Below are 57,671 nucleotides of genomic sequence, written 5' to 3'. Positions count from 1 at the left end.
CCACCATGAGAGCTTGCCGATCCCAGCTCACACGACGAGAGCCCTGACCGCTCACACCACGAGAGCCCCGACGGATCGTCGGGGCTCTCGTGGTGTGCGTCTCAGACGGCGATGACGTCGACAGGGATATTTCCCCTGACGGCCTTCGAGTACGGGCACAGTTCATGGGTCCGGTCGACGAGCTTCTGGGCGGTGTCGCGGTCGACGTTGGGGACCGAGACCTTCAGCGTGACCGACAGGCCGAAGCTCTCGCCTTCCTTCCCGATTCCGACCTCGCTGTTGACGACCGACTCCGAGGTGTCGACGCCCATCTCCTTGCCGGCCAGCCCCAGTGCACTCTGGAAGCATGCACCGTAGCCGACGGCGAAGAGCTGCTCGGGATTCGTGCCGCCACCGGGCCCGCCCTGCTCTTTCGGCGTCCGCAGGGTGACGTCGACGGCCTTGTCGTCGGTGGCGCCGTGGCCGTCGCGTCCGCCGGTGATCTCTGCTCTGGCCGTGTAGGCGATGTTCTCTGGAGTCTTCATCTGCCTTCTCCTCACTTGTCGGATCTCACTGATCTGACTGGCGGTCGCCACCGATCAGTGGCGACCGTCAGTCGAGCGTAGTCGGCGCCGGCCGACCGGACCAGGTGCGGGTCCGTGGTGACCGGACCGGGAACCGGTCCGTCGTGCTCATCGGCCGGGAGTCACTTTCCGGTTCGGTCCTTCGACGTGAAAGCGGCCTTGATGATTCCGTAGATGACCACGGCGACCACGGCCACGATCGCGAGCTTGGCGAGGAACCACGTCACGGACAGCACGACATTCACCAGCCACAGGGCGACGATGACGGCGATGACTGCGCCGACGATGCTCCATATCGTGCTCGTGTTCATGACCCCATCGTAGGCACCGACGGTTTCGCGGGGCAATGACCGCCCCGTGCCGCACGCTGGCCCCCGGGTGCGAGCGTGCGGTCGCGAGGGTCGAAGTGCGGACTCACACCGCGGTGTAGCCGCCGTCGATGAGGTAGTAGCCGCCGGTGATGAACGAGGCCTGCGGGGAGAGCAGGAAGCTCACCAGGTGGGCGACCTCCTCGGCGGTGCCCAGCCGTCCGAGCGGGTGCTTGTCCTTGAGTGCGTCGAGGGCGTCGGCCGGGAGGTTCTCGAGCAGGGGAGTGCTGATGTAGCCGGGGCCGACGGCGTTGATGCGCAGCCCCTGTGGACCGTACTCGGCGGCGGCGTTCTTCGTGATGCCGACGACGCCGTGCTTGGCGGCGGTGTAGGCGCCGTTGCCGATCGCTGCGACCGTCCCGTGGATGGACGCCATGTTGACGATCGCGCTGTCCTCGGCGCCGGCCTCGAGCATGGCCGGGATCTGGTGTCGCATGCCGTAGAGGACGCCGTTGAGGTTGATGTCGATGACCTTGTCCCAGGCCTCGAGGTCGGTTTCGCCGGCCGGCGCCTGGGGTCCGCCGATGCCGGCGTTGTTGACGGCGAGGTGGAGCGCCCCATAGGTGTCGACCGCGAACCGGACGGCCTTCGCGGAGTCCTCCTTGACGCTCGTGTCCTGTTGGATCGCCGACGCGGTGCCTCCGGACTCGGTGATGGTCCTGACCGTGTTCTCGGCCGCGTCGAGGTTGATGTCCGTGACGACGACCTTCGCGCCCTCTGCGGCGAGCTGACTGCTGATCGCCGCGCCGAGGCCCGAGCCTCCGCCGGTGACGAGTGCGACCTTGCCGGTGAAATCTGCCATGTCGATTGCCTTCCTCATTCGAGTGAAGAGTCCGAAGTCCGAGGCTCTCACTGGAACAACACAGGGTGGCGGTCAGAGATTCCGTTCCGTCGATCACGGTTCCCGTGCCGCACCGGAAAACGCGGCGATGGATCAGGAAGCGAACTCGGGGTCGCGACCGATGAACGCCATGAGGGAGACGACGGGTCCTGCATCGCCGGGCACCGGCCGTGCGGTCCCGAACTGGCCCGACTGCCGGATCATCTCCTCCATCGAGCGCAGTCCGTCAAGAAGGTTGGCGGCGTATTCGGGGTCGAGGTCGGGGATCCGGCCGCCGGCCTGGGCGAGGTCCCAGGTGTGCATGAAGATGTCGGCGGTGTAGAACCGGTCGACGGCTGCTGACAGCGGAAGTGTGCCGAGCTGAGGGTGGGTGAAGTCCCGGTCGGAGTCGCCGTCGTCGAGAAGCGACTGCACGGCAGTGGTGCGCTGGTCCCACGCCGCCCCGAGGTCCCCGTCCGTGGAAACGGACGGCAGTGCGATCCCGCCTGCCTGCAGGAACGGCGGGAACCAGTCGATGAGATGGGCGACGACATCGCGTGCAGTCCACTCGGGCACGGGGGTCTGGGCCGACCAGTCGGTCGTCGCCGCGATCTCGTCGGCGAAGCCGACGGCGACGATGCGGTGTCGTTCGGACGGTGTGCACGCGTTCAGTGAGTCGCTCATTCTTCTGCTGCCCTTCTCATGGTCGATCCGCTTCTCGCCGTCGACGCGGGCCACCTCGGTGTGGTCCCCGTTCCCGGTGTGATCTGATTCAACTCCTCGACAACGAGTTTGTCGACCACGGTGATGGCCATCAAGCGTGACAACGGCAGTGAGACCCTCTGGGTCGGTCACCCCGCTGACTGCTCGCTCAGCCCTTCCACCGGAATCGCGCGCTCCTTGACCTCGTCCAGCCGCGCTCCGATCGTCGCCAGCGCCCCGCCGGGGAACAGCTCGAGGACGTTTCCGGAGTAGATGTCGGTGTAGGGCTCCTGGAACAGTCGTTTTCGTTCTACGATGCCGTTGGTCGACAGCTCGTCGATGATCTGCTGGACGAAGGCGATCTGCACGGCGGAGAACCGGGATTCGTCGAGGTACTCACCGAACAGCTCGAGCGCTGCCTGGCGGTCGAGTCCGACCAGCGAGCGGAGGAAGAGCCCCAAGCCGTCGGCGGTGCGGGCGGCCTCGTCGATGGTCTCGTCATCGCCGACGCCCCCGGCCACGAGGATTCCCTTGAGGGCGTCGATATCGGCGTCCGTCAGCTGCTGATTGCGAACGAGCTTCTGCACAGCGAGGTGGTCGGCATGCGCTCGCAGGTGCGCCCTGGCACGATCGCGCAGACGGTCGAGATTGAGACCGGGAGCCTGCGCCGGCAGGCGGGAGGGTTCGCTTTCACGGAGTTCGTCGACGAAATCGGAGTAGATGGGGTTCTGCTTCCGGCCCTTGGCCAGTCGGGCCAGTGAGCGCAGGCGAAGTCGGGCGTCCTCGAGCATCGGAAGGGTGACGTCCTGCCACCAGTCGTCGTTCGTGATCTCCTCGAGCAGGGCGACCTGCTCGCGCACCATCGGGATGTTCTGCTTGGTCAGCAGCGCCTCGGCGACAGCCTGCACGGTGCGGGCCTCGCGGGTGAGGTACACACCGTCAAGGGCGGCGAGCTGGCAGGAGAGGATGAGCAGGTCGAAACGCTTCGCCTCTTCCACCGCATCGATCGCGGCTGAGGGTAGCGCGCCGAGGTGGTCGACCGCCTCGGCGATCGCGGTAGGGTCCGCTGTCGTCCAGGACTTGGCCGTCCGGAAGTCGCTCACCCACCGCCGATGCGGGCGGACGGTGAAACTGCCGGCGGGGACTCCGCTGACGAAGCGGGCGAGCTCACCGGCCAGTCCGCGTCGGATCTCCGCGAGGTCCTCTTTGCCGGTCAGGGCTGCGAGCAGGTCTGCTCGTGCGGCGACGATGCGGTGATTGAGGGGCCGGGGCTGGCGCGGTTCGGCCTTGTCGAAATGCTGATTGAAGTACTCGAAGTTCCCACAGAAGTCGAAGACGTAGAACTCGCTCTTGTGCTTGCCGGGACCGAAGAGGTCCTCGCGCAGGCGCGTTCCCCGGCCGATCATCTGCCAGAACTTCGACTTCGAGCGGACTTTCTTGAAGAGGACGAGGTTGACGATCTCGGGCACGTCGATGCCGGTGTCGAGCATGTCGACGGAGATCGCAATCTGGGGGTTCCCCTGCGGGTCCTTGAACTTCTCGATGAGGTCCTGCGAGCTGTCCGTCTGGTGGGTGATGATGCGGGCGAACTTCCCGCCGAACGACGGGTAATTGATGTCGAAGCGCTCCTGGATGAATTCGGCATGCTTCTGGTTCTGGGCGAAGATGATCGATTTGCCCAGCTTGTCGCCGCTTTCGACCTTGAGGCCGTCGGTCATGAGCTTCTCGAGGACGAGGTCGACGGTGCTCGTGTTGAAGAGGTAGGTGTTGAGTGCCGCCGAGTGGACACTGTCGGGGATCTCTCCGTCCTCCCATTCCAGAGCGTCCCAGTTCGAGCGTTCCTCCTCGTCGAGCTCGTCGTAGTGGATGCCCTCGTCGAGGAACTTCGTGCCGAGGTTGAACTCGCGCGGGGGAACGAGATATCCGTCCTCGATGGCGTCCTCGAGGGTGTAAGCGCCGGTCGGGACTCCGTCCTCGATGTTGAAGAGGCTGAAGGTGTTCTTGTCGATCTCATCCTTCGGTGTGGCGGTGAGGCCGAGCAGCAGGGAGTCGAACCAGTCGAAGATCGCGCGGTACTTCTGATAGACGCTGCGGTGGGCTTCGTCGATGATGACGAGGTCGAAGTAGCCGGGACCGAACATCGTGTCGTCCCCGTTGTCGATGAGTCCCATCATCGTCGGGTACGTCGAGGTGAAGATCCGGCCGGCGGCGCGTTCCTTCTTGCTGTCCTCGAGAAGGTTGACCGTGGTCACATGCGGAAGGTGGGCGGTGAACTCGCCGGTGGCCTGGCTGACGAGAGCCCTGCGATCGGCGAGGAACAGGACCCGCTTCACCCAGTTCGCCTTCATCAGCTGATCGACGAGGGCGATGGCCGTTCTCGTCTTCCCCGAACCGGTGGCCATGACGAGCAGAGCCTCGCGTTGCTTGGCATCGAACGCGGCTCCGACCTGGGCGATCACCTGCTTCTGATATCCCCGGTTGACGACCGCGGGGTTGACCGGCTGCCCGTCGAGACGGGCACGCGTGGTGCGGCGTTGGACGAGCAGCTCGAGTTCGTCCCGGGTGTAGAACCCCTTGACGACGCGGGGCGGGTAACCGGCGGCATCGTCCCAGATGTGGTGTTCGTCGCCGTTGGAGTAGAAGATGACGGGTCGGCGACCGAAGCGCTTCTCCAAGCCGTCGGCGTAGCGCTCGGCCTGGTCCCGTCCCTTCTCGACGCTCGCCGAGGTGCGTTTGGCTTCGAGCACGGCCACCGGTTTGCCGTCGGCACCCCAGAGGACGTAGTCGGCGTACCCGACACCTGAGGGGGTGTTGAGACCGGAGATGCGGTACTCGCGGACATTGGGTGCGTCGAGGTCCCAGCCGGCGGCTTCGAGATCCTGGTCGATGAGTTCGAGGCGGGTACGGTCCTCCTTCCAGTCCTGGGAATCCAGGGTGGACTGCTTGCGGCTCTGGGCCTCCTGGATCTGCCGTTTGAGTTCGGCGATCTCGGCGTCCTTGTCGGCGAGCTGCGTCGAGACCTCGGCAGTGACTTCAGCCAGTCGCTTCCGGGCAGCGGCGAGCTCCTCATCCTGCCGAGCGAACTTCTCGGCGAGCTTGGACACCTCGGCGCGGCTGAGGGGAGCGGCCCGGCGGGCCAGGGTGGGATCGAATTGCGTCCCCGCGGGGACGTCATCGGGGACGCGCGAATGGTGGAAGGCCGCCCAGATGAGGACGAGGTAGAGCTCACTCAGTGCTTTGACGGCGGCATCGACGGGCACCGGCGAGTCGTTGTGGACCGCGTTGTTGCCGATCTTGCGGAGGAAGGTGAGCTTCTGGTGGATGCCGAGTCCGGTGACGGCTTTGAACTTGGCATCGTTGATCCGGGCGGCCAGGTCGTCGCGGTAGGGGACCGGGATGTCGAGGACTTCGTAGAGGTGGAGGACGAGCCGTTCGATGCCGCGGCGGGAGTAGATGCAGGCCGAGCGGGGATCGGAGAAGACATAGGATTCGGCGCGTGCGCAATCGGCGAAGATCGTCGGCCATTCGGCCTGGATGAACCCGAAGTTCGACATCGTCACTTCCTTGCGGCGGCGGACCGGTCATGCTGTCTGTAGTGTCGAGGACCATCTTGCCAGGTGGGGCTGACATGGGCGAGTGGCTGGCGGGAACCTCTGGTCGAGCAGTTCACGGGGGAGCGGAATCGGTTCTGGCGTTCGAATGCGACAGTCCGGCCGCGAATCCATCGGCATAGGAATCGATCATTTCGGAGGCGTAAGCACTGCGCATATGGCTCACCAGAAGCTGTCGCTGTTGAGGACCGCCTGGCCATCGGCGGGTGTGAACGCCTCGGCAGCGATTCGTGCGTAGTGGTAGCTTGCGGCTGCAACGATATCGGCACCTGTCGCGTCGAGTGCCTCATCGTCTTCCCACACCTCATCGTCGAATGGATCTTCGGAAAGGGCTTCGAGGATAACCCCGAGGTCCAGCCCGTCCTTGGGGTTAGCCTGATGGCGATCCCTCCAGGCGAGAATCTTCAGTGCTGTCTGAGCAGGGGCGGCTGCAGCGCGGATCTCAGTTCCTTGAGGCATCCTCACGGTCACGGACGTCGCATATGCCTCTTGAATGCCGGTCACATCGAGGAGATGGTCGTCTGCGAACAGGACTCCGCGGTCTCTCTCGATTCCACCGAATGGAACGACATCGACCTCAACACCGAGCACCGTGAATTTGTGCAGTGGGCGGCCCTTTCGACGAGTGCGATCGAGGCGGTGTGCGAGCGCTGTGAATTGCTCATAGTCGCGAACGGCGACGGCGATGTCGACATCCTTGGTTGCCCGGACGGGGTCACTTTCCTGGAGAGCATGGATGACGAGGTCGCGGGCCGCCGCACCGACGACAAGAAGATCGAGGTCGAGCGAGCTGCAGGCAGTCACCAGCTCGGCGAGCACCTCCTCAGGGACGGCGATGTCTGTCCGGCCGGTCAAATCGATCATCGGTCAGCGCCGAAGTACTGGGTTCGGATCTCGTCAAGCCGGGGGTCGTTCTCGAGCAGGAGATCTGCTCGTATGAGCAGCTTGGGTGCGGTTCCGTTCTTCGGTGGCACCGGCAGTGTCTTCCACAATGCCGGTCGAATCCGGATCCAACCGTCTTCCGCCCGTCGGAGGCGGCCCTGACGGGTAAGCGCCTTCCACTGGTGGGCGTCGCCGTCGAAGTGAATGAGCGCCGAGGCGGGTCGGATCGGGGCGCCGAGACGGGCGGCTGCGATCTCGGATCCAAGCAGGGCTCCTGGTGGGAGCACTGCATCGAGCACGTCCGAGGGATTCTTCCAGACATCGCTGGTGAATCGTTCCTCGGGCCACGCACTGGGTTGCATCGCCGAATAGGCGGAAATCCACTCATCTTCCAGCGCGGAGAGCCGCAGAAACTCATTGCCCTCTTCATCCAGTATCGGCGGGACCCGTTCCCGCAGCGCGCGAATGACACGGTTGACTGTTCCGACCGAAGCTCCTGAGCTCATTGCCAAAGAACGTTGGGAGGGCGTGTGACCGTAGAAGTCGTGTGCGACGAGAAGAGTGAAAGTCACCGGAAGACCGGTCTTGGTGAAGGGAGCGGCAGAACTTGCAGGTCTGTTCGCCTCGGGACCGCGTTTGCCCGTCATCTCGATGACGAGGCCATCGCTTCGCAGGGAAGCATTTCCTGCTGAGTCGGCGTACCCGCCCCAGCCGCGTTGGTGGAGTTCTTGCGCACGGGCGGGAGTCACCCGGTCAGTGAGGAGGATGGTTTGCGGATCGTGAGGGAGCAGAGAGAGGTCGGCAGGGGAGATCTTCGGGCTCGTGATCGCAGGAAAATCGAAGCGTGAGTCTCCTGTGTCGACGGTGAGGGTTCCAGATACGGCGTGCCCGTAGATGTTGTCACCGTCTGTCCACTCGGCCCGCACGTTGAGGTCGGCGAGGCGGGACAGTGCCTGATTGATGACTGCGCGCACCGCGTTGTTCGCGTGTTCAACGTTTGCCATGCGTTCAGGATACTTGAACACGGTCAATTTTTGAACATTTATCGAGGGCGCAGCTACTCGAAGTAGTCCTCGTCGATCTTGACGATCTCGACAGTGCGGCTGACTTGGACGCCGACGCCGTACCTGATCATCAAGCTGGCCAGACGAGTTCCATCGATGAGGATGACGCGAGTATTCACTGACTCGGCGTATTGGCGTGCGGCCGGGCTGTACTTGGCCGTGGTGATGAACACGCCGCGGTCTGCTTGGACGCCGTGGAGCGCACCGACAAAGGCCTGGATATCAGGGCGGCCGACGGTGGAATCGAGGGCATTACGTTTGGCTTGGATGTAGACGCGGTTGAGACCCAGCACGTCCTGGTCGACTACTCCGTCGATTCCGCCATCGTTGCTCAGTTGTGTGCGAGCTGCCGCTCCGTCTGCTCCGGCATAACCCATAGCGACGACGAGGTCGACTACTGTTTGCTCGAAGAACGCAGGTTCGTTCTGGTGCAACCGTTGCAGAATCTCTTCGGCGACGGCATTGTGGATCCTGTCCACGCCGTTCTGAATCTGCTCGATCGGATCGAGCGTGACCTCTGTGTGGTCCGCCGCTGATTCAACTTCGGCACTCTGCTCGACTGGGGCAACTGTCGGCGTGTAGGGGACAAGTCCGTGCGCCTTTCCGGACTTGATGAGGTTATTCACTTCGACCTCGGTATGGATGGTCGGAATAATGCGTTTGAGTTTCTGCCCTCCATCCGTGATCGAATAGTTTCCCCGCGTCGGGCGGTCAAGGGCATTGATTCGGCTGAGGTAGGAGATCGCCCAGCCGATGCGGTTTTTGTACGTCTCGCCGCCTGAGCTGATCCGCTCTGCCATTTGGTCCGCAGTGAGACCAGTGTGATCGGCGACGAGCGAGAAGATTTCGCTTCGGCTATAGGTGCGTCCCTCCTCGAGCACCTGGAGTATAGGCGTCAGGAACCCTGTCCACGCCGGCATTTGGGTTGTCACAGTTCACCCCGGAAGGCTCGGGACTGGAGGGATGCGAACAGGTGGTCGCTCTGCAGATAAGCTGCTCTTGCCATATCGATTTGACCTTCAACGAGTGAGGATCGAGTTTCAAACTCATCCTGCAGATTGAGTGGAGCGATCTTGATGGTGAACGATCTAATTAAATTCAAATTCAGATTCGCTTGATTTCCGCCGCGCGCTGATGATCGAAGGCGCTCGTATCCTATCCGGAGTTGAGTGAGAACGAACTGAGAGTTTATCTCACTGCTGGGAGGAAGTACAGCGCAAGCCTGATTGGTGGTAGCCGGTATTCCGAGAATGGCTGCTCGCCCACGAGTCTTCCCCTGACCGTACATTGCTATGATTAGCGATCCGGCAGGGTGCAACTTTAATCCCGCGGATTCCCGACCGCTTTGCGTGACTTTTTCCTCTGTGTCGAGAATCCGTCCATCCACTTCTCCGGTCTTTACCCAAGGGATTGAGCCTCCAAAAAAGCTTGGATCTCTTCTGTCTGGGGTCGAACCGGAGCTGACCGAAAATAGGTTTCCAAGCTGTTCGTATTCATTGAACCCCGCGAACATGTCGTGAAAAATTGACTGGTGGAGTGAAGTAAGGTGAGCAATTGTTTGGCGGCGCTTCTGGCGGATGGCGTCTGCCTTGTCGAGGATTTCGGCGATTCGGCGTTGCTCGTCGACAGGAGGGAGAGGGATCCGCACTTCCGCTAGTGCGCTTGGCTTGATGCGCGGAAGATTCGCACCAGTGGCCTTGGAAGCTACTTTCGACACCGTCGGTGACCACGATAGGAAGTAGTAAAGGTACGCGCGGTCAACGAGACCACTTGGCGTGATGGGCAGTATGTCTGTGCTGCATACTCCGTCAAAGTCTGGTGTGGCGATTTTAGCTAGATTGGGTCGAAGTTTTCCATAGAGGATCTGGTTTCGGTTGAACTTATGTTTGGTGCTAGTGATGCCAGCTTTTCCGGATGTTGAGGGTGTTATCCGTCGGCTGCTTTTCTCTATATGTTCAAGGCCTAAATAATAGGTGTCGCCTGAAATCTCGGTGGGCTTGATGAGCGCAGTATCGATCGATGCAACCTCACCCAACGGAACCATTTTCATGACAGCATCGCCTTCAGCTCGGCCAGGTCCGCAGCGATTTCAGCATCGAGCTTCTCGATGTCGGCGATGATGTCGAGCGGTGCTCGATGTTCAACCTCCTCGTACTCGATTTCCTTGTAGCGATTGATCGAGAGGTCGTAGCCATGCTCGGCGATTTCCGCCTTGGGGACCGTGAACGACTTCTCGGTCCGGGCTCGTTCGCGTTCGGCACCGTCGCGTTCGGCCCACCGCTCGATGACATCCGGAAGATCGTTCGCCTCGATGGGCGCCCGCTTGTCATCGAGGCTGAACCCGTCGGCCTGGACGTCGTAGAACCACACCTCGTCAGTGCCGCCGGACATCGTCTTCGTGAAGAACAGGATTGCCGTCGACACCCCTGCATAGGGCTTGAACACACCGCTGGGCAGTTTGACGACGGCTTCGAGCTTCTGATCCTCGACGAGGATGCGACGCAGCTCCTTGTGCGCCTTCGTCGACCCGAAGAGCACACCATCGGGGACGATGACGGCTGCGCGACCGCCAGTGCGCAGGAGTTTGAGAAACAGCGCCAAGAACAGCAGCTCGGTCTTCTTCGTCTTGACCACGCGCTGCAGGTCCTTCGACGTCGCTTCGTAGTCAAGGGACCCGGCGAACGGGGGATTGGCAAGGATGAGGCTGAACCTCTCCGCCTCGCCACTCGCACCCTCGGAAAGGGAGTCGCGGTAGCGGATGTCCGGCTGCTCGACTCCATGGAGCAGCATGTTCATCGATCCGATGCGCAGCATCGTCGAATCGAAGTCGTAGCCATGGAACATACTGTTGTGGAAGAAGTGCCTCTGCTCCTTGTTGGTGAACACCTCAGGATGGGTGGAGCGCAGGTGATCCTGCGCTGCGACGAGGAAGCCGGCAGTGCCGCACGCCGGATCGCAGATCTCGTCGTCAGGTCGCGGCGCGGTCATCGCCACCATGGTCTCGATGATGTGACGAGGAGTGCGGAACTGCCCGTTCGTCCCGGAGCTCGCGATCTTCGACAGCAGGTACTCGTAGAGGTCCCCGTTCGTGTCGCGATTATCCATCGGGATGTCGCTGAGCAGGTCGATGACCTTCGAGAGCAAGTGCGGACTCGGGATCGTGAACCGCGCATCGCGCATGTGGTCGCCGTACGTCGAGCCATCGCCTCCCAGGTTGCGCAGGAATGGGAAGACGCCCCCGGAGACCACCTCGTAGGCCACCTCGGCGTCAAGATTCTTCAGACGATTCCACCGGAAGTCCTGCTGGCCGGGTCCGAAAGTCGGGTTCTCGACGGACTCGCCGGTGAATTCGGCCTCTTGTTCCTTCCGGGTCTCGATCTCGTCGAGCCGCCGGATGAACAGTAGATAGGTGATCTGCTCGATCACCTCGAGCGGGTTGGAAATCCCTCCCGACCAGAACGCGTTCCAGATCTGGTCAACCTTGTTTTTCACATCTCCCGTAATCACGATCCCGAGCATATCCAAGGCCACGGACTCGAGACGACCGGGGGCGGACTCTTGAACCCATGACGGGGCAGTGCTTGACTGAGTTGAGCAGTTTCAGCGTGCAATCACATGTTCGAGGGGGAGCGATGGGCAAGGTCGCCTGGGGATTCACGTGCTCGATCGACGGATTCATCACCGGACCCGGCCATGACATGTCGTGGCTCTCGGCCGCGGAGCCGATGGCCGAGGGCACGACGGAGGACCTGGCGTCGGAGGTCGCCGTCATCATCAGCGGGCGGGCCGGCTATGACGCCGCGAAAGCGCAGGCCGAAATCCGCGACGACCTCACCTCCGAGGCCTATGGCGGGGCGTGGTCGGGGACGGAGTTCGTCCTCACGCACCGCCCGGAGGAGCTCGCCGACGACCCGACCGTCGTCGCCCTCAACTGCTCCGTCGTCGAGGCGATCGACCGGGCCCAGGAGATCGCGGGCGACCGTGACATCCAGATCATCAGCGCCGACATCGCCCGCCAGGCGCTCGACCACGATCTCATCGACGAGCTCCAGGTCTTCGTCGCCCCCGTCTTCCTCGGCGACGGGACGAGGATCTTCGATGTGCCGGGTGGGCGGCGCGTCGACTGGGAGCTCAAGGAGATCGACGAGGCGAACCGCCGCAGCTTCGCCCGCACCTACCGGCCGAAGGGGCGATCCTCCGAGTGAGGCGCAGGTCCGCTCGGACCCCTGGCCCGTGTCAGCTCTGCGGCGTACCGTTGCAGCATGTGCAGAAACATCAGGACCCTGCATAACTTCGCACCGGCTGCCACGACCGAGGAAGTTCACGCGGCGGCGCTGCAGTACGTGCGCAAGATTGCGGGCACGACGAAACCGTCCAAGGCCAATGAAGCGGCGTTCGACCGTGCCGTCGAGGAGGTCGCCCACGCCACCGCGCACCTGCTCGACTCGCTCGTGACGAACGCCCCGCCGAAGAACCGTGAGGAGGAGGCGGAGAAGAGACGGGCGAAGGCGCTTGCCTCCGATCGCTACGGGTGAGCCCACGGCAGACACGAGCGATGGCACGGGAGAGCCCGGATCGGAGGCTGTCGCTCCGATCCGGGCTCTGCGGTGATCCGCCCTGGTTCCGCGCTCACCCAGCACGGGTGTTCATCCGGGCTCTGCGCTCATGAGGGCTGAGTGCCCGAACGGTCTGAGCGCTCATGTGGTCGGCGTGCTCAGGCGGCCACCGATTCGCGTCCCGCCTCGGCCGTGACGCTGAGCCGATTCTCGGCGACGGTCACGGCGACGGTTCCGCCCTCGGCCACCGCCTCGGTGACGAGGAGGTCGGCCACCCGGTCGTCGATCTCGCGCTGGATCACCCGACGCAGGGGGCGGGCGCCGTACTCCGGTTCGTGACCGGCCTCGGCCAGCCAGTCGAGAGCCGCATCCGAGACCTCGAGCCGGATGCCCTGAGCCGCCAGGCGCTCACGGGAGCGTTCGAGCTGCAGGCCCACGATGACGCGCAGCTGCTCACGGTCGAGCCGGGAGAACATCACGGTGTCGTCGATCCGGTTGAGGAACTCCGGACGCATGACCTCCTTGAGCCGGCCCATGACCTTGGCCCGCAGGTCCTTGTCGGTCACGGTCGCATCCGCCGAGGCGAACCCGAGCGGAGCGCTGCCGGACATGAACTCCGATCCCAGGTTGCTCGTCATGATGACGACCGTGTTGCGGAAGTCCACGGTGTGCCCCTGACCATCGGTGAGCCGACCGTCGTCGAGGACCTGGAGCAGCAGGTTGAAGGCATCCGGATGGGCCTTCTCCACCTCGTCGAGGAGGATCACCGAGTACGGACGCCGGCGCACCTGCTCGGTGAGCTGACCCGCCTCGTCGTAGCCGACGTAGCCGGGAGGCGCACCGACCAGCCGCGAGACGGTGTGGCGCTCGCCGAACTCGCTCATGTCGAACCGGATCATCGCCGACTCGTCGTCGAAGAGCGTGGCGGCCAGGGCCTTGGCCAGCTCCGTCTTGCCGACACCCGTGGGGCCGAGGAACAGGAAGCTGCCGATCGGCCGGTTCGGGTCGCCCATGCCGGTCTGACTGCGGCGGATGGCCTTCCCGACCGCGGTCACGGCGTCGTCCTGGCCGATGACCCGCGTGTGCAGCTCCTCCTCCAGGTTCGCCAGCCGGGCCTTCTGGTCCTGGGTCATCCGGGTCGCGGGAATGCCGGTGGCGCGCGAGACGACCTGGGCGATCTGCTCGGCGTCGACGACCCCGGCCGAACCAGCGGAACCGGACGACACAGACGCGACATCGGACTTCGTCGCCGCCTCGAGCTGCTCGGTGACCTCGGTGATCTCGTCGCGGATCTGACCGGCCCGCTCATAGTTCTCGACCTGGATGGCGGCGTTCTTCTCCGCCTCCAGCTCGGCGAGCCTCGCTTGCAGCGCCGCGGTGTCGACGACAGGCCCGCGCCGCAGCGAGAGCCGGGCGCCGGCCTGGTCGATGAGGTCGATCGCCTTGTCGGGAAGGAACCGGTCGGTGATGTAGCGGTGGGAGAGGGTGACCGCGGCCTCGATGGCCTCGGGCGTGTAGGTCACGTGGTGATGCTCGGCGTAGCGGTCCTTGAGCCCGTCGAGGATGCGCACAGCGTCCTCGACGCCGGGCTCTCCGACCATCACCGGCTGGAACCGACGCTCGAGGGCCGAGTCCTTCTCGATCGTCCGATACTCCTTGAGCGTGGTCGCCCCGACGAGCCTCAGCTCGCCGCGAGCGAGCCGGGGCTTGAGGATGTTGCCCGCGTCCATGGAGTTCGCCTCGCCGCCTCCACCGGCGCCGACCATCGTGTGGAGCTCGTCGACGAAGACGATCGTGTTCCCGTCGGCGGCGATCTCGTCGAGAGTCCCCGTCAGCCGCTCCTCGAAGTCACCGCGATAGCGGGTGCCTGCGAGCATCCCGGGCAGGTCGAGGGAGATGACGCGCTTTCCGGCGATCTGCGCGGGAACGTCGCCGGAGTGGATGGCCTGGGCCAGCCCCTCGACGATCGCGGTCTTGCCGACACCCGCCTCGCCGATGAGCACCGGGTTGTTCTTCGTCCGGCGGGCGAGGATCTCGATGGTCTGCTCGATCTCGTGCGAGCGGCCGATCACCGGGTCGAGGCGCCCCTCGGCAGCCAGCGCGGTGAGGTCGGTGCCGAACTTCTCGAGCAGCGACCCCTGAGCCTCCGAGCCCGGATTTTCCGCACCCTGAGTCGGCTGGCCGGCTCCCGCCTCGGCGGCGGCCTGGGCACCGGCCTGCAGGGAGGCCTGGGTGACCCCGGCCTGGGCGAGGATGCGACCGACGGGCATCTCCTGGTTGAGCACGAATGCGAAGAAGATGTGCTCGGGATCGATGTAGGTCGAGCCGAAGGCGCGCGCGACCTGGTGGGCGTCGAGCAGCGCGCGCTGAGCCGAGCCGGTCAGCGCCACCGCTCCGTCGGCGGCGGACTCCGCCGCCGCGGGCAGGCGCTCCTCGACCGCGCGGGCGATCGCCGTGGGGTCGGCGCCCGCCTGCCGGATCGTCGCCGCGCCCGGATCCGACTCGGTCATGATGCGCAGGATGTGGAGGGCGTCGACCTCGGACTGACCGTGCTCCCTGGCGAAGACGGCGGCGCGGTCGATGACCTCATGACTGCGCTTGCTCAGCAGGCGGTTGAGATTGACCGGACGACCCTGACGAGCGCCAGTCTGCCCCTGGAGCAGGCGGGCGAGGAACTCGTCGAACGAGTCTGAACCGGAACCGGCAGGACCGAAGAAAGTAGCCAATGTTCCCTTCCTTAGAAAGTTGAGTGTACCTGACTCAATCAACCACGCTGAGGTTGGAGTTATTCCCGCCGATCGACGACGACCGGGACGTCAGTCGACGACGACCTTCCCCTGCGCGGCGAGGTCGTGGGTGATCCGCGCCGAGGCGGTCCGCAGCGCCGACATGATCGCCGGGACCCCGACGTTGTGCTCGGCGTCGACGACCACGCCGAGGGCCGCGATCGCCATCCCGTCGGACCCGAACACGGGCACGGCGATGCCGGACGTGCCCTCGTCGATGTGCCCGACGGTCTCGGCGAAGTGGTGCGTGCGGATCGTCGCGAGCATGCGGCGCAGCCGGGCCGGGTCGGTCGTCGTGTTCGGGGTCAGGGAGGCCAGGTCCCCGCGCAGATACCCCTCGCGCACGTGCTTCGGCGCATGCGCGAGCAGGACGAGCCCGCAGGAGGACGCGTGCGCCGGCAGCCGGCCGGCGACCTTCGAGCGGTGGATGACCGCGGTCGGCGTCGACATCCGCTCGATGAAGAGGACCTCCCTCTCGCGGAGGATCCCCAGCTGGGTGTTCTCCCCGACGAAGCCGTGGACGGCCATCATATGCGGGCGCGCCACCGAGGCGAGGTCGACGGCGTCCGAGGCCCGATTCGCCAGCTCCCACATCCCGACCCCGATGCGCAGCCTCCCGCCCGGGTCCCGCTGGAGCAGATTGTGGCGCATCATGTCGCCGATGAGCCGATAGGCCGTCGACTTCGGCAGCCGGGCCCGCTCGGACAGCTCCTCGGTGGTCAGGCTGGGGTGGTCGGGATCGAACGCCGCGAGCACCCGCACGAGGCGGTCGATCATCGAATCGCCGGAGGGAGAGTTCGCCATAGAGCGAATCGTAGCCCTGAAACGGGGTAGCTCCCAATGAATGAGAACACCATGGCGAGGCGTGTCGGGCGTCACTAACGTGAGCAGTCGGTGGCCCTGTCCGTTCGACCAGCGCCCCCGAGGTCCCGACGATGCCAGTCCCACTGCGAAGGAGCAGAAGCCGATGCCGACAGTCACCGTGCGCCACGTGGTCCACGAGCTCATGGCCTTCCACGGCATGACCTGCGTGTTCGGCAATCCCGGCTCCAACGAGCTGCCCTTTCTCAAGGACCTTCCCGCCCGCTACGTCCTCGCCCTCCACGAAGCCACCGCCGTGGCGATGGCCGACGGGTACTCCCAGATCACCGGACGACCGGCGCTCATCAACCTCCACGCCGCGTCCGGCACCGGCAATGGGCTCGGCGCGCTGACGAACTCGGTCATCTCCCGCTCCAAGCTCGTCATCACCGCCGGTCAGCAGGTCCGCGACATGGTCGGTCCCGAGGTCATGCTCGCCAATGTCAGGGCACCCGCCCTGGCCGAGCCCCTCGTCCACCTCTCCCTCGAGCCCCTGAGCGCCGGCGACGTCCCCCGCGCGTTCTCCCAGTCCGTGCTCGCCGCCGAGGACGGACCCGTCTACCTCTCCGTACCCTACGACGACTGGGACGCCGAGGTACCCGCGGCCCTGGTCGCCCAGCTCTCCCGGCGCGTCGTCTCCGGCCGAACCGTCGACCCGCAGGTCATCGCCGATCTCGGTGCGAGGCTGAGCGCGGCCGCAACACCTGCTCTCGTCCTCGGCCCCGACGTCGACGACGAGCGCGCCTGGGCGTCCTCGATCGCCCTCGCCGAGGCGCACGGACTCCCGGTCTGGGCCGCGCCGTCCCTCTCGCGCCTCCCGTTCCCCAACCGGCACCCGCTCTTCCAGGGAGTCCTGCCGGCGGGGATCGCGCCCATCGGCGACATCCTCGGCGCCCACGACCTCGTGCTCGTCATCGGCGCCCCCGTCTTCCGCTACCACCAGTGGGTTCCAGGTCAGTACCTGCCGGAGACCACTGAGCTCATCCAGATCGGCGATGACGTGCGGGCCGCGGTCCGCGCGCCCTTCGGCGACGCCCTCATCGCCGATCCCGTCGAGATCATCCGCGCCCTCGCCGAGGCGACGGCCGGTCCCGGTCGACCAGCGGGCGTCGGAGCGGGCAGTCCCCGGGAGGCAGGCAAGGACGAGACCGCGGCACCGCGCACGGCCATCCCGGCTCCGGCCGCCTCGGCGAGTGAGGGAGTGCTCCACCCGGAGGAGGTGTTCGCGGCCCTGCGCGAGACCATGCCGGGCGACACGCGGTTCGTCGTCGAGTCGACGTCGACGAACGCCGCCTTCTGGGCGCAGATGGACCTCACGCATCCGGGGTCCTACTTCTTCCCGGCCTCCGGCGGACTCGGCTGGGGACTGCCCGCCTCGCTGGGCGTGGCCCTGGCCGATCCGCGGCGGCCGGTCGTCGCGGTCATCGGCGACGGTTCCGCCCACTACTCGATCTCTGCGCTGCGCACCGCCGTGACCGAGGACATCCCCGTCATCGTCGTCCTCCTGCGCAACGGCACCTACGGCGCCCTCGACTGGTTCGCCGACATGCTCGGCGTCGACAAGGCCCCCGGCCTCGACCTCGGCGTCGTCGACTTCGTCTCCATCGCCCGCGGCTACGGGATGGAGGCCGCCCACGCCGCCTCGCCGGCGGAGCTCGCTGCCCTGCTCGCCGAGGCCAGCGCCCGCGCGGCCGATCACGGGCAGTCGACGTTCATCGAGGTCGACACGGAGAAGACCCGGCCCGAGAAGCCGCGCACCGACGGCGAGCCGGAAGCCGGCGCCGCCGAAGGCGACGAGGACCCGTCGACCGGTGCGAGGCCCGGGTCCCAGACTCGACCCCAGACAGAACAGTTCCCATCCGACGACGAACAGGGAGTACAGCGATGAGCACGAGCAGTTTCCTCGGCACCGACTGGCACGGACGCATCTTCACCGGCAGCTGGACGGCCGGTGCCGCGGCGACCTACGACGTGGTCGAACCGGCCACGGGTAGGACACTCGCCACCCTCGGCGCCGCCGATGCCGAGGACGTGAGGGATGCCGCGACCCGGGCCGCCGCCGCGCAGAGGGAATGGGCACGCACGGCCCCGGCCGACCGCGCCGCGGTGCTCCGGAAGGCCGGCGCCCTGTGGGCCGAGCACGCCGAGGAGATCGCGGACTGGATCGTCCGCGAAGCCGGCTCCATCCGCCCCAAGGCCGCCCTCGAGCTGGCCATGGCCGAGCAGATCTGCTTCGAATCCTCCGCCCTGCCCAGTCACCCCCAGGGGCAGGTGCTCACCTCGAACGAGCCGCGCTGGTCGTTCTCCCGCCGCGTTCCGGCCGGCGTCGTCTCCGTCATCGCCCCCTTCAACTTCCCCCTCATCCTCTCCATCCGCTCGGTCGCCCCGGCGCTGGCGCTCGGCAACGCCGTGCTGCTCAAGCCGGACCCGCGCACCGCGGTGTGCGGGGGAGTGACCCTGGCCCGGATCTTCGCCGAGGCGGGACTGCCCGAGGGACTCCTCCAGGTCCTGCCCGGCGGACTCGAGGTCGGTGAAGCCGTCGTCTCGGCACCCGAGGTCTCGGTCATCTCCTTCACCGGTTCGACCGCCGCGGGCCGGAAGGTCGGCGAGGCCGCCGGGCGACTCCTCAAGCGCGTGCACCTCGAACTCGGCGGGAACAACGCGCTCGTCGTCCTGCCCGGAGCCGATGTCGAGGCGGCCGCCTCGGCGGGAGCCTTCGGGTCCTGGATGCACCAGGGCCAGATCTGCATGACGACGGGACGCCACCTCGTCCACGACTCCATCCACGACGAGTACGTGAGTGCGCTCGCCGAGCGGGCGCGGCGGCTTCCCGTCGGCAACCCCGCCACCGATGACGTCGCGCTTGGTCCGATCATCGACGAGGCTCAGCGCACCCGGGTGCGCGACATCATCGACAAGGCGCAGGCCGACGGCGCCCGACTCGCTGCCGGAGGTGCCGGCGAGGGGGCGTTCGTCCCGCCCACCGTGCTCACCGACCTCTCGCCGTCGAACCCCGCCTGGACGCAGGAGATCTTCGGGCCCGTGGCCCCTGTGACCCGCTTCTCCACTCTCGCCGAGGCGGCGGAGACCGTCAATGCGAGCGAGTACGGTCTCTCGCTCGGCATCCTCGGCGATGTCGGCATGGCCCTGGAACTCGCGGACCTCGTCGACACCGGCAAGGTCCACATCAACGAGCAGACCGTCTCCGACGAGGCGAACGTGCCCTTCGGAGGCATGAAGGACTCCGGCAACGGCTCCCGCTTCGGCGGGGCCGAGGCCAACATCGAGGCCTTCACCGAGACCCAGTGGATCACGATGCGCTCACAGATCGCGCCGTACCCGTTCTGACCTTCACCCCCGACGACCCGTCGGCCGGGACCCCTCGGCCGACCCCGTGAACTGGAGACACCGATGTCCTCACCATCCCTTGACGCCGCACCGGACACCGCCCGGATGACCCGCTGGCCGGCGGTCCTGTGCTGGCTCGCCGTCGCCCTCGAGGGCTTCGACCTCGTCGTCCTCGGCGCCGTCATCCCGGAGCTGCTCGCCACCCGGGCGCTCGGATTCACCCCGGAGGCCGCGACGCTCGTCGCCACGATGAGCCTCGTCGGCGTCGGCCTCGGCGCGGCGGCCGTCGGCCCCATCGTCGACCGCTTCGGCCGCCGCTACTCGATCATCGCGTGCGTGCTCATCTTCAGCGTGTTCACGCTCCTCGTCGCCTTCGCCCCGAATGTCGCGCTGTTCACGACATTCCGCTTCATCGCCGGCCTCGCCCTCGGCGCAGTCATGCCCAGCTGCCTGGCCTACATCAGCGAGCACAACAGATCGGGCAAGACCGGGAAGGCCACGACGCTGACGATGACCGGCTACCACGCCGGAGCCGTGGCGATCTCGCTGCTCGCCGTCTTCTACTCGCACAACTGGCATCTGCTCTTCATCGCCGGCGGAGTCGCGGGTCTGCTCATGCTGCCGCTGCTGTGGTGGAAGCTGCCGGAATCCCAGGGGTTCCTCGCCGCGCGGGCGGCGAAGGACGCGGAGACCGCCGCGGTGGGGAATTCCGCCGGCACCGCCTCGGCGCGTGATTCCGCCTCGGCGAGGGAATCGGCCGGCTCGGCGGCTCCCGATGCCGTCGTCAACGACGCGCTCGCCGAGAAGACCGGAATGGCCGGACTGTTCGCGGGCCGGTACAAGCTCGTCACGATCGGCGTCTGGGTGGCGAGCTTCATGGGGCTGCTGCTCGTCTACGGCCTCAACACCTGGCTGCCGAAGATCATGGCCGATGCCGGCTACCCGGTCGCGGACTCGCTCGTCATGCTGTTCGTCATGAACGTCGGCGCGGTCGTCGGCCTCGTCATCGCCGGCTGGCTGGCCGACAAGCACGGGACGAAGCCGATCGTCCTCATGTGGTTCCTCCTGGCGGCGGTGTTCCTCGCTGCGCTGAGCATCCCGATGTCCGGCCAGAACCTCGTCAACATCGCCGTGTTCATCACCGGGGTGTTCGTGTTCTCGGCCCAAGTGCTCGTCTACGCCTTCGTCTCCGCGATCTACCCGGCCCAGGCGCGCGGCACCGCCCTGGGGATGGCCTCGGCGGTGGGCCGGATCGGCGCGATCGTCGGCCCCTTCATCACCGGCACCCTGGTCAGCGCGGGCATCGCCTACCCATGGGGCTTCTACCTCTTCGCCGTCGTCGCCGTCCTCGGGTTCGCCGCGATGTCGATCGTGCCCAAGAAGGTGTGACGCCATCAGGTGAGAGGCGCGATCGCCGGCTTCCATCGACATCCGTCAGCAGCAGAAATCTTGCGCCGGGAGCACGGAGTTTGCCGAGTCGTCGCCGCGATGTTCAGCGCGGTGGCCCTACTTAGCCACGTCGGCCCCAGCCAGAAGTGGGGCCGACGCGGCTAAGTGGTCCTCTCGGCGGAGCGACCGCCTTGGAGGGATGGGAACTCAGGCCTTGAGGTCGGCAGCAGGCTACCGCAGGCGTGTCAGTGATGAAGAGTTGAAGAATGGCCTTGTCGAGCGATTTGATTTGAACTGGATTGACGAACGAGTGGAGAAACATGGCGGCCTACTCAGTAATCTGAAGCCGTCGGCTCTTCTTGGTAGGTAAACAACGACTACGCAAGCGGACCACTTCGCCTCGCCGGCCCCAGTTGTGACTGGGGCGTGCGAGGCGAAGTGGTCCGCTCGTGGTTCAGCAGGCCGCGACCCGGGGCCGCGACCCGGAGGTCAGCCCTTGAGCTCTGCCGCCAGCTGATGGAAGTCGCGGCTGGGGTTGCCGAAGCGGTGCAGAGTCATCGACACCGCCTGCTCCTGCACGTAGTAGCGCAGCTCCACGCGGCCCGAGGAGGTGACCGGCTCATCGATGATCGCCACTTCGGGTCGTGGCGCCGAGGCGGCGAGCAGCTCAGGCTCGAGCGTGCCGAGCACGCGGATGCGGGCACCCACCGTGTCGTCGTACTGACCACGGGTGACCATGTCGGCGAACGACTCCGCGGACTCCGTGCGGGCGGCGACGCCACGAGCGTTCGCGACGGCCTTGCGCACCTCGGCGGAGGCCTCATCGGAGACGCTCAGCTGCACCGTCGAGGAGACGGTCGCAGCGGCATGGAGGGACCGCTCGAGGTCGAAGACCGTCGCGTCCTTCGACACCCGCAGGGTCACCGGGCGAGGCCGGTAGCGGAAGATGTTCGCCTCCGAGTCCAGCCCGCTCGGATCCTTCGCCACGCCGAATTCGGACGCGAACCAGCGCTTGTCATCGGCCTTCGCGAGCTCGAGGCTCTGCTCGGTGCCGGCGGCACCCGGCAGCGAAGCCGGATCGTCGGAGTAGTGGCCGAAGAGCATGAGGTAGTTCGGGCCGCCGGCCTTCGAGCCGAGACCGACGGACGACTGCTTCCAGCCGCCGAAGGACTGACGCTGGACGATGGCGCCGGTGATGCCGCGGTTGACGTAGGCGTTGCCGACCTCGACCCGGTCGAGCCAGGTGCGCACCTCCTCGGGGTCGAGGGAGTGGATGCCGCCCGTGAGACCGAAGTCCACGGCGTTCTCGAACTCGATCGCCTCGTCGAGGTCACGCGCATGCATGAGGCCGAGCACGGGACCGAACACCTCGGTGAGGTGGAAGAAGGAACCGGGCTTGACGCCGTCCTTGATTCCCGGGCTCCACAGTCGACCGGTGTCGTCGAGCTGCTTGGGCTCGAGCAGCCACGATTCGCCCGGCTCGAGGGTGGTCAGGGCGCGCTTGAGCTTGTCCGAGGGATCCTCGGTCAGCGGTCCCATCGTCGAGGACAGGTTCGAGGGCCAGTCGACGACCATCGACGAGGCGGCGTCGACGAGCTGCCGGCGGTAGCGCTCGGAGTCATAGGTCGATCCGACCATGATGCCCAGCGACGCGGCCGAGCACTTCTGGCCGGCATGCCCGAACGCCGAGTACACGAGGTCGGCGACGGCGAGGTCGCGGTCGGCGGCCGGGGTGATGATGAGGGCGTTCTTGCCCGAGGTCTCCGCATTGACCTGGAGTTCCGGACGGAACGACTTGAACAGTGCCGCGGTCTCCGAGGCACCCGTGAGGATGACGCGGTCGACGTCCGGGTGGGCGACGAGGTGCTGACCGAGCTCACGCTCGATCGGAGCGCACAGCTGCAGGACGTCCTTGGGCACTCCGGCTTCCCACAGGCAGTCGACGATGAGCGCCGAGCAGTACGGGGTCGGCTTGGAGGGCTTGTGGATGACGGCGGATCCGACCGCCAGGGCTGCGACGGTGCCGCCGGTCGGGATCGCGACGGGGAAGTTCCACGGCGGTGTGACGACGACCATCGTGTCCGGGTGGAACTCGGCACCCTCGAGCTTCTCGAGTTCGAGGGCGTGGAGCGCGTAGTAGCGGATGAAGTCGATCGCCTCGGAGATCTCCGGGTCCGACTGGGACGGCATCTTGCCGACCTCGGCGGCCTCGACGGCGATGAACTCACCGCGACGGGCCGCGAAGATCTCGGCCGCGCGGTGGAGGATCTCCCCACGACCCGCAGCGCCCAGTTCCCGCCAGGCCTCGGCGGCCTGGCGGCCCTTCGCGATCATCTCGTCGAGCTGCTCGGTCGACTCCACCCGCGGGGTGGAGGGACGGCCCTCGAGGTATCCGGGGGCGGTCGCCTCGGCGACGATCTCCTGCACCCACTTCTGGTTCGCGGGCAGGGACGGATCGGTGTCGGGCTCATTGGCGAACACGGTCTGCGGTTCGCCGGGGACGTACTCCGCGGAGCGGTCCTGTCGGCGGTTGGGCAGCGGCGGGGTGTCGCCCTCGGCGGCAAGCGTCTCCTCGAGCTGCTCGACCGAGGCGCGGAACCGTCCGGCCTCCCGTTCGAAGATCGGGTTGCCGTTGGCGAGCTCGAAGATGCCGGACATGAAGTTCTCGCTGGCAGAGTTCTCCTCGAGGCGTCGCACGAGGTAGGAGATCGCCACGTCGAACTCCTGCGGGCGGACCGCGGGGACGTAGAGGAGGAGATCGCCGACGTCGTCGGAGACGGCCGCGGCCTGCTCCGTGGCCATGCCCTGGAGCATCTCGAACTCGACCCGCTCGGTGACGCCGCGGTCGACGGACAGGTGGTGGGCGAAGGCGATGTCGAAGAGATTGTGCCCGGCCACGCCGATGCGCATCCCCTTCATCCGCTCGGGGGTGAACAGCCAGTGGATGACGCGCTTGTAGTTGGCGTCGGTGCTCTGCTTGGAGTCGCACGTGGTCACGGGCCAGCCGGCGATCTCGGCGTGGACGGTCTCCATCGCCAGGTTCGCGCCCTTGACCAGGCGCACCTTGATACCGGCTCCGCCGTTCTCGACCCGCTCGGCCGACCACTCGCTCAGGCGCTGGATCGCGCCGAGGGCGTCGGGCTGGTAGGCCTGGATGACGATGCCTGCCTCGAGGTCCTTGAACTCGGGCTCGGAGAGCAGTCGGGTGAAGACGGCGATCGACATCTCGAGATCGCGGTACTCCTCCATGTCCATGTTGATGAACTTGCTGCCTGCCGGGGCCTTGGCGGCCTGCTGGTAGAGCGGTCGCAGCCGCTTGATGACGTAGTCGACGGTGTCCTCGAAGGCCCACATCGACAGCTGGGAGGCGACCGACGAGACCTTGATGGAGACGTAGTCGACGTCGGGGCGGGCGAGCAGACGCATGGTCTCCTCGAGGTGGTGATCGGCCTCGGCCTCACCGAGGACAGCCTCGCCGAGGAGGTTGATGTTGAGGCGATGCCCGTCAGCGGTGAGTGCGGCGACGGTCTTTCCGAACTGCTTGTCGCGGGCGTCGACGACCATGTGGCCGACCATCTGACGCAGGCGGGCGCGAGCGGCGGGGACGACGACCTGCGGGGCGACCTTGGCCAGTGCGGCGCCGGCCTTGATCTGCGCGCGGTCGAGCATCGACATCGTCTCGGGAGCGAGCTTGCCGATCTCGGTCAGGGCGTCGGCGGCGGCGTGGACGTCATCGGTGCGCACGACACGGTCGACGAAGCCGACCGTGAAGTCGAGCCCGTTGGGATCGGAGAGGACGGCGGAGAGACGCTCGGCAGCGGGGTTCTTCGCCGTCGACTTGTCCGCGGCGACCCGCAGCCACTTGCGCACGGTGTCGATGGAACGCCGGGTCAGCTGGTCGAGATTCGATTCGGTCTGCAGCAACTGCTTCGTCCTTCACTTCCGGTGAGCCCGGGAAGCGGTGTGCTCCGGGGCTGATGATGCGGTCTTCATGACGTGTTTCCCGCGTCATCACTGACGATTCACGGGATCGTGAGACCAGTATGCGCTCGGCGTTCGGCGCCGGGAAGACTGTTGTCGGGTTCAACGGACAGTTTGAGTCAGAAGTCGTAGAATTGCGGCGTGTACACCCCTGAGATGCGCCGGCAGGCCGTGGCGAGAGTGACCGAATCCTCGATCGCCGAGGTGTCCGCCGAGCTGGGCGTGTCACCGTCGAGCCTGCGCCGCTGGGTCGCCCGCGCCGACCTCGACGACCGTCCTCGCAGCGGACGTCCGCCGATCCAGAGTACCGCGAATCAGGTCGTCGAGGCGCTGGTCGCGACGGCGGGCGCGCGGATCTCCGGCAGGGACTATTCGACCCGGGCCCTCGCCGAGGCGACGGGACTGAGTCAGAGCATCGTCTCCCGGGCGATGCGGGACATGACCGTGCCCCTCGCGGAACTCACCGGAGCGAGACGCGGGCACGGCCGACGCACCGGGGAGATCACGGTTGTCGCCGGGGGATTCCCGTTCATCGTGTTCGGATTCCGCGGACCAGGGGAGGCGACAGACCGGGGAGGTGGCGCCGAGAACCGCGACCGCGGGTCCGAATCCGCTGATGAGACCGTCCCCGCGAGTGACGATGCGGCCAGCGTGGGCGGGGGCTCGATCGGCGCGGACGGCGACGACGCGGTCCGCATGGGCGACGACGGCGCGGCCGGCGATGGTGCCCCCGAGGTTCCCGCTCGCCGTGTCCAGCGCAGGATCGCGGGGATCGTGGCCGCTCTCCGCTCGGCCGGAGTCCAGCATTGGGTCAAGCGCTTCGACAGCGAGCACAGGCAGACGGATCCGGGGGCGATGAGCGCACTGCTCCTTCGCCCGGCCGGGCCGGCCGAGGTGCGGGAGCGCTTCGTCGTCTTCGACCCATTGGGGGAGACCGCCGACCTGTCGATCAGGGCCGACGCCGAGATCCACCGTGAGTTCGGCGAGTTCCTCGACGCGCTCAAGCGTGCGCTCGCGCACTGCAATGACATTCCCGGCTCCCTGCTCGACCTCGTCGCGGCCCGGGTGCGGCACGGTTTCGAAGGAGTCATGTGGCAGGCCTCAGCTCAACGCAGATCACACGAAAGTTCCATCTCTTCTGACTCAATGGACATCTCGTCGTGGCTGCCGAAGACGACCCGATCGATCACGGAGCACCTCGCGATCGCCCTCCGCGAGGAGATCATCGACTCCGGCTACCAGCCGGGGGACAGGATCAACCCGCGTCTGCTCTCTCGTCGGATGGAGGTGCCTCGCTCCTCGGTGGATGCGGCGCTGCGGAGGATGGTCGACGACGAGCTGCTCGACGGCTCCCGGGGCGGGGCGCGGATCCCTCTCATCACGACCGTCGATGTGCTCGACCTCTACGCCGCCCGCGTCGCCGTCGGCGAAGTGCTGCTGCGGGCGTTGGCGATGCGCCCGAAGCGGTACTTCGTCCCGGTGCAGTTGGCGCTGCGACAGGTGGAGGCATCGGCGGCGACGAAGAGCGGCATCGACGTCGAGAACGCGGACCTCCACTTCCAGCAGGAACTCGCCCGAGCCTCGGGGCTGCGGCAGAGCGCTCGGGCATTCGAATCGCTGACCCTGCGCCTGCGGCTCTTCATCTCCGTCCTCCAGCTCGACTACTCTCCGGCCGGCGAGCGGATCCTCGTCGACGACCGGGCGATCTTCTCCGCACTCGTGAGCGGAGACGCCGAGAGCGCGATCGACACCTGGCGGGGCAAGGTCGACAACGCGGTGCGCCACATGGCCGGTCTGCTCTCCCGCAGGCGCTTCGATCAGGACCTGTGGGCCCAGCTCACCCGTCGTTTCGACTCAGGGCGAGCGGGCCGTCCCCGAGGCTGATCCCCGACCGCGCTCGTTCCCGCCACGCACCGCGGCCGAGGATCAGGGCGCAGAGTGAGGAGGGAGGCGAGCGCCGCGTGAGGGACGGAGCAGAGCACCGGACGATGACTCGGGTCAGTGCTCTGCACGAGGAGTCGCCCCGAGGCGCGATTGGTATATCTTGGGGTGAGGTTCGAGCCGAGTGACAGCAGGGCGCTGCCGGTGAACCGAGAGGGATGGGCGCAGGCGTGGAGACATTGGTTGTGGGAGTGGCCGGCGGCACCGGCAGCGGGAAGACGACGCTGACCCGGGCGCTGCTCGAGAGGTGCGAGGGCCCACCCTCGGTGCTCTACCACGACAACTACTACCATCGGCAGGACGAGCTCACCTATGCGGAGCGGGAGAAGGTCAACTACGACGACCTCGACGCCTTCGACAACGATCTCTTCGTCGAACACCTGCGGACCCTGCGCACCGGCGCTGCGGTCGAGAGCCCTGTGTACGACTTCTCGATCCACAACCGCAGCGACGAGACGACGACGGTCGAACCCGCCTCGGTGGTCATCGTCGAAGGGATCCTCATCTTCGCGGAACCGCGGATCTGCGCTCTCCTCGACATCAAGCTGTTCGTCGACACGGACGCCGACGTGCGGCTGCTGCGGAGGATCAAGCGTGACGTCGTCGACCGGGGACGGACCCTGCAGTCGGTCGAGGAGCAGTACCTGGGCACGGTCAAGCCGATGCACGAGCTCTACGTCGAGCCCTCGAAGCGCAATGCCGACATCATCATCCCCGAGGGCGGCCACAACATCGTCGCGATGGACATGATCCTCGGCCACATCCGGGCCGGGATGTCGTCGGGGAACCGCTGAGGTGGATCCCGTCGAGGAGGATCCCGTCGACCGTCTGGAATTGCCGCATGTCGCACCTTGCTGACCTGATCCGCGCCTCCCGTCCCGAGTGGTCGATCCCTGATGAGCTCGACGCCGCATGGGCATGGATGGAGCATGAGGGGTTCGGACGCGAAACGGCCGCCGGCTACGTGCTGACTCCGTATCCCGGGGAGCGCCAGCTCGGCCCGGTCTTCGCCGCCGACCTCACGCTCGGCGGCTGGCTCGAGCCCGACGATCCGCGCGCCGACGACCTTCTGCCGATCGCGGAGATCTCCGGCAGCGGCGGACTCGCCGCCCTTTGGCGTGACCCAGCCGGCGTGGTGCGCGTCGTCGCCTTCGACGGCGACGGGGAGCCCGGCATCCTCGCCGATTCGCCGACCGACTTCCTCGCCCTTCTCGCGATCGGCTACGACGAGCTCACTCGGTTCTCGCTCGGCGCTCCACCGAGCGAACAGGAGGCGGTCGAGGCGATCGCCCCGTTCCGCGCCTTCGTCGCCGGCTGCGGCATTGCAGTCCCCGACGACTGGGCCGCCCCGACGGCTGACGCGTTCACGGTCTGGCTGAGCACTCCTCCGGAAGCCGGAGACGAACCCGCGATCGACTACCCGTGCACCGGCATCGCGTTCGCTGTGCTCGATCTGCTCGGCTCGCCCGACGGTCCGGACCTCGCCGCCCGCTTCTCCGCTCTCACCGGAGTGCCGGTGTCGCCGAACCTGGAATCCGGCCAGGCCGCGCTCCGGGACGCGGGGATCTTCGTCTTCCTCACCTACGGTGTTCTCCACACCGTGTCGTTCAATCTGGAGCCTCACCGACCATACGCGCACCCCGACCGCCTCATCGCCGGGCTCAGTTCCACGACCGGCAAGGCCGAGCTGCGCTCCTGGCTCGGCAAGCCCACGAGCCGGCGTGCCGCCACTCTCAGGTACGAGTGGGGTGACCGGTCACTGTCCGCCGACTTCCAGCATGAGGAGATCGCTCGCATCACGCTCGACTCCCCTCCGCCGACCCCGCCGGCGGTCGACGACGAATCGGTCTTCACCGGCGCGGCGATCGACCTGCTCCGCATGCTCGGTGAACCCGACTCCGCCGACCTCGCGTCCCGGCTCGGTGCCGTGCTGGGCGTCGATCTCGGCGAGACCGTCAGGAAGTCATCGCGAAGGCTGCGCGGCGTCGGCGTCGAGGTGGACATCGGCAAGAAGGGCCTCCGCACTGTGTGGGCGAAGGCAGAGTCGTTCCCCGGAACGCTCATCGACGGAATCGACACCAGCACGACGAAGGCTCAGGCCCGTGCCCTGTTGGGGTCCCCGGAGGCCGAAGGCGAGACCCACCTCAGGTACTTCGTGGTCGGTCGCTTCCTCCACCTCGGATTCGACGACGGCCAGTTCAGTCAGGTCACGCTCATGCACAGCCGTCCATAGCGGATCGACCCGCCCTGTCCTCGCCGCGGCGGTGCGGACGCCGGTGCGTGCAGTCCGGAGCCCGCAGGCTGGAGCCGAGTGCCTGATCTGACACACGTTCGTCACCAACAGGATGCTCGACGAGGGAAGAATCCGGCTCATGAACACCTACCCGAGCCGACCCCCATCCGACGACCCGGGGGAGCGGCACCTGCGGCCGCCCGTGCACCCGCCTCAACCGAGTCGGCACGCTTCGGAGCCCGGACGGGAGCTGCGGTTGGCCGCCCGATGTCTCCCGCTGGTCACTCTCGCGATCTGGGTGACGATGATCTGGATTCCGGTCCTCGACAGCGGAGAGACGTCTGGTGGGCCCTCCCTGCGGATCGTCTGCACCTCGATCGGCTGTCGACCGGTCGAGCCGACTGCTCCCGATCCCGAAGTCATCGCCGTCTGGGTGCTCCTGCTGCTCAGCGCCCTCACCGCATGGATGCTGCGGTCGCTGAGACTGTGGTCGGTGGTCGCTGTCATCGTCGGGCTCGCGCTGCTGGTGATCCTGGCCCTGATGGTCGCCGATCCGCCCATGACGATCTGGGACGGCGTCGACTCGCAGGGGAGACCCACCGGCGGGATGGTGGTGGGCCTCCCAGCGCCCGGCGCCGTGCTCTGGGTGGTGGGCAGCCTCGGTCTCTGTGCCGCTGGGGTCTGCGGCTTCAGCGGAGAACTGCGGCGGACTGCCGTTGGAACACCTTCCGACCGGCGAACCAAGTCTGATCCACCTGCACATCCGCGAGGTCGTTCGGCTCGATCGTGAAGGGATCTCGGTCGAGGACGGCGAAGTCGGCGGACTTGCCCACGGTCAGCGATCCGCACTCGGCACCCAGACCCATCGATGTCGCCGCATTCAGGGTGAACACCCTGATCGCCTCGTCCAGGGTGATGGCCTGCTCCGACCACAGCGTGCCCGGGTAGCGGCCGCTGGGATCCTGCCGGGTGACCAGGCCCTCGATGCCCTCCCACGGGTTCGGGGTCGGCGAGACGGGCCAGTCGGAGCCCCCGGCGACGATGGCACCGGCCTCGAGCTGGCTGCGCACCGGCTGCATCCTCTCCGCCCTCTCGGGTGGCAGCACCAGCTTGATCGCCTCGGCGATCGGTCCCGGCGTCCAGATGAAGGGTGAGATGTCGGCATCGACGCCGAGCTGGGCGAAGCGCGGAATGTCGGAGTCGAGGACGAACTGACCGTGGGCCACCTGGTACCTGGTCCTGGTGAGGCCCTCGGCCCGCAGCGCCTCGACCGCGTCCAGCACGGCATGCACCGAGGCGTCGCCGGTGCAGTGGATCTTCGCCGACAGCCCCGCCACAGCGGTCCGACGCAGCCACGTCAGGAGCTCGTCGGGGTCGAGCAGGGTCGCACCGCAGTGATGAGCGGCATGGAGATCGTCGGGCAGGTACGGTTCGACGAAGGCTCCGGTCCGGGTGGGAGGCACTCCGTCGAGGAAGATCTTGACGAAGTCGGGGCGGTGGTGCGCGGACCGGAACCGCTCGCCCTCGAAGACGAGGGCGTCGCCGACGGGGTCGACGCCGAAGATCTCGTCGTTGACGAGCATCGAGGACACGACCCACGCGTGCAGCTCACCTTTGGTGTCGAGGGCGTGCAGCGCTCGCATGACCTGGGTCGAGACCCCGGCATCCTGGAACGCGGTGATCCCATACGAGTGGAGGATCCCGATCGCGTGCTGCGAGGCCGCCTGCTCCTCGGCGGGACTGAGCGTGACCGCCTCGGCGGCCGCCCGGGACACGGGAAGGCCCTCGGCCTCGAACAGGACGCCGGTGGGGTTGCCGGTGACGCCGGCGGCGGCCATCGCCGCCGAGTTCGCCCACCGGTTGTGATGGGCGTCGTCGCTGAGCACGACGGGATGGTCGCCGGAGACCGCGTCGAGCCTCGCCAGTGCCGCAGGAGTGTTCACCTGGTCGAGGACGTCGGAGGCCCAGGGCGAGCCGATCACCCAGCCATCGGGCTCCACCTCGCCGGAGCCCTCCGTGTCCCTGATGCGGTCGGCGACGGCGGCGAGGATCCCGTCGAGGTCGGCCCCGATCGGGATGGCCAGCTCGAAGAGGGCCTCACGGCCCGAGATGAAGTGATGGTTGTGGACGTCGACGAGGCCCGGCAGGACGAAGGCCCCGCCGAGGTCGATGACCTCTGCGTCCGCGCGTGCGGTGGCGAGCACCTCGGCGTCGGAGCCGACGGCGGTGATCCGGCCATCCTCGACGGCGATGGCCTCGGCCCAGGGGGAGTCGGCATCGACGGTGTGGATGCGGCCGCCGCGGAAGATGGTCTGCACGAGTGGGTCTCCTTCGGATCGGACGGGCTGTGGGTGGGACTGGGTCAGTTCGCGGTGGGGTCGACCTGCTCGAGATCGTCGGCGAGTGCGGCGTGGACGGCCGGCCTCTTCGCCTTGAGATAGGTGCCGTAGCCGAGCCCCCCGATCGCGGTGACCACGAGCAGCCAGGGCAGCAGCCGGACCGCCAGGGCGTCGGAGCCGGCGACGATCTCGAAGTTGGCGATCGCGAGGACGACGATCGTGCCGAGGAGCCCGAAGCTGACCAGGGGAGCGATGAACGTCGACCAGACGCGCCGTGAGCGGGCGCGCCGGAAGTGGACGAAGATCGCCAGCGCGGCCAGGGTCTGGAGCACGATGATCGACAGGGTGCCGAAGCCGAGCATCGGCGGCAGGAGGGTGACCATCGGGTTGCCGCCGCTGAGCATGAACAGGAAGGCGACGATCGCGGCGAATCCCGCCTGCACGAGGCCCGCGACGACCGGGGCGCCGGTCGACCCGGTCCGTGCGAGCACATGGGGCAGGACGCGGGCCCGGCCGAGGGCGAAGAGGTAGCGTGCCGCGGAGTTGTGGAAGGCGAGCATCGCCGCGAACAGGCTGACCAGCAGCAGGATGAGCATGACGGTGAGGAACGGGGCGCCCACGTATTCGGCGGCGAGGCTGAAGACCAGATCGCCCGCGGCCAGGTGCTCGAGCGCGACTCCCTGGGTCCGGGCCACGCCGATCGCGGAGACGACGGCCCAGCTCGTCAGTCCGAGGACGAGCCCGATCGCGATGATCGCGGCATAGGTGGCGCGCGGGATCGTCCTGTGCGGCTGCTTGGCCTCCTCGCCGAACAGGGCGGTGGCCTCGAAGCCGAGGAATCCGGTGGCGGCGATGAGCAGGCCGATGGGGAACGATCCGGCGAAGACGGCCTCGGGGCTGAAGGCCGAGATGTCGAATCCCGTCCTGATGAGCACCGCGACATCGAAGACGACGAGCAGGGCGACCTCGAGGACCAGAGCGACGCCGAGGATCTTCGAGGAGAAGTCGATGCCCCGTCGGGCCATGAGGAAGGAGGCGATGATCGAGGCCAGTCCCCAGACGTACCAGTGGACGTCGAGACCGGTGAGATCGGCGATGACGGTCTGCATGAAGAACCCGCTCGTGCCGATCGTGCCGACGACGAAGAAGTTGTAGCCGATGGTGGCGATGAGGCCCGCGATGAGCCCGCCGGTGCGGCCCAGGCCCTTGACGACGAATGCGTAGAAGCCGCCTGCGTTGACGAGTTCCCTGCTCATCTGCGCATAGCCGACGGAGAAGAGCAGGAGGATGAGCGCCATGATGAGGAACGAAGCGGCGGCCCCACCGCCGTTGCCCAGCGCCATCGCCAGAGCCGCGACGACGACGATGCCGGTCAGCGGGGCCACGGCGGCGAGGACGAGGAAGACGATGCCCGCGACGCCGAGGGCGTTCTTCTTCAGCGCGGTGTGCACTCCGGTCTGCGGGGAGTTGCTCATGTCAGCTCCATTCCTTGTCCGCGCCCGGTGCGGTCGCGGCGGGAGTGCCGGTGGTGGGCGCGGAGTCGGCCTCTCCCGCCGGGCGGCGGGTGAGGAAGGCGGCTCCCGCGGTGGCGGCCAGGAGGGCCGCGAAGGAGAAGAGGATCATGGCCGTGAATCCCGGTCCCGCGATGAGGGCGCCGGCGATGATGGGACCGAGCGCGAACCCGCCGCCGATCATGAGGTTGACGGTGTTCATCGTCTGCGGTCCGCCGCCGAGGGCCGAGATGCTGCTGATGAGATAGGGCAGGACGAAGGTCCAGCCGAACTTGAACAGGATCGCGGCGATCGCGAAGCGCAGCAGGGCGGGCCCGCCGAGGAGGACGAGGACGGAGACGGCGAGGACGGCGAATCCGGAGAGCAGGTACGCCCGCCGGCGCGGGCTGTCGCCGAGGATCGTCGCCAGGAGCGCCGAGGCGATTCCCGCGATCGTCGCGATCATGAGCACGATGCTCGTCGCGCTCTCCGAGTTCCCCGCCGCCGTCGACAGCTGACCCATGAACGACCACACCCCCGACAGCGCGATGTAGAAGAACACGATCGAGGCGAGTCCCGCGACGAAGGCCGGGATCCGGGCCGTGGCCAGGGTGGAGCGTCCGGAGGTGAGCCTGCCGGGCTTCGCCGCACCCGCCTCGGCGAGGTCGATGCCCTTGACGAGGGGGACGAAGAAGAGGCAGACGACGGACAGCCCGGCCAGCGTCCAGTACATCGCGGACACGTCTGCGTTCGCGTAGAGGCTGGGGAAGACCGCGAGGATGAGCGCGCCCATGACGAGCTGGCAGACGACGAAGAGCCCGAAGGCCCGCCCGGGGTTGGCGGTCTTCGGTCCAAGGGCCAGGAGCACCACGGTGATCGAACCGGCGGCCAGGGAGGTGATGATGCGCACGACGAGGAGCACCTCGAACGTGGGGACGAAGCCGGAGACGAGGTTGCCGAGGATGACGACGACGGTGCAGAAGCCGACGGACCGCACGAGCGGCACCCGGCTCAGCCACAGATACGCGGGCACGGTCGCGAGGCTGAAGGCGCCGAGCTCGCAGGAGAAGAGCAGGCCGACCTGAGTGGGGTCGAGCTGGTACTTCGCGGTCAGCGGGAACGCGATGACCGGGGCGACGAGCAGGACGGTGTAGAGGACGGCGGAGAAGACGGAGGTGAAGAGGTAGATGCGCCGTGAGAGCCTGTCAGGCGGGGCGGTGTCGGCGTGCATGGTCGTGACCTTTCGACGGTGAACGGTGCAGTGACGGTGTGCGGTGCGGCAGAAGACTGGTTCCGAGCCTAGACGCCGGGCTGTGGCCGGGGCTTGACCACGAGCGCACACAGGTGGTCTCTGCGTGTCGGAAGCCACTCGGCCGCCCTGGACTCGGCGCGTTCGGCCGAGAATGGAGGAAGTCGACAGGGAGGTCACCCATGGAGTCCGAGACCGGACGCACAGCGAGCAGAGTCGTCGTCATCACCGGAGGCGGGACGGGAATCGGCGCGGCCACCGCCGAGCGGTACGCGCAGGAGGGGGAGACGGTCGTCATCCTCGGGCGGCGTGCGGCGCCGCTGGCCGCCGTCGCCGAGGGGATCGGCGCAGTCCCGATCGTCGCCGACGTCTCCGATCGGGAATCGTCCGAGGCCGCCGTCGCCGAGGTGGTCGAGCGCTTCGGACGCGTCGACGTCCTCGTCGCGAACGCCGGCGGGCACGGATTCTCGGCCGTCGGGGACACCGACGACCGGACGTGGGCGGACGCGTGGCAGGGCAATGTCACGACCGCGTTCGTCATCGCGCGGGCAGCACTGCCCCAGCTCGAGCGGACCGGCGGACAGATCGTCATCGTGTCCTCCCTGGCGGGCCTCTTCGCAGGCCCGTCCGTGGCCGGGTACACCGTGGGCAAGCACGCCCTCATCGGTCTCACCCGGTCCCTGGCCAGGGATTACTCGCGCCGCGGGATCAGGGTCAACGCCGTGTGCCCCGGCTGGGTGCGGACCCCGATGGCCGACGAGGAGATGGACGAGTTCGCCGTGCACGCCGAGGGCGTGTCGTCCCGGGAGGAGGCCTATGCGACGATCACGAAGGACGTTCCCCTGCAGCGGCCGGCCGACCCGGCGGAGATCGCGTCGGTGATCCGCTTCCTCGGCTCCCACGACTCGTCCTACATCACGGGCGCGGTGATCGTCGCCGACGGCGGCGCGCACATCGTCGACCTGCCCACCCTCGGCTTCGAGGCCGCCGGGATGTAGGCGCCGATGGCTCGGGTGGCCGGGCTCCGAGTCAGTCCGACGAGGTCGTCACTCCGACAGCTGGTGGCGCAGCTCGCTCGGGGACCGGCCGAAGTGCGCCTTGAACACGCGGCTGAAGTGCGCCGGGTCGGAGAACCCCCACTGCGCGGCGATGCCGGCGATCGTCCGATGCGCGAGCGCGGGATTGAGGATCTGCGACCGGCACTTCTCCAGCCGCCGCTCCTTGATCAGCGCCGCGACGGTGGTGCCGGTGTCGCTGAAGAGCGAGTGGAGGTGCCTTGTCGACATGAAGTGCGCCGCGGCGATCGATCCTGGGGTGAGGTCGGCGCCGAGGTTCTCGTCGATGTAGCGGTAGACCTCCTCGAGCTGCGTCTGCCTGGGATCGTGCGCCTGCGTCCTGACGTCGAGGACGGTGGACAGCAGCGCCGAGAGCAGGTCGAGGCCGCTCTGTGCCACCTGCGCCCTGGCATGCAGCGGCAGGGAGGTGATCGTGGCAGGCACTTGGGCGAGGAAGTTCGACACCATCGGCCCCAGGGCGCAGTCGGCGCCGAGGGAGACTGCGGTGAGCTCCTCGACGATCGTCGCGGGCAGGCCCAGCCTGTCCTTGGGGAACATCATGACGAGATTGCTCACCGTCTCCTCGAACATCAGCGAGTACGGCCGTGAGGTGTCGTAGAGCGCGAGATCGCCCGGGCGGATCACCGTCTCCCGACCGTCCTGGATGAGGATGCCGTTGCCGTCCACGAGCAGGTTGAGCTTGAAGAATCCGCTGCCGCCCGCCGCGATCGTCCCCGGAGTCCGCTCGACGAGGTGGGGCTTCGTCTGCAGGTGGGTGAAGACGGCCTTGTCGGCGCCGACGGTGTGGACCAGGGCGTCGAAGGGATTCCTCGAGTCCCCGCTGACGACCAGGGGGACGAACGACTGGGAGACGATGTCGCGGAACTCGGGGATCGACTCCGCGCGGCTGCGGATGTCACCCGGGACGGCCGCCGGTGCCGCGTCCGCCGGTGCCGCGGGCGCCGGAGTCGGGGATGTCGGTGCCACGGGTGTCGCGGCGGTCACTGCATTCGACATGATGCCTCCTTGCATCCACGCCTGAGTGGTGTCAGGCGTCCAATTCTGCCAGGGATTCGCCCAGTGCGCCGAGCAGACGCGGCAGCTCCTCGGGTCCGAACGCCAACGGGGGCCGGACCTTGAGGACGTTGTCGTCGCGGCCGATGCGCGAGATGATGACGTGCCTGGACTTCATCGCCTCGACGACCCGCTTGGTCAGGTCGGGCGCCGGCCGACCTTCCCGGACGAACTCGAGGCCGAGGAACATTCCGGCGCCCTTCGCCGTGCGGACGAAGTCGTGGTCGTCGGCGAAGCGGCGCAGCTGGGCCAGCGCGGTCTCACCGAGGACCCGGGCCTGCTCCATGAGGCCCCTCTCGGCCATCTCGTCGAGCACGGCCTGACCCACGGCAGCCGAGACCGGGTTGCCGGCGAAGGTGTTGAAGAACTCGTTGTTCGGCCCGAACTCGTCCATGACCGCGGCACTCGTGACGACCGCGGACATCGGGTGCCCGTTGCCCATCGGCTTGCCGAGTGTGACGAGGTCGGGGGTGAGACCGACCCGCTGGTATCCCCACATGTGGGTGCCGGTGCGCCCGAAGCCCGACTGCACCTCGTCGGCGATGACCATCCCTCCGGCGGCCCTGACCCGTTCGGCGATCCCGGCGACCAGCCCCTGCGGCAGGCGGGGCATCCCCTCGGTGGAGAACAGCCAGTCGAACAGGCACGCGGAGACTCCGTGTCCGGCTTCCCCGAGGGACTCGATGGCCGCGTCGAGGTCGGCGAGGGTCGCGGCGAGCACCTCGTCCTCCGGCCGCGGATCCGCGTCGAGGTCGGGGATGCGCAGAGCGCGCACATGCGGGGCCAGGGGTTCGCGGGTCTTCAGCCCGGTGGTCATCTCCGCGAGGGAGATCGTCGTGCCGTGGTAGCTGAAGTCGGAGACGATGAGTCCCTTCGCCCCGGTCAGCTGGCGGGAGATGCGCAGGGCGAGTTCGTTCGCCTCGGAGCCGGAGTTGCCGAAGAAGACCCGCTCGAGCCGGGGTTCGAAGGTCGCGAGCAGCGCCTCCGAGTACTCGACGACACGCGCATTGAGGTAGCGGGTGTGGACGTTGAGCCGGGACGCCTGGTCGCACAGGGCGGCCACGACCCGGTCGTTGCAGTGGCCGACGTGGGGGACGTTGTTGTACCCGTCGAGGTACTTCTCGCCGTGGACGTCGGTGAACCACACGCCCTTCGCGGAGACGAACTCGAGCGGCTCGTCGTAGAACAGCGGGGAGTAGGGGCCGATGGTCCGATTGCGGCGGGTGATGAGGTCGGTCATTCGTGCGCTCCTGTCGAGTCGGGATTCGCCGTGGCTGGATCGGAGGAGTCGTGCTGGGCGACGGCCGGACCCGGGTGTGCGGCGGCCGGCCCAGCGGTCGAGGAGAGCAGGCTCCGTGCGAGGTCGAGGAGGTGGGGGAGGACCTCGCCGAGGTGGAACTCGGCGGCCGGCTCGCCGCGGCGTTCGGCAGCCCACCCGAGATAGGTGAGGCCGCGGGCGACGAGCAGCGCGGGGAACGCGGTGAAGTCCGCGGCCTCGAGCATCCGGTGCCTCTGGTAGCCGGCGAACAGGGCCCGGCGGAAGTCATCGGCCCGGGGGTGCCGGGTGTAGAAGTAGAGCGCGGTCGCGAGGTCGAAGAGGTGCCAGCCGGCGGCGAAGTCGTCGAAGTCGATGAGGATGAGCCCGTCGGTCGTGCGGAGCACGTTCTCGGGGGTGAGGTCGGCGTGGATGGGGCCGAAGCGGTGCGGCCTGTGCCCATAGTCGTCGAGCGTGCGACGGATGAGCGCGATCGCCTCGGCGAGGGTCTGCCGGGTGGTCTCATCGCACCCGGGTGCGGCCTCGGCGGCTCGGAGCGGATCTCCCCACAGCGCGTTCTCACCGACGAGACCCTCGACGTCCCAGCGGGGGCGGGAATCCTCGACGGTGAAGCCGGAGGCGACGGTGGCGTCATGGACCTCGGCGATGAGCTCGCCGAGGCGGCCGAAGTCCTCCGGATCGAGGTCCGCGGTGCCGTGGAACGCCGAGAGCTCGTCGCCGAAGTTCCCGGCGTTGACGATGAAGCGCTGCAGGTCGACCTGGTGGGCGCCGGCCGGGTGGGCGCGTCCCACGACCGTGAAGCGGTCTCCCGAGGTGGTGGGCAGGAACCGGGGGACGCGGACACCGCGGGTCCGAAGGGCGCGGACGAACTCGAGCTCCTGGTCGAGCTCCTCGTCGCTGTGGTAGCCCTGCCGGTGCAGCCGCAGGACGTAGTCGACGCCGTCGTGGTGGAGGGCGAAGACGCTGTTCTCACGCTGCTTGAGCAGACGGAGCTCGAGGTCGGTGGGCAGGGCGTAGGCGGACAGCGCCTCCCGGGCCAGTTCGGCGGCGGTCACGGGACGAACACGCCCGCGAAGAAGTCCCCGATCTCGTCATGGGCGCTCAGCGGGAACACCCCGGAGACGTACTGGTCGGGGCGGACGACGACGACCGCCCCGTCGCGGCTGATGCCGCGGGCGGTGAAGATGTCATCGGCGGGCAGCGTCGCGTAGATCTTCTCGAGGTACTCCAGGCGCAGCTTCCCGACGTGCGGCCGGAACACCTCCGGCACCTCGGGGAAGGTGAACTCCGTGTGCGCCTGCTGGTAGACCACGCTGAGCTCGATGAGCGCGTCCAGGTCGTCTCCGGGCCGGCGATACGCGACCAGGGGCGAGCGGGGATCGGATTCGAGCCAGCCGGCGAGACGGGCGACCTGCGAATCCGCCGAGCCGGTGTCGCTCGTCGGCCGGGCGGAGTCGGCGAAGACGTAGATCCGCCACCGCCCGTCCGCGGTCGCCTGATGCCCGAGGTGAAGGGGGTAGGCGTCGCAGAGGCGGTTGACCCTCGCCGACTTGAACCGCTTGCCGACAGGGAATCCCGTCGCCAGCTGCTGGTGCGCGGTCGACGCGGTGATCATCGATTCGGTGTACTCGGTCATGAAACCGGCCGGGAACTCCGCGGTCTTGACGTAGAACTGCTCGAGGTAGTCCTTGTCCGCCAGCTCCTCCTGAGGAGTCGCCATCAGCGTCGACCACTCCTTGTCGAAGTCGATGAGGTTCTTCGCCGTCACTCGCCGTTCCAACGAGTACGTGCGCAGCAGCTCATCGCTCGACCGGCCGGTGACGACCTGGCCGAGCTTCCACGCGAGGTTGAAGCCGTCCTGCATCGACACATTCATCCCCTGGCCGGCCTTCGCCGAGTGGGTGTGGCACGCGTCGCCGGCGATGAACACCCGCGGGGTCGGGGAGTCCGGGTCGTCCTCGTCGGTGTCGTCGAAGGCGTTCGTCAGCCGGTGGCCGACCTCGTAGACGCTGTGCCAGCAGACCTCTCGCACGTCGAGGCTGTAGGGGGTGAGGATCTCGTTCGCCCGCGCGATGATCTCCTCGATGCTCGTCCGGCGCACCGTGCGCGAGGCCTCGGCCGGAACCTCGCCGAGGTCGACGTACATCCGGAACAGGTGACCGCCCTCGCGGGGGATGAGGAGGATGTTTCCGTGCTTCGACGCGATCGCGCACTTCGTCCGGATGTCGGGGAAGTCGGTGTTGGAAAGCACATCCATGACGCCCCACGCATGGTTGGCCTGATCTCCGAACATGGATCGCCCGATCGACTTGCGCACCTGCGACCGGGCGCCGTCGCAGCCGACGACGTATCCGGCGCGGATGGTCCGCTCCTGACCGCTGCGATTGCCGGCCGTGTGGCGGACGGTGACCCGGACCGGGTGCGCGGGGTCGGTGGCGGCCTCCTCGACCGTGAGGTCGACGAACTCGATGCCGTAGTCGGGCCTGATCCGGCCGGGGGACTGGAGCGCGAACTGCGCGAAGTAGTCGAGCACCCGCGCCTGGTTGACGATGAGATGGGGGAACTCGCTGATCCCGGTCTCGTCGTCCTTGGGCCGACCGGTGCGGATGATGTTCTCCGGGTTCTCCGGATCGGGATTCCAGAACGCCATCTCCGTGATGTGGTAGCCCTCCCGGATGATCTCCTCGGCGAATCCGAACGCCTGGAAGGTCTCCACGGAACGGGCCTGGATGCCGTCGGCCTGCCCGATCTCGAGGCGGCCGGGGCGACGTTCGATGATCCGGGTGTTGACCTCGGGGAACTGGGAGAGCTGCGCGGCCGCGATCATTCCCGCCGGCCCGGTGCCGACGATGAGCACGTCGACCTCGTCGGGCAGCTCCTCGGGGCGGTCGACCCCGCAGCCCTGCGCCGCCTGGATCCGCGGATCAGCGGAAACATAGCCGTGATGGTGAAAATGCATGTCGACCTCCGGTTCGCGGGCACGTCATCGTGATGGTTCACATCGTAGCAGTTCATATACGATCTCAGATCTGCAGGCCTGGAGACCGCGTATTGCGGCAATCGTGCCTGCCGCTCGCGCCGTCGCCTCACTCTCCGTGCCTTGTCGGGTGCGCGGAGTGGGGTGGGACCCGCAGGTCCTCGAGAGTCGCTGTGATATGGATTACTTGTCTCTCGGAACAGTATCATATACGATCGTCGCAGTTGACGACTACTGAGAGGTGCGAGATCAATGCCGACTCCGACTGGGATCCCCGTGACGCCGGGAAAGGTCATCGCCGTGCACGTCGCCTACGAATCGCGGGCCGCCCAGCGCGGCAGGCGCCCCGCGCAGCCCTCCTACTTCCTCAAGGCGACCAGCTCGCTGGCCGGCAGCGGGGAGGTGATCGAGCGGCCGGCCGGAACCTCTCTGCTCGCCTTCGAGGGCGAGATCGCCCTCGTCATCGGCACCCCCGCTCGCCGCATCAGCCGGGACGAGGCGTGGAGCCACATCGCCGCGGTGACCGCGGCCAACGACTTCGGCCTCTACGACCTCAAGGCGTGTGACAAGGGCTCGAACGTCCGCTCGAAGAGCCGTGACGGCTACACGCCGCTCGGACCCGAGCTCATCCCCGCCGCCGAGGTGGACCCCACCGCCCTGCGCATCCGCACTTGGGTCAACGGCGAGGTCCGGCAGGACGACGGCACGAGCGACTCGCAGCTGATCTTCCCGCTCGCCCAGATCGTCGCCGATCTCAGCCAGCACCTCACCCTCGACCCAGGTGACGTCATCCTCACCGGCACTCCCGCCGGGTCGAGCGTCGTCGCACCGGGGGACACGGTCGAGGTCGAGGTCACCGCCGCCTCGGCGACGGGTCGGACCTTGAGCTCCGGACGGCTGCGCACCGAGGTGATCGAAGGCAGCGGGGATTTCGACGAGAGCCTCGGCGCCGTCCCCGCGATCGACGACTCGCTCATCGAGGACGCCTGGGGGTCGCGCGAGGAGGCGGGGCTGCCGGCGGAGGACGACGCCGAGGCGACCGTCGGAGCCCTGAGCGAGGAGCTGCGCGAGAAGCTGCTCGCGGCCCCGACCGCGGGACTGTCCGCCCAGCTGCGCTCCCGCGGCCTTGACAACGTCGTCATCGACGGGGTGAAGGCGCTGGTGCCCGGCACCAAGCTCGTCGGCACCGCGAAGACGCTGCGCTTCGTCCCCAACCGGGAGGACCTGTTCAAGACCCACGGCGGGGGCTACAACGCGCAGAAGCGCGCCTTCGACTCCCTGGCAGCCGGCGAGGTCGTCGTCATCGAAGCGCGTGGGGAGCCCGGGTCGGGCACCCTCGGCGACATCCTCGCCCTGCGGGCCAAGGCCCAGGGCGCGGCTGGCGTCGTCACCGACGGGGGAGTCCGCGACTCCGCCGAGGTGGCGGGCATCCTCCCGGTGTTCGCGACCGCGGCCCACCCGGCCGTCCTCGGACGCAGGCACGTGCCGTGGGAGTCCGACGTCGCCGTGGCCTGCGGCAACGCCACCGTCCTGCCCGGCGACGTCATCGTCGGCGACGACGACGGGGTCATCGTCATCCCCCGCGACCTCGTCGAGGAGGTCGTCGACGCGGCCCTGGCCAAGGAGATCGAGGACGGCTGGGTCGCCGACCAGGTCGCCGCCGGCAATCCGATCGACGGGCTCTTCCCGCCCACCGGCGAATGGAAGTCGGCGTTCGAGTCCTGGAAGAGCTCACGATGACGACGCCCACCATGATCAGCGGGGGACCGCTGAGCAAAGCCGAGCACGCCTACCGGTGGATCCGCGAGCGCATCGCCGACCACACCTACGAACCCGGACATCGGCTCGTGCTCTCCCAGATCGCCGGTGAGCTCGACACGTCGGTGGTTCCGGTGCGCGAGGCGATCCGCCGACTCGAGGCCGACGGCCTCGTCACCTTCGAACGCAACGTCGGGGCCCGGGTGGCGATGGTCGACAAGGACTCCTACGTCCAGTCGATGGAGGCCGTGGCGATCCTCGAAGGCGCCGCCACTGCGCAGGCGCTCGACCATCTCACCGCCTCCGACATCGCCGAGGCGGAGTCGATCAACGAGCGGATGAGCGAGCTCCTCGAGGACTTCGACCCGATCGAGTTCACCCGGCTCAACCACGACTTCCATGCCGCCCTGTTCGTCCGCTGCCCCAACGAGCGCCTGCGCACCCTCGTCGCCCTCGAATGGGATCGGCTCGCCCACCTGCGCGACTCGACGTTCTCCTTCGTCCCGGAACGAGCCAGGGAATCCGTCGATGAGCACTCGCGGATCCTCGCCCTGATCCGGGCGGCCGCCTCGGCGGAGGAGGTCGAGCGGGTCGTCCGCGCCCACCGGGCCGCGACCCTCCGCAGCTACCAGCAGGCGAAGACCCGCCCCAGCCCGCAGCCCTGAACCGTCAACCCCCAGCCCAGCACTGCCACCACTGCCAGCGAAGAGTAAGGACACGTCATGACCGAGCCCACCACGACTCCGACCGGTCTGCCGGAGAGGATCCGGCACTACATCGACGGCGAATTCGTCGACTCCCTCGACGGTGAGGAGTTCGACGTCATCAACCCGGTGACCAACGAGACCTACATCCGCGCCGCCTCCGGGAAGAAGGCCGACGTCGACCGTGCGGTCGCCTCGGCGAAGCGGGCCTTCGACGAGGGCCCCTGGCCGACGATGCTCCCGCGCGAACGCTCCCGGGTGCTCCACCGCATCGCCGACATCGTCGAGAGCCGCGAGCAGACCCTGGCCGAGATGGAGTCCTTCGACTCCGGACTGCCGATCACCCAGGCGCTCGGCCAGGCCCGGCGGGCGGCGGAGAACTTCCGCTTCTTCGCCGACCTCATCGTCGCCCAGATCGACGAGGCGTACAAGGTGCCCGGCCGTCAGGCCAACTACGTCAACCGCAAGCCGGTCGGCGTCGCCGGGCTGATCACCCCGTGGAACACCCCGTTCATGCTCGAGTCGTGGAAGCTCGCCCCGGCGATCGCCACCGGCAACACCGTCGTGCTCAAGCCCGCCGAGTTCACTCCGCTCTCGGCCTCCCTGTGGCCGGGCATCTTCGAGGAGGCGGGACTGCCCCAGGGCGTGTTCAACATGGTCAACGGCTTCGGTGAGGAGGGTTTCGCCGGCGACTCGCTCGTCAAGCACCCCGATGTGCCGCTCATCTCCTTCACCGGGGAGTCGAGCACCGGGCAGCTGATCTTCGCCAATGCCGCCCCGTGGCTCAAGGGCCTGTCGATGGAGCTCGGCGGGAAGTCTCCGGCCGTCGTCTTCGCCGACGCCGACCTCGACGCGGCGATCAACGCGACGATCTTCGGAGTCTTCTCCCTCAACGGGGAACGCTGCACCGCCGGTTCCCGCATCCTCGTCGAGGAGTCGATCTACGACGAGTTCGTCGAGCGCTACGCCGCGCAGGCGAAGCGCGTGAAGGTGGGCCTGCCCTCGGACCCGGCCACCGAGGTGGCCGCGCTCGTCCACCCGGAGCACTACGAGAAGGTGATGTCCTACATCGAGATCGGCAAGCAGGAGGCGCGCCTGGTCGCCGGGGGCGGACGTCCCGAGGGGTTCGAGACCGGCAACTTCGTGCAGCCGACCGTCTTCGCCGACGTCATGCCCGACGCCCGCATCTTCCAGGAGGAGATCTTCGGTCCCGTCGTCGCGATCACCCCGTTCAGCTCGGACGCCGAGGCGCTCACGCTCGCCAACGACACGAAGTACGGGCTGGCCGCCTACATCTGGACCTCGGACCTCAAGCGCGCCCACAACTTCTCCCAGGCCGTCGAGGCGGGGATGGTGTGGCTGAACTCGAACAACGTCCGCGACCTGCGGACCCCGTTCGGCGGCGTCAAGGCCTCGGGGCTGGGACACGAGGGCGGCTACCGGTCGATCGACTTCTACACGGACGCACAGGCCGTGCACATCAACCTCGGCGAGGTCCACAACCCCGTCTTCGGCAAGCAGTGAGCACGAGCAGCGGACGCCCGGTCCGCGGCACCGATTCGACATTCAGGCAAGGACGCTGACATGACCAATCGCAATGACATGACCCTGACCTCGGCCGGCTACTACGTCAGCCAGGAGGCGCCGATCGTCACAGACAACCCGGTGCCCACCCCCCGGGCGGCACCCCCGGACATCCTCCGCTGCGCCTACATGGAGCTCGTCGTCACCGATCTCTCCGCCTCGCGCGAGTTCTACGTCGACGTGCTCGGGCTCTACGTCACTGAGGAGGACGAATCGACCGTCTACCTGCGGTCGACGGAGGAGTTCATCCATCACAACCTCGTGCTGCGCCGAGGTGAGACCGCGGCCGTCGCCGTGTTCTCCTACCGGGTGCGCACGCCGGCCGACCTCGACCGGGCTGTCGAGTTCTACACCGAACTCGGCTGCGACGTGCGCCGGAATCCCGAGGGGTTCGTCAAGGGCGTGGGCGATTCCGTGCGGGTCGTCGACCCACTCGGCTTCCCCTACGAGTTCTTCCACCAATCGGATCACGTCGAGCGGATGTCCTGGCGCTACGACCTCCACATTCCCGGGGAGCTCGTCCGACTCGACCACTTCAACCAGGTCACCCCGGACGTCCCGCGCGCGGTCAAGTACATGCAGGACCTCGGCTTCCGGGTCACCGAGGACATCCAGGATGACCAGGGCACGGTGTATGCGGCCTGGATGCGCCGCAAGCCCACGGTCCACGACACCGCGATGACCGGCGGGGACGGTCCGCGCATGCACCACGTCTGCTTCGCGACCCACGAGAAGCACAACATCCTCGCCATCTGCGACAAGCTGGGGTCGCTGCGCCGCTCCGACGCGATCGAGCGCGGGCCCGGCCGTCACGGGGTGTCCAACGCCTTCTACCTCTACCTGCGCGACCCCGATGGGCACCGCGTCGAGGTCTACACCCAGGACTACTACACGGGAGACCCCGACAATCCGGTCATCACCTGGGACGTCCACGACAACCAGCGCCGGGACTGGTGGGGCAATCCGGTCGTGCCGTCCTGGTACACCGATGCCTCGCTCGTGCTCGACCTCGACGGGAACCCGCAGCCGGTGCGGGCCCGCACCGACGACTCCGAGATGGCGGTGACGATCGGCGCCGACGGGTTCTCGTACACCCGCAGGGAGGACTCCGGCACGGACGCTCCGACTCCGATGGGACGAGGCGGCTCCGGTGAGTACAAGCTCGGCAACCAGCTCTGAGCCGCAGCGGATCCGACGAAGGGGAAACCATGCTCGATGACGCAACGATCGCGAGGATCGTCGACGACCTCGCCGAGGCCGAATCCACCCGCACGAAGATCGGTCGGCTGACCGCGCAGCACCCCGGGATGACCGTCGAGGACTCCTACGCCGTGCAGAACGAATGGCGCAGGCGGGGAGAGGCCGCCGGTCGGAGGCTCTGCGGCCACAAGATCGGGCTGACCTCGAAGCCGATGCAGCAGGCCACGGGGATCACCGAACCCGACTACGGGGTGATCTTCGCCGACCAGGTGTACGAGACGGGAGCAGCCATCGACCACTCGCGGTACTCCGGGGTGCGCGTCGAGGTCGAGCTCGCTTTCGTCCTGGGGGCCGAGCTGCGCGGACCCGACATCAGCCTCATCGATGTCCTCCGCGCCACCGAGTACGTCGTGCCCGCCCTCGAGGTGCTCTCGTCGCGCATCGAGTTGGAGGGCCGGACGATCGTCGACACGATCGCCGACAATGCGGCGCTCGGAGGCATGGTCCTCGGCGGGCGCCCCGTCGCCGTCGACGCCGTCGACCTGCGCTGGGTCGGTGCCCTCCTCTACCGCAACGAGACGATCGAGGACTCCGGCGTCGCCGCCGCCGTGCTCGACCATCCCGCCCGGGGGATCGCCTGGCTGGCGAACAAACTGGCCGACCACGGGGATGTCCTGCAGGCGGGGGAGACCGTCCTGGCCGGGTCCTTCACCCGCCCGATGTGGGTGCACCCCGGCGACACCGTCCATGCCGACTACGGAGATCTGGGAGTCATCACATGCCGTTTCGAGTAGAGCTGCCGCCGACGTTCGCCGAACGCGTGCGCGAGCTGGGGGCGGGGGAGTACCTCGCCGGAATGTGGGTGTGCTCGGGATCGCCGACCGCTGCGGAGATCGCGGCCGCGTCGGGGATGCAGTGGGTCCTCCTCGACGCCGAGCACTCGCCCCTGACCCTCGACACCACCACCCGGCTTCTCCAGGCGATGAACGGCTACCCCGCCACCCCGGTCGTCCGGGTCCCGGCGAACGATCGGGTGCTCGTCAAGCAGTTCCTCGACCTCGGCGCCCAGAACGTGATCGTCCCGATGGTCGACACGAAGGCCGACGCCGAGGAGGCGGCGCGCGCCGTGCTCTATCCTCCGCGCGGAGTGCGCGGAGTCGGGTCGGCTCTGGCCAGGGCCTCGCGGTGGAACGCGGTGCCCGGGTACCTCGATCGGGCTGCTGACCTGGTGTCGCTGACGGTGCAGATCGAGTCCGCGACTGCGGTCGACAACGCCGCGGAGATCGCCGCGGTCGACGGGGTCGATGCCGTGTTCGTCGGTCCCTCGGATCTGGCGGCATCGATGGGCCTGCTCGGCCAGCAGACCCATCAGGACGTCACGGACGCGGTGCTCCACACCTTCGACGTCGTCCGGGCGGCGGGGAAGCTGGTCGGAGTCAACGCCTTCGATCCGGCGCAGGCCCGGAAGTACCTCGACGCGGGTGCCTCGTTCGTCCTCGTCGGGTCGGACGTCGGACTGATGATGAACGGGGCCCGCGCCTGGGCGGACACCTGGGTGCGGGATGCCGAGGACGACGGAGCCTGAACCTCCCTCGCCGATGGTCCAGGCTCCGCACCGGCCCGGTCAGGGCGGTTGTCCCGCCTCTGCTCAGTCCCTGGGGTCGCGTCTGCTCAGTCCCTGGGGTCGCGTCGACCGGTGATGAGCAATGCGCAGGTGCCGAGGCCGATGAGCAGGATCCCTGCTCCGACGAGCACGCCATTCCCGGTCGTTCCCGTCCGAGGCAGCTGATCCGGGACGTCGGCTGCAGGTGCGACGGACGGCTCCGCGGTGCGCGGCTCGGGTTCCGCGGCGGGCCGCTCGTCGGCCGGAGGCGCAGGCGGTGCGCTCGGCTTGGGCGACTCGCTCGGTGTCGGCTCCTCTGGCGGGGTCGGCGCCTCGCTCGGTGACGGCTCCTCTGACGGGGTCGGCGGTGCTGTCGGTTCGTTCGGCGGTTCATCGGCCGGGCGGTGGACCGTCTCCGCGGGGATGCCCCACTCGCTCGTCCACGGTCGGTGGACTTCGTCCTCGTGGATGCTGACCACGAAGGTCGTCCACCCCACCGGGACGGTGATCTCCTTGGTGCTCAGCTCGGCCCGGCCCTGGGAATCGGCGGTGACGGTGAGATCCTGGGAGTCGAGCTCCGTCCCCTGGACTTCCCTCGACCGCGTCGGCTGCGTGTCCGAGTGATACGCGGTCACGGTGATCGTCGCCTCGGCACCGGGTCTGAGGCCGCTCACGACGACGTCGTCGTGGGCCCGGGTGCCCTCGAGCACCGCCGTCGTCTCCGCCAGGGGGGACCACGGGACGAATCCGGTCTCACGGGGTTGGCCGTGGATCCCCTTCCATTCCCTGGTCTTCGCGTCGGCGGCGATCGTCTCGGTGAAGTACAGCCACCCGCTGAAGTCGTCGGGGACCTCGATGGCGGGGGAGCGGTGGGTGCCGTTGTCGACGCCCTTCGATGTCACCGATCCGATTCTCCTGGCATCGTCGTTCTTCTTCCCCGGTTCGGGCCGGGATGCCGTCTGCCAGAGCTCGTGGACGACGTCGACCGTGTGACCGCCGATGAGACCGGACACGGTGAACGAGTCGGTGAGCGAATCGCCGGGCCGGGGAGTCTGGTCCGAGATCTCCGTCGTCACCATGGGCTGCGACTTCATGTCCAGCGAGGAGCGTGCGGTGACCTTGGCCGGCTCGTCGGCGGTGACGACACGCTGGACGCCCTTCGCCCTCTTCGGAGAGTAGAGGAGAACGGATGCGGAAGCGACCTCGGCGGATGCCTTCACCGTGACGCGTCCCGGTGCGGCGACGTCGGCTCGGCGGGTCACGGGCTCGCTGCCGCTCGTCAGGGACGTGGGTCCGTCCTTGATGCCCCCGATCTCGAGGTCGACGGGAACATCGGGAACATGGTGGCCGGCGGCGCTGAGCAGGGACACCGTGATCTCCACCCGATCACTGGGCAGAGCGAGTGTCGACCCGTCGCCGGAACCTCCGTCATCCGGACCGTCGGCCCGGGACGCGAAGCGACCGTCCGTCTCCTGCTTGGCTCGTTCGTCCGGATTTTGAGCGGATCGCTGGTCCGGTTCCTGCGCGGGTCGCTGGTCCGGGTCCTGAGCGGCTCCCCGCGGCCTCTCCTCTGTGTCATACGGCTCGAGCACCGGCATCGTCGGGATCCGCTCGAGGGTGACTTTCAGCTCGTAGGGGCCGGCGAACCTCTTCGCATCGGCGGTGATGGCCGAGTACTGCTTCGCACTCGCCGCGAACTCCTTCCCCAGGTCCCCGGGTGCCTGCGGGGGAACCGTGTGGTCATGCGGGATCGCCTTGTCGAGGCGGGCCATCGCGCTGAGCGCGGCGTGGACGTCTGCCGAGGTCGAGCCGGAGTGCTCGTGCAGTGCCCAGGCAGTGCGGGGCGAGGTGATCCGCTTCGGTGCGGAATCAGTGAAGTGTTCGGGCAGGGGAGACTGCTTTCCCGCATCGATGCAGTAGGCGAAGACGTCGTCGAAGGTGCGATACGCCCCGTACCAGGTCCTGCCCTCGTCGGCATGATGCCAGATCCCGGGCCCGTAGACATCCGAACGAGCATGCATCGGCACTTCGCCGAGGGCCGCTCCCGATCCCCTGCCGGGGGAACCGCCCCCTCCCGAGGCAGTCCCATGCGCGGCGGCAGGGCTCATGCTCACGGCCAGGGCGAGCGCGAGCAGGAGGACGATGATGCGGACGGCGAGGTGTCTGTGTGTGCTCATGATCCCGATTCCACGCGGTTCGCCCGACGCTGACCAGACACGGATTCCCGCCTGTGAATTCACCCCGGGCGCTCCACACCCGGATGGGCACGAGTCGCGCCGCCCGTGAGCCCGGCTGTGGACGGCCGGTCACCACGGATGTCCGTATCGGTGCAGGTGAGAAACGCAGGCCGGGGAGCGGGCACGAGGTCCGGCGCTGTCCTGTCGGATCGCTGCACTCCCGGACCACGTGCCGGACACGGCTGTCCACAGGTGTTCGCGCTCAAGTCGACATTCGAATGTGCTGGACCGTTGCTGTACAGCCACATCATCGGCCTCCATGTGTCGGGCCTCGACCGTAGACTTGGGTCTGCGCTGTACTCTCCACGAAGAAGGACCACACATGTCGGAACACGTCGGACCGGCCACCGGGCCCGGCTCGCCTCACGGATCACCCACGGCGAATCAGGGACCGCAAGCGGAGTTCCAGCGTGCGCAGCCCCCAGAGGTCCACTCCGGGCATCCGGAGGGACCAGGCGGCCCCTCGCCACGGCGACAGCCCGACCATGAGCGGTTCCGTCCCCGCCCGCAGACGACACAGGATGCTCCCGCCGGGGAACCCGGGCAGGCGCCCCGACCTCAGCACGGCGGTCAGCCGCCCCAGTCCCCGAACGGCGGTCAGCCGCCTTTCGGGGTGCCCGGCCAGTCTCCCGTTCGCCCGCAGCCGGGTCCTCCGCTGGGCGGGTATCCGTCGCCCTCCCAGGGCGGTCAGCCGTCGTTCCGGCAGCCCGGCCCGCAGCAGCCCAGCCAACCCCCGTTCCGACCCGGCTCACCGCAACCGGGCCCACAGCATCCGGGCCCTCCGCAGCAACAGCAGCCCGGCCCTTGGCATCCGGGTCCGCAGCACTCGGGACAACCGAGCCGGCAGCCACACATGTCGGTCCAGCCCGGCATCCCTGCGCCCACCGGTCCGGACGTCCCCCGTGGACCGGCGCCGAACCCCGGACCACCCGTGCATCCCGGACAGCCGGTGCATCCCGGATCGGCAATGCACCCCGGGGCGCACCCGGGCATGCCGGTCCACCCCGGGGCGCACCCGGGCATGCCGGTCCACCCCGGGACGCACCCGGGCATGCCGGCCCATCCCGGGATGCCCGGGCCGATGCAGCCGCGAGTCTATGAGCAGGCACGCTTCGCCCCCACGGTGACTCAGGAGATGCGGGTGCGCGCCGCGGTCCAGACGCCTCAGCGGATGGTCAGCGACACTCCGTGGACGGGTGCCGTGCGGCAGTCGCAGCCCGCCGAGGAACCCGGGTCGACGGGAAACATCGTCCGGCTCGTCATCGCGATCCTCGCCGTCTGCGGACTCACTCTCGGCCTGCTCCTCCTCGCCCTCCTTGGGGGACTGAGCTTCGGGGTGCGCCTGTTCGCCCTCATCGGGCTCTCCGCGATTCCGCTCGCGGGGATCATCCTCTACGTCCTGTGGCTCGACCGCTGGAAGCCGCAGCCGCGGATCCTCCTTGCCCTGTGCCTGCTGTGGGGTGGAGTGGCCTCGGTCATCCTCACCCTGTTCGTGTCCCTCATCGGGGAGGTGGCGCTCTACTTCGCGGGCGTCGGAGTCGTCCCCGACGTCTTCGGGGCGGTCGTCCAGGCGCCGATAGTCGAGGAGACGACGAAGACGGTGCTCCTCGTCGTCATCGTGCTCGCCGCACGCAGGTACTTCGAGGGCCCGCTCGACGGACTCGTCTACGGCGCCCTCATCGGGGCCGGCTTCGCCTTCACGGAGAACGTGCTCTACCTGGGCAGCGCGTGGAACGAGAGCACTGCCGGACTGTGGACCACCTTCGTCCTCCGGTGCCTGTGCTCGCCGCTGCTCCACACCGTGTTCTCGACGTGCGCCGGTGTGACGATCGGATTCGCCGCACGCAAGTGGCCGTGGTGGGCGGCGATCCTCATGTGGCTGCCGGGCCTGTTCGTCGGCATCTGCCTCCATGCCATCTGGAACGGCACGATGACCGGGCTGAGCCAGATCGGCCCGATCGCTTCGATCATCGGACTCATCATCCTCAGCTTCATCCTCACCTCCTGCTGGGTGGTGCTCGGACTCCTGCTGCGCCGCAGCGAGAGGCTGCACACCCTCAACATGCTCGGCGACTACGCGAACACCGGATGGCTCTCCCACGCCGAGGTCGACATGCTCGGCACCTGGAAGGGACGGAAGTTCGGTCGACGCTGGGCGGCCTCCTTCCCCGGCGGCAAGGAGGCGATGCGCACGATGATCCAGACCTCGGCCCGGCTCTCGACCACGAGGATGCGACTGCTCGCGGGGATCGGCGGCGAGAAGGAGCGGGCGATCGAGAGCTACCAGCTCAAGGAGTTCTCCGCGGCCAGGGACCGGCTCCTCACGGCGTCGGGAAGCGCGGTGAGGCAGACCCCGTGATCGTCGTCGACGTCGTCATCGTCCTGGTCGGAGTGGCCGCCCTGTTCGCCGGCTACCGGCAGGGGTTCATCACCGGGCTGGGCACCGTGATCGGATTCGCCGTCGGCTGGGTGGCCGGACGGCTGCTCGTGCCGTTCATCGAGCAGCTCAGCGAAGGCACCGAGGCGATGGAGAACCCGGGCGTGGTCATGCTCCTGGCGTCGCTGCCCCTCGTGCTCAGCGTCCTCTTCGCCTTCGCCGGCAGCGGGATCGGCAGTCGGATCAAGTCGGCGATGGACTCCGACTTCGGGCAGGGCGTCGACTCCGTCGGCGGCACCGTCACCGCCGGGGTCGTCTACATCCTCGTCGTGTGGCTGGCCGCGGGCTTCATCCGCACGACCCCGCTCGTCGAACCCAACCGCTGGGTCGCCGACTCCTCCGTCATCGCGGCGATCGACCGGACGATCCCGTACTCGTCCCAGCAGGCGCTGGGCGACATCTCCTCGACGCTGAGCGCCACCGGGTTCCCCCGAGTTTTCTCCGGCCAGACCGAGGAGATCCGCGGCGTCGGGGAACCCGATGAGGCGATGGTCGAAGTCGGACGCCAGGTCGAGGAATCGGTGGTCAAGGTGACCACGACGGCCACCACCTGCTCGGCCGGCGCCGAAGGCACCGGGTTCGTCTTCCGTGACGGGTATGTCGCGACGAACGCCCATGTCGTCGCCGGATCGACGGACCTCGCGGTTCAGGTGGGCGGGACCGGCAGGCCCTACTCCGCCGAGGTGGTCGGCTTCGATGAGGATGCCGATGTCGCCGTGCTGCGCATCGATGATCTCGACGCCCCGGCCCTGGACTTCGGCGGTTCCCTGAGCACGGGCGACGACTCGGTCGTCGTCGGCTTCCCACAGAACGGCCCCTACACGATCTCCCCATCTCGGGTGCGCGAGAAGATCAACGCCCGCGGTCTCGACATCTACGATTCCGCAGCGGTGGTGCGCGAGGTGTATGCGCTGCGCGGAATCGTGCGCGAGGGCAACTCGGGCGGGCCGCTGCTCGATGCGAACGGTGATGTCGTCGGGATGGTCTTCGCCCGTTCGGCCACCGACGAGGAGACCGGATACGCGCTCACCCGCGCGGAGATCAGCGATGAGCTCGAGGCCGGGGTGAGCAGCCACTCGGCCGTGCCGACGGGTCAGTGCACGAAGTAGACGACGGGTCAGCCCACGAGGCGACCGCGGGGCCGGTTCTCGAGGCAGCCGACGGGTCGGTGCAGGGCGCAGCCGCCCCTACTTGAGGTCGAGGCCTGCGATCACGGCACGATGGTCGCTCGTGCCCCGGTCGAGCACCTCGTCGGAGGTCGCCTCGAAGCCGCGGTAGAGGATGTGGTCGAGCCGGGTGACCGGGAAGACCGCGGGCCACGTGAAGCCGAAGCCGCCGTGCGCCTCGATGCGCGAGTCCTCCAGAGGCGGGACGAGGGTCGAGAACTTCCGGTCGGTCGACGCGGTGTTGAAGTCGCCGGCGACGATGACGTGCTCGGCGGAGTCGCCGCTCACGGTGGTGGCCAGGCGACGGATGGCCGCGTTGCGCATCGCCTCATGGCCGGGGCGCACCGAGGGCATGTGAACCGCGTAGAACCGGATGTCGCCGTGATCGGTCGCGATCGTCGAGGCGAAGGCGCGAGGCCACTGCAGCCCCAGATCCACTTCCTCGGGAGCCGAGATCGGCCACTTCGACCACACCCCGACGGTGCCGACGACGCGTGAGTGGGTGAACGAGGAGTCGAGCTCCTCGTGGATGATCCTTCCCGAGAGCGACTCCAGCTCCTGGACGGTGAGGATGTCGGGATCGGCCTCGACGATGTTGCGCGCGGTCGCCGTCGGCTGCGGCAGGCGTGCCCCGACGTTGTAGGTCGCGACCTTGAGGTCGGGGGTTCCCGCGTCCTGCGCAGGCAGCAGCGCGGATCCGAACATCCCGGCCCAGACGATCGCGGGGACGAGGAACCCGATGACGCCGAGGACCGAGAAGCGGATGAGCGCCATGAGCAGCACGAGGGCCAGGAACACCCCAGTCCACGGGAGCACGCTCTCGACCAGGAGCGCGATGCCCGCGCGCGAGGGCAGCAGGTGGTGGAGCAGGAGGAACGCGGCGTAGAGGAGGCCGAAGACCAGCGCCGTGATCCCCTTGGTGGGGTTGCGCCGTCTGCTGGGTCGAGCGTCAGTCTGGTTCATCGCTTATGCATCTTAACCGTGGAGTCTGTCTCCATCCTGGATGCGCGATGAGGCGCTCCTCAGCCCCGCCCGCCGCCCGCAGGCACCGGCTCTGACGGCGCCGCACGCCTGAGGATCCGGGCCTGCGGATCAGCGATGGGCGGTGGCGCTCCAGACCGTGACGTCGGGATGGGTGTCGTAGCGGTACCCGGCTCCGCGCATCGTGCGGACCACCGAGGCGTATTCGCCCAGCCGCCTGCGCAGCCGGCGGATGTGAACGTCCACGGTGCGCTCGTCAGGAGCGTCGCCTCCCGACCAGACGGCCTCGATGAGCGCTTCGCGAGGAAGGGTCGAGTCGGCGTGGGAGACGAGCGTGGCGAGGAGATCGAACTCCTTGGTCGTGACGTCGACGAGTTCGCCGTCGATGCGGACCTCCCGGCGGGGGATGTCGATGCGCAGCCGCTCGGTGGGGCTGCTCAGATAGCTCTCGTTGAGCCGGGAGCCGAAACCGCCGGTCGGAGCCTGCGCCGTCGCGGATTCCGCCTTCTCCCGCAGGGCAGGCGGGTGGATGCGGTTGGGAATGCGGGAGCGCACCGGTCCGTGGGTGCCTGCCGGGGAGCCGGCGGCGGCGGGGGAGCCGGTGGCGACGGCGCGCACCGCGTCGATGTCGCTGCCGCGGCCCTCGGGGGCGAGGGCGATGACCGCCTGAGTCTCCGCCTGGGAGGCGAGCTCCTTGGCGTAGGCCTGGAGCTCGGCGGCGATGGCCGAGAGGTTGGTGCCGTCGGCCGCGGCCTTCGACTCATCGAGGCCGATGTAGACGATGATCCCGCGCGCCGCCTTCGGCGAGGGAACGACACCGGCGGGTCCGTAGGTGTGGGGCGGGTTCGCGGGATCGACGGCGCTCAACCGTGCTCCTGCCCGACGCGTGGCGACTGCGCTGCGGGGGTGGACGTACGCTGATTCTGACATCTCTGTCCTTCGGTTCGACTGTGAGAGTCCGCTGCGGGGAGGGCGTGTGCTCGTTCGATGCCGGACAGCGGAGCGACGATCACCGGCAGCGAACGCAGGGCATGCACATGCATGCCGAGCGCATTCGATCCGCGTGAGTCGAGAAAGTCATGACTTCATTATTCGTCACATGGATGACGCGGGGCAAAGGATGACGTCGATTTGAGACGATTGTGACGAAGTATGACGGCCGACCCGGGCAGGGGTGGCTGGTCCCGAGTGCCGGCGGCCGGCTCCCGCCGGTGGTCAGCCCCCGCCGCCGGTCGAGGGCACCGAGGCCGGTCGAAGGCCCTGCGGGGTATTCCCGAGCCCGTCCGGGCGGATGCTCCTCCGGACGTCAGTCGACGATCCCGTACATGCGGTCCCCGGCGTCGCCGAGGCCCGGGACGATGTAGCCCCTGTCGTTGAGCCTCTCGTCCAGGGCGGCGGTGCAGATCTCCACCTCTGCAGAGTCCGCGAAGTCCTTCTCGATCCTGCGCACGCCCTCGGGGGCGCTGACGAGGCACACGGCGGTGACGTCGCGGGCACCTCGGGCGAGGAGGAAGTCGATGGCCATGGCCAGGGTCCCGCCGGTCGCGAGCATCGGGTCGACGACGAAGATCTGCCGGCCGCTGAGATCGTCGGGCAGGCGGTCCGCGTACGCGGACGGCTCGAGAGTCTCCTCGTCACGGACCATGCCGAGGAACCCCACCTCGGCGGTGGGCAGGATGCGCAGCATCCCGTCGAGCATCCCGAGGCCCGCGCGGAGGATCGGGACGACGACCGGCCTCGGCTCGGCGAGGCGGGTGCCGGTGAACGTCGCGACCGGCGTCGTCACCTCACGGTCCTCGACGGCGACGGACCGCGTCGCCTCATAGGCGAGGAGCATGATGAGCTCCTCGGTGAGCTGCCGGAACCGGGCTGAGTCCGTCGACTTGTCGCGTAGCACGCTGAGCTTATGGGCGATGAGCGGATGGTCGGCTACATGGAGGCGCATGGAGTGAATGGTACGGGCATCGCCTGAGGAGCGCCGAGGACGGCGGGAAATCCACGGCGATCCTGTGTCGGGCTGTGGTGATCGGGCGGCGGAGGGGCCACAATGGTGGCATGTCGTACTTCACTGAGATCCTTGCAGAATCCGGCGAGGGATTCCGTCCCCTCGATGTTGATGTCCGGGACGCCGGCGACCTCGACGGCCTCGTCGACATGATGCGGACCGCCGGCACGGAGGACGGAGAGGCGCTCGCCGTCATCGAGCACGAGGACGAATGGTTCGGCCTGGTCAGACTGTGCACCGACAACGAAGTCAGGGTGTTCCTCTCCGATCTCAGGGCCGTCGAGCTCAGCCCCTTCGCCGAGCTCTTCGCCGACTACCTCGACTCTCAGCCCGACGCCTACGAGCCCGAGGAGGACTTCGCCCCGGATCCCGATGCCGAGGCCGCGGACGACGACGCCGAGGACGAGGACGACGAGGTCGAGATGCTCGAGTTCGACCCCGACGCCGAATGGGGCGGCGATGCCGACATCTTTGCCGACCGGGGAGTCGCGGCCGCCGACCTCATCGAGCAGGTGGAGAAGTACCCGTCGGATCCGGCTCGTGTCGTCGCGCACGTGGGGGAGGCCGTCGGCTTCGCCGACCAGCTCGAGGCGGCACGCTGAGCCAGCCGTCCGACCGGGCGTCGGATCGTGACCGCGGCACCGGTGCCGACCGGCCGCTCGACGCCGCCCGGTTCGACTCCCCCCGGTTCGAGGAGTGGATGGGCCTTGCCCTCGCCGAGGCGGAGCTCGCGGCCGCCCATGACGACGTTCCCGTGGGCGCGGTCGTCGTCGACGCGACGGGGACGGTGATCGCCCGGGGCCACAACCGTCGCGAGATCGACCAGGACCCGCTCGGCCACGCCGAGCTCAGCGCACTGCGATCGGCCGCCGAGGCGACGGGCCGCTGGCGACTCGACGGCTGCACCCTGATCGTCACCCTTGAGCCGTGCGCGATGTGCGCCGGGGCGGCGGTCTCCTCACGGATCGAGAGGATCGTCTATGGCGCATTCGACGACAAGGCCGGTGCCGCAGGCTCAGTGTGGGACCTGCCGCGGGACCGGGCGTCCCTCCACCACCCCGCCGTGACGTCGCGGGTGCGCGCCGCGGAGTGCGCACGCCTGCTCCGGGAGTTCTTCGCGGCCAAGCGCTGAGACGAATCGCCGCCGGACGCCCACCAGCGGCGAGCGTGGGCGCCTCCCAGAGGTGCTCCACGTCACGCTGCGCGGATTTGTCGGCAAGTGGGCGGAACTGTAGAGTTGTCCGCGGTGGCGTGTCCGAGCGGCCGAAGGTGCAACACTCGAAATGTTGTGTACGGTAACCCCGTACCGTGGGTTCAAATCCCACCGCCACCGCCATGTCCTGAGTCGCGACATCGTTGACAGACGATGTCGCGACTTGGGACTTTTTTGTGGGTTCACTCCTGGAATCAGATACCGTCCTGGTTGTCGTG

At 67.8% G+C, this 57,671-nt stretch carries 44 protein-coding genes and 1 tRNA gene; 20 read left to right on the top strand and 25 right to left on the bottom strand.

Annotation, left to right across the window (positions count from 1 at the left end):
- Window positions 1-101: 101 nt before the first annotated feature.
- From DFO65_RS15110 to DFO65_RS15065, 10 genes are all read right to left on the bottom strand, one after another.
- Window positions 102-524: an organic hydroperoxide resistance protein gene (locus tag DFO65_RS15110; RefSeq protein ID WP_113905283.1), complete on the bottom strand. Its 423-nt coding sequence runs from the start codon at window positions 522-524 to the stop codon at window positions 102-104.
- A 161-nt stretch (window positions 525-685) separates the two neighbouring features.
- Entirely contained in the window at window positions 686-874 is a 189-nt protein-coding gene (locus tag DFO65_RS15105; RefSeq protein ID WP_113905282.1) for a hypothetical protein, read from the bottom strand.
- A 103-nt stretch (window positions 875-977) separates the two neighbouring features.
- The gene (locus DFO65_RS15100) at window positions 978-1,733 is read right to left on the bottom strand and encodes an SDR family NAD(P)-dependent oxidoreductase (protein WP_113905281.1); all 756 of its coding nucleotides are present in this window, start codon (window positions 1,731-1,733) and stop codon (window positions 978-980) included.
- 132 nt (window positions 1,734-1,865) lie between these two features.
- Complete coding sequence (locus tag DFO65_RS15095; RefSeq protein WP_113905321.1) at window positions 1,866-2,435, bottom strand: maleylpyruvate isomerase family mycothiol-dependent enzyme; 570 nt, start codon at window positions 2,433-2,435, stop codon at window positions 1,866-1,868.
- A gap of 167 nt (window positions 2,436-2,602) precedes the next feature.
- A complete protein-coding gene (locus DFO65_RS15090) occupies window positions 2,603-6,007 on the bottom strand; it encodes a DEAD/DEAH box helicase family protein (protein WP_113905280.1) in 3,405 nt (1,134 codons plus the stop codon).
- Between the two features lie 219 nt (window positions 6,008-6,226).
- Window positions 6,227-6,928, bottom strand: coding sequence for a hypothetical protein (locus tag DFO65_RS15085; protein WP_113905279.1), 702 nt, complete (start codon window positions 6,926-6,928; stop codon window positions 6,227-6,229).
- Window positions 6,925-7,950, bottom strand: coding sequence for a type IV toxin-antitoxin system AbiEi family antitoxin (locus tag DFO65_RS15080; RefSeq protein ID WP_113905278.1), 1,026 nt, complete (start codon window positions 7,948-7,950; stop codon window positions 6,925-6,927). Before DFO65_RS15080 ends, DFO65_RS15085 begins: the two co-directional genes overlap by 4 nt.
- A 53-nt stretch (window positions 7,951-8,003) precedes the next feature.
- On the bottom strand, window positions 8,004-8,930 hold the full coding sequence (locus tag DFO65_RS15075) for a restriction endonuclease (protein ID WP_113905277.1): 927 nt from the start codon (window positions 8,928-8,930) through the stop codon (window positions 8,004-8,006).
- A gap of 8 nt (window positions 8,931-8,938) precedes the next feature.
- Window positions 8,939-10,060 (bottom strand): restriction endonuclease subunit S, encoded by a 1,122-nt coding sequence (locus DFO65_RS15070; protein ID WP_113905276.1) that lies wholly within the window; start codon window positions 10,058-10,060, stop codon window positions 8,939-8,941.
- Window positions 10,057-11,502, bottom strand: a complete 1,446-nt coding sequence (locus DFO65_RS15065; protein ID WP_342766934.1) for a type I restriction-modification system subunit M — start codon at window positions 11,500-11,502, stop codon at window positions 10,057-10,059. Before DFO65_RS15065 ends, DFO65_RS15070 begins: the two co-directional genes overlap by 4 nt.
- A gap of 140 nt (window positions 11,503-11,642) precedes the next feature.
- Between DFO65_RS15065 and DFO65_RS15060 the strand changes: the two genes are divergently transcribed.
- Window positions 11,643-12,215 (top strand): dihydrofolate reductase family protein, encoded by a 573-nt coding sequence (locus DFO65_RS15060; protein ID WP_113905274.1) that lies wholly within the window; start codon window positions 11,643-11,645, stop codon window positions 12,213-12,215.
- 57 nt (window positions 12,216-12,272) lie between these two features.
- Window positions 12,273-12,545: a DUF2277 domain-containing protein gene (locus DFO65_RS15055; protein ID WP_113905273.1), complete on the top strand. Its 273-nt coding sequence runs from the start codon at window positions 12,273-12,275 to the stop codon at window positions 12,543-12,545.
- A 179-nt stretch (window positions 12,546-12,724) separates the two neighbouring features.
- Here the strand turns inward: DFO65_RS15055 and DFO65_RS15050 are convergent, their stop codons facing one another.
- Together DFO65_RS15050 and DFO65_RS15045 are read right to left on the bottom strand one after the other, a co-directional pair.
- Entirely contained in the window at window positions 12,725-15,292 is a 2,568-nt protein-coding gene (locus DFO65_RS15050; protein ID WP_113905272.1) for an ATP-dependent Clp protease ATP-binding subunit, read from the bottom strand.
- Window positions 15,293-15,382: 90 nt separating this feature from the next.
- A complete protein-coding gene (locus tag DFO65_RS15045) occupies window positions 15,383-16,156 on the bottom strand; it encodes an IclR family transcriptional regulator (RefSeq protein ID WP_113905271.1) in 774 nt (257 codons plus the stop codon).
- Between the two features lie 163 nt (window positions 16,157-16,319).
- Between DFO65_RS15045 and mdlC the strand changes: the two genes are divergently transcribed.
- From mdlC to DFO65_RS15030, 3 genes are all read left to right on the top strand, one after another.
- The gene (gene mdlC, locus DFO65_RS15040; protein WP_113905270.1) at window positions 16,320-18,101 is read left to right on the top strand and encodes a benzoylformate decarboxylase; all 1,782 of its coding nucleotides are present in this window, start codon (window positions 16,320-16,322) and stop codon (window positions 18,099-18,101) included.
- The gene (locus DFO65_RS15035; protein ID WP_113905269.1) at window positions 18,098-19,561 is read left to right on the top strand and encodes an aldehyde dehydrogenase family protein; all 1,464 of its coding nucleotides are present in this window, start codon (window positions 18,098-18,100) and stop codon (window positions 19,559-19,561) included. The genes mdlC and DFO65_RS15035 overlap by 4 nt, the downstream gene beginning before the upstream one ends.
- Window positions 19,562-19,624: 63 nt before the next feature.
- Window positions 19,625-20,950: an MFS transporter gene (locus tag DFO65_RS15030; protein ID WP_113905268.1), complete on the top strand. Its 1,326-nt coding sequence runs from the start codon at window positions 19,625-19,627 to the stop codon at window positions 20,948-20,950.
- A 489-nt stretch (window positions 20,951-21,439) separates the two neighbouring features.
- On the opposite strand, the gene DFO65_RS15025 is transcribed toward DFO65_RS15030, so the two are convergent.
- Window positions 21,440-24,874: a proline dehydrogenase family protein gene (locus DFO65_RS15025; protein ID WP_113905267.1), complete on the bottom strand. Its 3,435-nt coding sequence runs from the start codon at window positions 24,872-24,874 to the stop codon at window positions 21,440-21,442.
- Window positions 24,875-25,072: 198 nt separating this feature from the next.
- On the opposite strand from DFO65_RS15025, the gene DFO65_RS15020 reads away from it, so the two are divergent.
- From DFO65_RS15020 to DFO65_RS15010, 3 genes are all read left to right on the top strand, one after another.
- On the top strand, window positions 25,073-26,815 hold the full coding sequence (locus tag DFO65_RS15020) for a transposase (RefSeq protein ID WP_113905266.1): 1,743 nt from the start codon (window positions 25,073-25,075) through the stop codon (window positions 26,813-26,815).
- 227 nt (window positions 26,816-27,042) lie between these two features.
- The gene (udk, locus tag DFO65_RS15015) at window positions 27,043-27,666 is read left to right on the top strand and encodes a uridine kinase (protein ID WP_428844232.1); all 624 of its coding nucleotides are present in this window, start codon (window positions 27,043-27,045) and stop codon (window positions 27,664-27,666) included.
- A 47-nt stretch (window positions 27,667-27,713) separates the two neighbouring features.
- Window positions 27,714-29,105 carry a hypothetical protein gene (locus tag DFO65_RS15010; RefSeq protein WP_113905264.1) on the top strand — a complete coding sequence of 464 codons (1,392 nt, stop codon included), beginning with the start codon at window positions 27,714-27,716 and terminating at the stop codon, window positions 29,103-29,105.
- A 213-nt stretch (window positions 29,106-29,318) separates the two neighbouring features.
- On the opposite strand, the gene DFO65_RS15005 is transcribed toward DFO65_RS15010, so the two are convergent.
- From DFO65_RS15005 to DFO65_RS14990, 4 genes are all read right to left on the bottom strand, one after another.
- Window positions 29,319-29,705: a hypothetical protein gene (locus tag DFO65_RS15005; protein WP_113905263.1), complete on the bottom strand. Its 387-nt coding sequence runs from the start codon at window positions 29,703-29,705 to the stop codon at window positions 29,319-29,321.
- 89 nt (window positions 29,706-29,794) lie between these two features.
- Window positions 29,795-31,423, bottom strand: coding sequence for an amidohydrolase (locus DFO65_RS15000; protein ID WP_113905262.1), 1,629 nt, complete (start codon window positions 31,421-31,423; stop codon window positions 29,795-29,797).
- A gap of 44 nt (window positions 31,424-31,467) precedes the next feature.
- On the bottom strand, window positions 31,468-32,919 hold the full coding sequence (locus tag DFO65_RS14995) for an APC family permease (protein WP_113905261.1): 1,452 nt from the start codon (window positions 32,917-32,919) through the stop codon (window positions 31,468-31,470).
- Window position 32,920: 1 nt separating this feature from the next.
- Window positions 32,921-34,165, bottom strand: a complete 1,245-nt coding sequence (locus DFO65_RS14990; RefSeq protein WP_113905260.1) for an MFS transporter — start codon at window positions 34,163-34,165, stop codon at window positions 32,921-32,923.
- A gap of 200 nt (window positions 34,166-34,365) precedes the next feature.
- On the opposite strand from DFO65_RS14990, the gene DFO65_RS14985 reads away from it, so the two are divergent.
- Complete coding sequence (locus DFO65_RS14985; RefSeq protein WP_113905259.1) at window positions 34,366-35,181, top strand: SDR family NAD(P)-dependent oxidoreductase; 816 nt, start codon at window positions 34,366-34,368, stop codon at window positions 35,179-35,181.
- Between the two features lie 48 nt (window positions 35,182-35,229).
- Here DFO65_RS14985 and DFO65_RS14980 read toward each other — a convergent pair whose 3' ends face one another.
- The 4 genes from DFO65_RS14980 to DFO65_RS14965 are packed head-to-tail and all read right to left on the bottom strand — an operon-like array spanning window position 35,230 to window position 40,547.
- The gene (locus tag DFO65_RS14980) at window positions 35,230-36,255 is read right to left on the bottom strand and encodes an AraC-like ligand-binding domain-containing protein (protein ID WP_113905258.1); all 1,026 of its coding nucleotides are present in this window, start codon (window positions 36,253-36,255) and stop codon (window positions 35,230-35,232) included.
- Between the two features lie 31 nt (window positions 36,256-36,286).
- Complete coding sequence (locus DFO65_RS14975) at window positions 36,287-37,552, bottom strand: aspartate aminotransferase family protein (RefSeq protein ID WP_113905257.1); 1,266 nt, start codon at window positions 37,550-37,552, stop codon at window positions 36,287-36,289.
- Window positions 37,549-38,643 (bottom strand): phosphotransferase enzyme family protein, encoded by a 1,095-nt coding sequence (locus DFO65_RS14970; RefSeq protein ID WP_113905256.1) that lies wholly within the window; start codon window positions 38,641-38,643, stop codon window positions 37,549-37,551. Before DFO65_RS14970 ends, DFO65_RS14975 begins: the two co-directional genes overlap by 4 nt.
- Window positions 38,640-40,547, bottom strand: a complete 1,908-nt coding sequence (locus DFO65_RS14965; protein ID WP_113905255.1) for an FAD-binding monooxygenase — start codon at window positions 40,545-40,547, stop codon at window positions 38,640-38,642. The genes DFO65_RS14970 and DFO65_RS14965 overlap by 4 nt, the downstream gene beginning before the upstream one ends.
- 270 nt (window positions 40,548-40,817) lie before the next feature.
- Here DFO65_RS14965 and DFO65_RS14960 point away from each other — a divergent pair, with 270 nt between their 5' ends.
- From DFO65_RS14960 to DFO65_RS14935, 6 genes are read left to right on the top strand one after another with little or no spacing between them, the layout of a single operon-like run.
- Entirely contained in the window at window positions 40,818-42,305 is a 1,488-nt protein-coding gene (locus DFO65_RS14960; RefSeq protein ID WP_113905254.1) for a fumarylacetoacetate hydrolase family protein, read from the top strand.
- The gene (locus DFO65_RS14955) at window positions 42,302-42,988 is read left to right on the top strand and encodes a GntR family transcriptional regulator (RefSeq protein WP_245940813.1); all 687 of its coding nucleotides are present in this window, start codon (window positions 42,302-42,304) and stop codon (window positions 42,986-42,988) included. Before DFO65_RS14960 ends, DFO65_RS14955 begins: the two co-directional genes overlap by 4 nt.
- A gap of 57 nt (window positions 42,989-43,045) precedes the next feature.
- A complete protein-coding gene (gene hpaE, locus DFO65_RS14950) occupies window positions 43,046-44,551 on the top strand; it encodes a 5-carboxymethyl-2-hydroxymuconate semialdehyde dehydrogenase (RefSeq protein WP_113905253.1) in 1,506 nt (501 codons plus the stop codon).
- A gap of 60 nt (window positions 44,552-44,611) precedes the next feature.
- Window positions 44,612-45,790: a 3,4-dihydroxyphenylacetate 2,3-dioxygenase gene (gene hpaD / locus DFO65_RS14945; RefSeq protein ID WP_113905252.1), complete on the top strand. Its 1,179-nt coding sequence runs from the start codon at window positions 44,612-44,614 to the stop codon at window positions 45,788-45,790.
- 29 nt (window positions 45,791-45,819) lie between these two features.
- The gene (locus DFO65_RS14940) at window positions 45,820-46,605 is read left to right on the top strand and encodes a fumarylacetoacetate hydrolase family protein (protein ID WP_113905251.1); all 786 of its coding nucleotides are present in this window, start codon (window positions 45,820-45,822) and stop codon (window positions 46,603-46,605) included.
- The gene (locus DFO65_RS14935; RefSeq protein WP_113905250.1) at window positions 46,590-47,396 is read left to right on the top strand and encodes an HpcH/HpaI aldolase family protein; all 807 of its coding nucleotides are present in this window, start codon (window positions 46,590-46,592) and stop codon (window positions 47,394-47,396) included. Before DFO65_RS14940 ends, DFO65_RS14935 begins: the two co-directional genes overlap by 16 nt.
- An 86-nt stretch (window positions 47,397-47,482) precedes the next feature.
- On the opposite strand, the gene DFO65_RS14930 is transcribed toward DFO65_RS14935, so the two are convergent.
- Window positions 47,483-49,591, bottom strand: a complete 2,109-nt coding sequence (locus DFO65_RS14930; RefSeq protein ID WP_113905249.1) for an LPXTG cell wall anchor domain-containing protein — start codon at window positions 49,589-49,591, stop codon at window positions 47,483-47,485.
- Between the two features lie 1,051 nt (window positions 49,592-50,642).
- Here DFO65_RS14930 and DFO65_RS14925 point away from each other — a divergent pair.
- Window positions 50,643-52,010, top strand: coding sequence for a PrsW family intramembrane metalloprotease (locus DFO65_RS14925; RefSeq protein ID WP_245940812.1), 1,368 nt, complete (start codon window positions 50,643-50,645; stop codon window positions 52,008-52,010).
- Window positions 52,007-53,197 (top strand): MarP family serine protease, encoded by a 1,191-nt coding sequence (locus DFO65_RS14920; RefSeq protein ID WP_113905247.1) that lies wholly within the window; start codon window positions 52,007-52,009, stop codon window positions 53,195-53,197. Before DFO65_RS14925 ends, DFO65_RS14920 begins: the two co-directional genes overlap by 4 nt.
- A 78-nt stretch (window positions 53,198-53,275) precedes the next feature.
- Here DFO65_RS14920 and DFO65_RS14915 read toward each other — a convergent pair whose 3' ends face one another.
- The 3 genes from DFO65_RS14915 to upp all read right to left on the bottom strand — a co-directional run bounded on the left by DFO65_RS14915 (window position 53,276) and on the right by upp (window position 56,180).
- Complete coding sequence (locus DFO65_RS14915) at window positions 53,276-54,217, bottom strand: endonuclease/exonuclease/phosphatase family protein (protein WP_113905246.1); 942 nt, start codon at window positions 54,215-54,217, stop codon at window positions 53,276-53,278.
- 129 nt (window positions 54,218-54,346) lie between these two features.
- Window positions 54,347-55,165, bottom strand: a complete 819-nt coding sequence (locus DFO65_RS14910) for a winged helix-turn-helix transcriptional regulator (protein ID WP_113905245.1) — start codon at window positions 55,163-55,165, stop codon at window positions 54,347-54,349.
- Window positions 55,166-55,541: 376 nt separating this feature from the next.
- Entirely contained in the window at window positions 55,542-56,180 is a 639-nt protein-coding gene (gene upp / locus DFO65_RS14905) for a uracil phosphoribosyltransferase (RefSeq protein WP_113905244.1), read from the bottom strand.
- A gap of 110 nt (window positions 56,181-56,290) precedes the next feature.
- Here upp and DFO65_RS14900 point away from each other — a divergent pair, with 110 nt between their 5' ends.
- The 3 genes from DFO65_RS14900 (at window position 56,291) to DFO65_RS14890 (ending at window position 57,576) form a co-directional block, all read left to right on the top strand.
- Entirely contained in the window at window positions 56,291-56,842 is a 552-nt protein-coding gene (locus DFO65_RS14900) for a tRNA adenosine deaminase-associated protein (RefSeq protein ID WP_113905243.1), read from the top strand.
- 98 nt (window positions 56,843-56,940) lie between these two features.
- Window positions 56,941-57,372, top strand: coding sequence for a nucleoside deaminase (locus DFO65_RS14895; protein WP_113905242.1), 432 nt, complete (start codon window positions 56,941-56,943; stop codon window positions 57,370-57,372).
- Window positions 57,373-57,485: 113 nt separating this feature from the next.
- A tRNA-Ser gene (locus DFO65_RS14890) sits at window positions 57,486-57,576 on the top strand.
- Window positions 57,577-57,671 lie beyond the last annotated feature (95 nt).

Source organism: Brevibacterium sanguinis (genome assembly GCF_003315415.1).
GTDB lineage: Bacteria > Actinomycetota > Actinomycetes > Actinomycetales > Brevibacteriaceae > Brevibacterium > Brevibacterium celere_A.
This window is presented reverse-complemented; position numbering and strand designations above follow the sequence as displayed.

Bases quoted from the DNA above. Each gene is read 5' to 3' on its own strand.
- DFO65_RS15110 (WP_113905283.1), bottom strand. From the start codon at position 524: ATGAAGACTCCAGAGAACATCGCCTACACGGCCAGAGCAGAGATCACC.
- DFO65_RS15105 (WP_113905282.1), bottom strand. From the start codon at position 874: ATGAACACGAGCACGATATGGAGCATCGTCGGCGCAGTCATCGCCGTC.
- DFO65_RS15100 (WP_113905281.1), bottom strand. From the start codon at position 1,733: ATGGCAGATTTCACCGGCAAGGTCGCACTCGTCACCGGCGGAGGCTCG.
- DFO65_RS15095 (WP_113905321.1), bottom strand. From the start codon at position 2,435: ATGAGCGACTCACTGAACGCGTGCACACCGTCCGAACGACACCGCATC.
- DFO65_RS15090 (WP_113905280.1), bottom strand. From the start codon at position 6,007: ATGTCGAACTTCGGGTTCATCCAGGCCGAATGGCCGACGATCTTCGCC.
- DFO65_RS15085 (WP_113905279.1), bottom strand. From the start codon at position 6,928: ATGATCGATTTGACCGGCCGGACAGACATCGCCGTCCCTGAGGAGGTG.
- DFO65_RS15080 (WP_113905278.1), bottom strand. From the start codon at position 7,950: ATGGCAAACGTTGAACACGCGAACAACGCGGTGCGCGCAGTCATCAAT.
- DFO65_RS15075 (WP_113905277.1), bottom strand. From the start codon at position 8,930: ATGCCGGCGTGGACAGGGTTCCTGACGCCTATACTCCAGGTGCTCGAG.
- DFO65_RS15070 (WP_113905276.1), bottom strand. From the start codon at position 10,060: ATGAAAATGGTTCCGTTGGGTGAGGTTGCATCGATCGATACTGCGCTC.
- DFO65_RS15060 (WP_113905274.1), top strand. From the start codon at position 11,643: ATGGGCAAGGTCGCCTGGGGATTCACGTGCTCGATCGACGGATTCATC.
- DFO65_RS15055 (WP_113905273.1), top strand. From the start codon at position 12,273: ATGTGCAGAAACATCAGGACCCTGCATAACTTCGCACCGGCTGCCACG.
- DFO65_RS15045 (WP_113905271.1), bottom strand. From the start codon at position 16,156: ATGGCGAACTCTCCCTCCGGCGATTCGATGATCGACCGCCTCGTGCGG.
- mdlC (WP_113905270.1), top strand. From the start codon at position 16,320: ATGCCGACAGTCACCGTGCGCCACGTGGTCCACGAGCTCATGGCCTTC.
- DFO65_RS15035 (WP_113905269.1), top strand. From the start codon at position 18,098: ATGAGCACGAGCAGTTTCCTCGGCACCGACTGGCACGGACGCATCTTC.
- DFO65_RS15030 (WP_113905268.1), top strand. From the start codon at position 19,625: ATGTCCTCACCATCCCTTGACGCCGCACCGGACACCGCCCGGATGACC.
- DFO65_RS15010 (WP_113905264.1), top strand. From the start codon at position 27,714: ATGTCGCACCTTGCTGACCTGATCCGCGCCTCCCGTCCCGAGTGGTCG.
- DFO65_RS14995 (WP_113905261.1), bottom strand. From the start codon at position 32,919: ATGAGCAACTCCCCGCAGACCGGAGTGCACACCGCGCTGAAGAAGAAC.
- DFO65_RS14990 (WP_113905260.1), bottom strand. From the start codon at position 34,165: ATGCACGCCGACACCGCCCCGCCTGACAGGCTCTCACGGCGCATCTAC.
- DFO65_RS14985 (WP_113905259.1), top strand. From the start codon at position 34,366: ATGGAGTCCGAGACCGGACGCACAGCGAGCAGAGTCGTCGTCATCACC.
- DFO65_RS14980 (WP_113905258.1), bottom strand. From the start codon at position 36,255: ATGTCGAATGCAGTGACCGCCGCGACACCCGTGGCACCGACATCCCCG.
- DFO65_RS14975 (WP_113905257.1), bottom strand. From the start codon at position 37,552: ATGACCGACCTCATCACCCGCCGCAATCGGACCATCGGCCCCTACTCC.
- DFO65_RS14965 (WP_113905255.1), bottom strand. From the start codon at position 40,547: ATGCATTTTCACCATCACGGCTATGTTTCCGCTGATCCGCGGATCCAG.
- DFO65_RS14960 (WP_113905254.1), top strand. From the start codon at position 40,818: ATGCCGACTCCGACTGGGATCCCCGTGACGCCGGGAAAGGTCATCGCC.
- DFO65_RS14955 (WP_245940813.1), top strand. From the start codon at position 42,302: ATGACGACGCCCACCATGATCAGCGGGGGACCGCTGAGCAAAGCCGAG.
- hpaE (WP_113905253.1), top strand. From the start codon at position 43,046: ATGACCGAGCCCACCACGACTCCGACCGGTCTGCCGGAGAGGATCCGG.
- hpaD (WP_113905252.1), top strand. From the start codon at position 44,612: ATGACCAATCGCAATGACATGACCCTGACCTCGGCCGGCTACTACGTC.
- DFO65_RS14940 (WP_113905251.1), top strand. From the start codon at position 45,820: ATGCTCGATGACGCAACGATCGCGAGGATCGTCGACGACCTCGCCGAG.
- DFO65_RS14935 (WP_113905250.1), top strand. From the start codon at position 46,590: ATGCCGTTTCGAGTAGAGCTGCCGCCGACGTTCGCCGAACGCGTGCGC.
- DFO65_RS14930 (WP_113905249.1), bottom strand. From the start codon at position 49,591: ATGAGCACACACAGACACCTCGCCGTCCGCATCATCGTCCTCCTGCTC.
- DFO65_RS14925 (WP_245940812.1), top strand. From the start codon at position 50,643: ATGCCGGTCCACCCCGGGGCGCACCCGGGCATGCCGGTCCACCCCGGG.
- DFO65_RS14915 (WP_113905246.1), bottom strand. From the start codon at position 54,217: ATGAACCAGACTGACGCTCGACCCAGCAGACGGCGCAACCCCACCAAG.
- DFO65_RS14910 (WP_113905245.1), bottom strand. From the start codon at position 55,165: ATGTCAGAATCAGCGTACGTCCACCCCCGCAGCGCAGTCGCCACGCGT.
- upp (WP_113905244.1), bottom strand. From the start codon at position 56,180: ATGCGCCTCCATGTAGCCGACCATCCGCTCATCGCCCATAAGCTCAGC.
- DFO65_RS14900 (WP_113905243.1), top strand. From the start codon at position 56,291: ATGTCGTACTTCACTGAGATCCTTGCAGAATCCGGCGAGGGATTCCGT.
- DFO65_RS14895 (WP_113905242.1), top strand. From the start codon at position 56,941: ATGGGCCTTGCCCTCGCCGAGGCGGAGCTCGCGGCCGCCCATGACGAC.